The sequence below is a fragment of the Escherichia sp. MOD1-EC6098 genome (genome assembly GCF_002965865.1).
Taxonomy (GTDB): Bacteria; Pseudomonadota; Gammaproteobacteria; order Enterobacterales; family Enterobacteriaceae; genus Escherichia; species Escherichia marmotae.
In genome coordinates, this window is the sequence record NZ_PTSN01000023.1 from 1 (window position 1) to 41,102 (window position 41,102).

At 49.5% G+C, this 41,102-nt stretch carries 38 protein-coding genes and 2 pseudogenes; 17 read left to right on the forward strand and 23 right to left on the reverse strand.

Annotated features, from left to right (window positions below; genetic code table 11):
• Positions 1–990, forward strand: a pseudogene (locus C0K55_RS20760) (YiiG family protein); the annotation flags it as partial.
• 81 nt (positions 991–1,071) lie between these two features.
• On the opposite strand, the gene araD reads toward C0K55_RS20760, so the two are convergent.
• From araD to yiaK, 10 genes are all read right to left on the reverse strand, one after another.
• A complete protein-coding gene (gene araD / locus C0K55_RS20765; protein WP_000893178.1) occupies positions 1,072–1,767 on the reverse strand; it encodes an L-ribulose-5-phosphate 4-epimerase in 696 nt (231 codons plus the stop codon).
• Positions 1,761–2,621: an L-ribulose-5-phosphate 3-epimerase gene (locus C0K55_RS20770; protein WP_010376764.1), complete on the reverse strand. Its 861-nt coding sequence runs from the start codon at positions 2,619–2,621 to the stop codon at positions 1,761–1,763. Before C0K55_RS20770 ends, araD begins: the two co-directional genes overlap by 7 nt.
• Complete coding sequence (ulaD, locus tag C0K55_RS20775) at positions 2,614–3,276, reverse strand: 3-keto-L-gulonate-6-phosphate decarboxylase UlaD (protein ID WP_001517334.1); 663 nt, start codon at positions 3,274–3,276, stop codon at positions 2,614–2,616. The genes C0K55_RS20770 and ulaD overlap by 8 nt, the downstream gene beginning before the upstream one ends.
• Positions 3,273–4,769, reverse strand: a complete 1,497-nt coding sequence (locus tag C0K55_RS20780; protein WP_105266444.1) for an FGGY-family carbohydrate kinase — start codon at positions 4,767–4,769, stop codon at positions 3,273–3,275. Before C0K55_RS20780 ends, ulaD begins: the two co-directional genes overlap by 4 nt.
• Before the next feature lie 3 nt (positions 4,770–4,772).
• Complete coding sequence (yiaO, locus tag C0K55_RS20785) at positions 4,773–5,759, reverse strand: 2,3-diketo-L-gulonate TRAP transporter substrate-binding protein YiaO (protein ID WP_000776924.1); 987 nt, start codon at positions 5,757–5,759, stop codon at positions 4,773–4,775.
• A 12-nt stretch (positions 5,760–5,771) separates the two neighbouring features.
• A complete protein-coding gene (yiaN, locus tag C0K55_RS20790; RefSeq protein WP_000153834.1) occupies positions 5,772–7,049 on the reverse strand; it encodes a 2,3-diketo-L-gulonate TRAP transporter large permease YiaN in 1,278 nt (425 codons plus the stop codon).
• Positions 7,050–7,051: 2 nt separating this feature from the next.
• On the reverse strand, positions 7,052–7,519 hold the full coding sequence (gene yiaM, locus C0K55_RS20795; protein ID WP_016262662.1) for a 2,3-diketo-L-gulonate TRAP transporter small permease YiaM: 468 nt from the start codon (positions 7,517–7,519) through the stop codon (positions 7,052–7,054).
• Positions 7,520–7,632: 113 nt separating this feature from the next.
• Positions 7,633–8,553, reverse strand: a complete 921-nt coding sequence (locus tag C0K55_RS20800) for a DUF4862 family protein (protein ID WP_001517332.1) — start codon at positions 8,551–8,553, stop codon at positions 7,633–7,635.
• 23 nt (positions 8,554–8,576) lie between these two features.
• Positions 8,577–9,041: a YhcH/YjgK/YiaL family protein gene (locus C0K55_RS20805; RefSeq protein ID WP_016249345.1), complete on the reverse strand. Its 465-nt coding sequence runs from the start codon at positions 9,039–9,041 to the stop codon at positions 8,577–8,579.
• An 11-nt stretch (positions 9,042–9,052) separates the two neighbouring features.
• Positions 9,053–10,051, reverse strand: coding sequence for a 3-dehydro-L-gulonate 2-dehydrogenase (yiaK, locus tag C0K55_RS20810; protein WP_000869057.1), 999 nt, complete (start codon positions 10,049–10,051; stop codon positions 9,053–9,055).
• Between the two features lie 215 nt (positions 10,052–10,266).
• Here yiaK and yiaJ point away from each other — a divergent pair, with 215 nt between their 5' ends.
• Together yiaJ and C0K55_RS20820 are read left to right on the forward strand one after the other, a co-directional pair.
• Positions 10,267–11,097: an IclR family transcriptional regulator YiaJ gene (gene yiaJ / locus C0K55_RS20815; protein ID WP_000516596.1), complete on the forward strand. Its 831-nt coding sequence runs from the start codon at positions 10,267–10,269 to the stop codon at positions 11,095–11,097.
• 101 nt (positions 11,098–11,198) lie between these two features.
• The gene (locus C0K55_RS20820; protein WP_105266443.1) at positions 11,199–11,672 is read left to right on the forward strand and encodes a 4Fe-4S binding protein; all 474 of its coding nucleotides are present in this window, start codon (positions 11,199–11,201) and stop codon (positions 11,670–11,672) included.
• Between the two features lie 196 nt (positions 11,673–11,868).
• Here C0K55_RS20820 and avtA read toward each other — a convergent pair whose 3' ends face one another.
• Both avtA and malS read right to left on the reverse strand, forming a co-directional pair.
• Positions 11,869–13,122, reverse strand: a complete 1,254-nt coding sequence (gene avtA, locus C0K55_RS20825) for a valine--pyruvate transaminase (protein WP_000144329.1) — start codon at positions 13,120–13,122, stop codon at positions 11,869–11,871.
• Between the two features lie 175 nt (positions 13,123–13,297).
• The gene (gene malS, locus C0K55_RS20830; RefSeq protein WP_000762036.1) at positions 13,298–15,328 is read right to left on the reverse strand and encodes an alpha-amylase; all 2,031 of its coding nucleotides are present in this window, start codon (positions 15,326–15,328) and stop codon (positions 13,298–13,300) included.
• Between the two features lie 411 nt (positions 15,329–15,739).
• On the opposite strand from malS, the gene C0K55_RS20840 reads away from it, so the two are divergent.
• Entirely contained in the window at positions 15,740–16,564 is an 825-nt protein-coding gene (locus tag C0K55_RS20840) for a protein bax (protein WP_001517329.1), read from the forward strand.
• 129 nt (positions 16,565–16,693) lie between these two features.
• Here the strand turns inward: C0K55_RS20840 and xylR are convergent, their stop codons facing one another.
• From xylR to xylF, 4 genes are all read right to left on the reverse strand, one after another.
• Positions 16,694–17,872, reverse strand: coding sequence for a D-xylose utilization transcriptional activator XylR (xylR, locus tag C0K55_RS20845; RefSeq protein WP_001517328.1), 1,179 nt, complete (start codon positions 17,870–17,872; stop codon positions 16,694–16,696).
• 78 nt (positions 17,873–17,950) lie between these two features.
• Positions 17,951–19,132, reverse strand: a complete 1,182-nt coding sequence (gene xylH / locus C0K55_RS20850; protein ID WP_105266442.1) for a xylose ABC transporter permease XylH — start codon at positions 19,130–19,132, stop codon at positions 17,951–17,953.
• Positions 19,110–20,651, reverse strand: a complete 1,542-nt coding sequence (locus C0K55_RS20855) for a xylose ABC transporter ATP-binding protein (protein WP_105266441.1) — start codon at positions 20,649–20,651, stop codon at positions 19,110–19,112. Before C0K55_RS20855 ends, xylH begins: the two co-directional genes overlap by 23 nt.
• A 78-nt stretch (positions 20,652–20,729) precedes the next feature.
• Positions 20,730–21,722, reverse strand: coding sequence for a D-xylose ABC transporter substrate-binding protein (gene xylF / locus C0K55_RS20860; protein ID WP_000694882.1), 993 nt, complete (start codon positions 21,720–21,722; stop codon positions 20,730–20,732).
• Between the two features lie 366 nt (positions 21,723–22,088).
• Between xylF and xylA the strand changes: the two genes are divergently transcribed.
• The 4 genes from xylA (at position 22,089) to yiaA (ending at position 25,928) form a co-directional block, all read left to right on the forward strand.
• Entirely contained in the window at positions 22,089–23,411 is a 1,323-nt protein-coding gene (gene xylA, locus C0K55_RS20865; protein ID WP_105266440.1) for a xylose isomerase, read from the forward strand.
• A gap of 70 nt (positions 23,412–23,481) precedes the next feature.
• Entirely contained in the window at positions 23,482–24,936 is a 1,455-nt protein-coding gene (gene xylB / locus C0K55_RS20870; RefSeq protein ID WP_105266439.1) for a xylulokinase, read from the forward strand.
• 167 nt (positions 24,937–25,103) lie between these two features.
• Positions 25,104–25,445, forward strand: coding sequence for an inner membrane protein YiaB (gene yiaB, locus C0K55_RS20875; RefSeq protein WP_001517325.1), 342 nt, complete (start codon positions 25,104–25,106; stop codon positions 25,443–25,445).
• 45 nt (positions 25,446–25,490) lie between these two features.
• Positions 25,491–25,928: an inner membrane protein YiaA gene (gene yiaA, locus C0K55_RS20880; RefSeq protein WP_001517324.1), complete on the forward strand. Its 438-nt coding sequence runs from the start codon at positions 25,491–25,493 to the stop codon at positions 25,926–25,928.
• 36 nt (positions 25,929–25,964) lie between these two features.
• On the opposite strand, the gene C0K55_RS20885 is transcribed toward yiaA, so the two are convergent.
• Positions 25,965–26,960: an acyltransferase gene (locus C0K55_RS20885; protein ID WP_001182628.1), complete on the reverse strand. Its 996-nt coding sequence runs from the start codon at positions 26,958–26,960 to the stop codon at positions 25,965–25,967.
• Between the two features lie 176 nt (positions 26,961–27,136).
• Between C0K55_RS20885 and C0K55_RS20890 the strand changes: the two genes are divergently transcribed.
• From C0K55_RS20890 to C0K55_RS20910, 5 genes and pseudogenes are all read left to right on the forward strand, one after another.
• Positions 27,137–27,433 (forward strand): YsaB family lipoprotein, encoded by a 297-nt coding sequence (locus tag C0K55_RS20890; protein ID WP_000982350.1) that lies wholly within the window; start codon positions 27,137–27,139, stop codon positions 27,431–27,433.
• Positions 27,434–27,528: 95 nt separating this feature from the next.
• Positions 27,529–28,440, forward strand: a complete 912-nt coding sequence (glyQ, locus tag C0K55_RS20895; RefSeq protein WP_001168542.1) for a glycine--tRNA ligase subunit alpha — start codon at positions 27,529–27,531, stop codon at positions 28,438–28,440.
• A 9-nt stretch (positions 28,441–28,449) separates the two neighbouring features.
• The gene (gene glyS, locus C0K55_RS20900) at positions 28,450–30,519 is read left to right on the forward strand and encodes a glycine--tRNA ligase subunit beta (protein WP_105266438.1); all 2,070 of its coding nucleotides are present in this window, start codon (positions 28,450–28,452) and stop codon (positions 30,517–30,519) included.
• Positions 30,520–30,599: 80 nt separating this feature from the next.
• A complete protein-coding gene (locus tag C0K55_RS20905; protein ID WP_061091179.1) occupies positions 30,600–31,124 on the forward strand; it encodes a helix-turn-helix domain-containing protein in 525 nt (174 codons plus the stop codon).
• A 137-nt stretch (positions 31,125–31,261) separates the two neighbouring features.
• Positions 31,262–31,363, forward strand: a pseudogene (locus C0K55_RS20910) (IS3 family transposase); the annotation flags it as partial.
• A 95-nt stretch (positions 31,364–31,458) separates the two neighbouring features.
• On the opposite strand, the gene cspE reads toward C0K55_RS20910, so the two are convergent.
• Positions 31,459–31,671 carry a transcription antiterminator/RNA stability regulator CspE gene (gene cspE / locus C0K55_RS20915; protein WP_000014594.1) on the reverse strand — a complete coding sequence of 71 codons (213 nt, stop codon included), beginning with the start codon at positions 31,669–31,671 and terminating at the stop codon, positions 31,459–31,461.
• Between the two features lie 281 nt (positions 31,672–31,952).
• On the reverse strand, positions 31,953–32,243 hold the full coding sequence (locus tag C0K55_RS20920) for an HTH-type transcriptional regulator (RefSeq protein WP_001517320.1): 291 nt from the start codon (positions 32,241–32,243) through the stop codon (positions 31,953–31,955).
• 431 nt (positions 32,244–32,674) lie between these two features.
• On the opposite strand from C0K55_RS20920, the gene C0K55_RS20925 reads away from it, so the two are divergent.
• On the forward strand, positions 32,675–33,385 hold the full coding sequence (locus C0K55_RS20925) for a DUF3053 domain-containing protein (RefSeq protein WP_000190515.1): 711 nt from the start codon (positions 32,675–32,677) through the stop codon (positions 33,383–33,385).
• 49 nt (positions 33,386–33,434) lie between these two features.
• Here C0K55_RS20925 and ghrB read toward each other — a convergent pair whose 3' ends face one another.
• Both ghrB and C0K55_RS20935 read right to left on the reverse strand, forming a co-directional pair.
• Complete coding sequence (gene ghrB, locus C0K55_RS20930) at positions 33,435–34,409, reverse strand: glyoxylate/hydroxypyruvate reductase GhrB (RefSeq protein ID WP_001517319.1); 975 nt, start codon at positions 34,407–34,409, stop codon at positions 33,435–33,437.
• 103 nt (positions 34,410–34,512) lie between these two features.
• Complete coding sequence (locus C0K55_RS20935; RefSeq protein WP_000747625.1) at positions 34,513–35,172, reverse strand: OmpA family lipoprotein; 660 nt, start codon at positions 35,170–35,172, stop codon at positions 34,513–34,515.
• A 152-nt stretch (positions 35,173–35,324) separates the two neighbouring features.
• Here C0K55_RS20935 and bisC point away from each other — a divergent pair, with 152 nt between their 5' ends.
• Entirely contained in the window at positions 35,325–37,658 is a 2,334-nt protein-coding gene (bisC, locus tag C0K55_RS20940) for a biotin sulfoxide reductase (RefSeq protein ID WP_105266437.1), read from the forward strand.
• Here the strand turns inward: bisC and C0K55_RS20945 are convergent.
• The gene (locus C0K55_RS20945; protein ID WP_001517317.1) at positions 37,627–38,067 is read right to left on the reverse strand and encodes an N-acetyltransferase; all 441 of its coding nucleotides are present in this window, start codon (positions 38,065–38,067) and stop codon (positions 37,627–37,629) included. The two genes, bisC and C0K55_RS20945, sit on opposite strands and share 32 nt — an antisense overlap.
• On the reverse strand, positions 38,064–38,627 hold the full coding sequence (tag, locus tag C0K55_RS20950) for a DNA-3-methyladenine glycosylase I (protein WP_105266436.1): 564 nt from the start codon (positions 38,625–38,627) through the stop codon (positions 38,064–38,066). Before tag ends, C0K55_RS20945 begins: the two co-directional genes overlap by 4 nt.
• A gap of 157 nt (positions 38,628–38,784) precedes the next feature.
• Here tag and C0K55_RS20955 point away from each other — a divergent pair, with 157 nt between their 5' ends.
• A complete protein-coding gene (locus C0K55_RS20955) occupies positions 38,785–39,483 on the forward strand; it encodes an autotransporter outer membrane beta-barrel domain-containing protein (protein ID WP_016262653.1) in 699 nt (232 codons plus the stop codon).
• Between the two features lie 228 nt (positions 39,484–39,711).
• Positions 39,712–40,914, forward strand: a complete 1,203-nt coding sequence (locus C0K55_RS20960; RefSeq protein WP_001517314.1) for an L-lactate MFS transporter — start codon at positions 39,712–39,714, stop codon at positions 40,912–40,914.
• The last annotated feature ends 188 nt before the right edge of the window (positions 40,915–41,102 follow it).

Consider the following 41,102-nt stretch of genomic DNA (forward strand, 5'->3'; position numbering starts at 1 on the left):
TGATGATAAAAAAGCCGAAACAGAAACTCCCCCGCCCGCCAATAGTCAACCTGCCGCACCAGCTCCTGAAGCGAAACCTACAGAAGCCCCCGTTGCAAAAGCAGAAGCTAAACCTGAAACACCTGCGCAACCGGTGGTCGATGAACAAGCGGTTTTCGACGAAAAAATGGATATCTATATCAAGTGCTACAACAAGTTACAGATCCCGGTACAGCGCAGTCTGGCGCGTTATGCCGACTGGCTGAAAGATTTTAAACAGGGACCAACGGGCAAAGAGAGTCATGTTTATGGCATCTACGGCATTAGTGAATCCAGTCTTTCTGAGTGCGAAAAAGGCGTGAAAAGTGTTGTGGCGTTAACGCCTGAGCTGCAACCTATTGATGGCGTAGCGTTGAATTATATTAATACCGCAGTCGCGCTGGGGAATACTATTAATGAAATGGATAAATATTACACCAGGAAAATTATAAAGACGATGCGTTTGCCAAAGGGAAAACGCTGCACCAGACATTCTTAAAAAATCTTGAAGCCTTTGAACCTGTAGCAGAATCTTATCATGCGGCAATTCAGGAAATTAATGATAAGCGTCAGCTTGTAGAACTGAAAAATATTGAACAAAGAGAAGGGAAAACATTCCACTACTACTCTCTGGCTGCCATGATTTCAGCGAAACAAATTAATAACCTGATATCGCAAGAGAAGTTTGATGCAGAAGCGGCAATGAAGAAAGTGGCTGAACTTGAAACGCTGGTGGCGCAAGCCAAAGAAGTGAGTAAAGACAGTATGAATTCTCTCTTCACAGGGGCAGCAGACCGATATCAAATTGCATCTAAAAAATATGTTCGTCGTATCAGAGATAAAGTCCCGTATTCTGACTGGGATAAAAAGAAACTTCAGGACGCAAACACAAGCTGGATGGTCGAGGACTCATATCCGAAATCATTACAAGCTTATAATGAACTGGTCGGTAACTATAATCGCCTGCGTTAAACGTTTCTGATTTTTGTGCGCAATGTAATCGGGAGCATATCAATTCATAGTACCGGGGCGATGAAGCCCCGGCGTGAGAGATTATTGTCCGTAATAGGCATTGGCCCCATGCTTACGCAGGTAGTGTTTATCCAGCAGTTCGTTTTGCATGGCAGGAAGCTGCGGCGCGAGTTGGCGTGAGAACAGGCCCATATAGGCGCATTCTTCCAGTACTACGGCATTATGCACCGCATCGGCGGCATTTTTTCCCCAGGCGAACGGGCCGTGAGAATGCACCAGCACCGCCGGAATTTGCGCTGGACTCCTGCCGCGTTCTTCGAAAGTTTCAATGATCACTTCGCCGGTCTGGTATTCATACTCGCCGTTGATCTCCTCTGCGGTCATCAGGCGCGTGCAGGGGATGGCACCATAGAAGTAATCGGCGTGCGTGGTGCCCCAGGCGGGGAGATCCAGCCCGGCCTGCGACCAGATAGTGGCGTGGCGCGAGTGGGTATGCACAATACCGCTGATTTCTGCATAGCGACGGTAGAGTGCCAGATGCGTTGGCGTGTCGGAAGAGGGCTTTTTGCTGCCTTCCACCACCTTACCGCTGGCTATTTCAATCACCACCATATCATCGGCGGTCATCACGTCGTACTCGACACCGGAAGGCTTGATCACCATCCATTGTCGCGTTTCGTCTACCGCGCTGACATTGCCCCAGGTGAACGTCACCAGATGATGAGCGGGAAGCGCCAGGTTCGCCGCCAACACTTCGGCTTTTAGTTGCTCTAACATATAAATCCGGCCTCCTGCATACGTGCTTCAATCCAGCGCCGCGCCTGAATAATCTCCAGCACCGGCTCGTTGGCTTTTTCTGTCCACATCTCAATCAGGAATGAACCGCGATAATTCAGTTCATGCAGCGTTTTAAAGATGCCAACGAAATCAACGCAGCCTTCGCCAAACGGCACATCACGAAACTGACCAGGGCTTTGCTCTGTGACTGGTTGAGTGTCTTTCAGGTGAATAGCCGCGATACGGTCAATCCCCAATTTCAGTTCAGCGGGAACATCATTGCCCCAGGCGCTAAGGTTGCCGACGTCCGGGTAGACGGTGAACCACGGCGAGGCGAGCATTTCATCCCATTTTTTCCACTTGCTGATGGAGTTCATAAACGCGGTGTCCATAATCTCCACCGCCAGCATCACTTGCGATGCCGCCGCCTGTTCAACCGCCCACGCCAGCCCTTCAGCAAACCGTTGCTGTGTGCCTTCGTCATGGTCTTCGTAATAGACGTCGTAGCCCGCCAGTTGAATGGTACGAATACCGAGATCGCGTGCCAGACGAATCGCTTTGCTCATGATCTCCCGTGCTCGCTGGCGTACCGCCTCGTCACGGCTGCCAAAAGGAAAACGGCGATGGGCAGAAAGGCACATTGATGGAATGGCAACGCCTGTTTCGATCATCGCGGTGACCAGCGAAGCCCTTTGTGCGGCGCTCCAGTCAAGGCGCGCCAGACGCTCATCAGTTTCATCCACCGACATTTCGACAAAATCAAAACCGCAGCTTTTTGTCAGCACCAACCGCTCTGGCCAGGAGAGATTTTTTGCCAGTGCTTTTTCATAAATACCTAACGGATGATTACGCACGCGCGCCTCCCCAGATAGTATCGATTTGCGCATGGAAATCGGCAGCAACCTGTGTCGGATTTGCTGCGCCCGTCAGCGCTCGCCCGGCAATAAACGCCTTCACGCGGATATCTTTAAATAGCGGCAGGTCGGCAGGGGTAATTCCGCCGGTAATAGAAAGTTCGAGGCCGATATCAGAAAGTGCCTTCATACGTGCCAGATCGGTCTCGCCCCACTGCTGCCCGCTGGCCTGCGCGTCGCGACCACGATGATAAATCGCTTGTCGCACGCCAATTCGATACCAGTCGCAGGCGTCGTCCAGCGTCCAGTTGCCGAATAGTTCAATCTGAATTTCACCGCCGTAGCGTTGCGCCATCGCATGGCCTTTTTCTACCGTGGCGAGCGGTGCGGCGCAGATAATGGTCATCCAGTTGGCTCCCGCGCTAAACGCCTGTTGAGCGAGCGTTTCACCGGCGTCGGCAACTTTCCAGTCAGCGACGATGATTTTGTTCGGGCACTGTTCACGCAAGGCTCTCACCGCGCCAAGCCCTTCGTTTAAGCAGAGAATAGTGCCCGCTTCGACGATATCGACGCTGTCTTTTAACAGCGTCACGTCGCGCTGTGCGGCTTCAAGCGATGAGTGGTCGAGGGCCAGTTGTAGAAAAGGTTGGCTCATAAATGATGCTCCTTGATATGGACGTGATAGCTCTGAATTGCGGCAATTAAATGTTGATAGCGTTGATATTTTTGTTGGTAATGCTGATGTGCGGTCATGTCCGGTAGCAGTGTGCGTACCGGATGCTGCAAGCTGCGCTGGGCTTCATTGAAATTGCGATAAACCCCCGTACCGACGCGGGCGGCAAGCGCCGCGCCAAAACATCCGGTTTCTTCTACCTGCGGCAGTTCAATGCGTAAGCCGCTGACATCTGCCAGCATTTGCATCCAGACATCAGAATGCGCAGGGCCACCAGTGACGCGAAGGGTATGCACATCGGCAAAACGTTCACGCATCCGGTTGAGATGCGTCATGTGACTGAACACCACACCTTCATAAATGGCCTGCAACAGATGTGCGCGGGTGTGTATCGCCTGCATACCGTAGAAACCGCTGGTCATCTCGAGTCCGGCGTTGCTGCCGTACAGGAATGGCAGAAAAAAGAGAGTGCCATCGGCTTTTGGCAAGCTGGCAACGGCCTGGTTGATTTCATCAAATGAGATTCCTCCCCACTGCGCGGTAAACCATTCGAGATTGCCGGAGGAGGTTGGGCTGGCTTCGTGAACGATGAACTCACCGTCGTTGACGTAGCGGCCATAGACATACGGATGCGCTTCGCCGTCACGCAGACCTGATGTAATACCGCTGGTCACCGCCCAGGTGCCCATCACTGCGTTGAGGGTAAATTCGTCGTCGATCCCGGCGCAGAGCGCGGTGGAAACCACATCAAACAGACCGCCGACAACGGGCGTACCCGCTTCCAGACCGGTCAATTCGGCTGTCTGAGCGGTGATTTCCCCGCAAATTTCGGCTGAACCGACAACAGGCGGCAGGGCGTGATTGATTTCACTGATCCCCAGCCAGTCGGTGAGGCGTGGGTCATATTGCCCGCTGCTCATGTTGTAGAGATTGGACTCCGAAATATTGCTCTCTTCACAGCCTTTTACGCCGGTTAAACACCAGCGCAGGTAGTCATGTGTCATCATCACGCAGCCAATTTGTGCATAGCGTTCTGGTTCGTGCTCTTTCAGCCAACGTAGCAGCGACACAGGATGCCCGGTCCACAGCGTTTGTCGGGTCAGTGGGTAGAGCTTTTCCGGTACGTCTTCTTCCTGCCAGCGACGAACGATTGCCATCGCCCGGCGGTCAGAGGATAAAATGGCGTTACCGAGCGGGTTGTTATTTTTATCTAGTAGAAACAATCCCTTACCTTGTGCTGAAATGCCGATGCCGACAATTTGAGCACCACTGACACCGGTATTTGCAAGCAGATCGCGAATGACGGAAGTGCAGCATTGCCACAGTTCTGCCATATCGCGCTCTACCCAACCTGGCTGCGGGCTTAATGCGCACAGCGGCAGGCGCTGCACGCCCGCCTCCCGGCCTTCGCGGTCATACAGTCCGGCTTTTAGCCAGCTACCGCCACAATCTAACCCCAGCCAGTATTGCGTCATGGTTTATTGCACCTCATCCACGGCTTTCAGCAGATCAGCACCCTGCGGAACATCTTTAACAAACATGTCGCGGATCTGAGTACCCAGGGCGTCGCTAAAGGCTTTGCGGTCAAGATCGGTGATGACTTCTACACCGGCGTCTTTCATACCGTCGATGATTTTTTGCTGATCTTCAGCAACCAGTTTGCGCTGGTAGCTACCCGCTTCTTGCGCGGAGGAGACCAGAGCTTCCTGCATCTGCGGGCTTAAGCCATCAAACTTCGCTTTGTTGATCACCACCAGAAGCGGTGAATAAGCGTGATGTGTCAGAGAAAGGTGCTTTTGTACTTCGTAAAATTTTGCTGACCAGACGACGTTGATCGGATGCTCTTGCGCGTCGATGGTGCGAGTTTCCAGGCCGGTATAGACTTCAGCAAATGGCATCGGGATTGGGTTGGCACCGAACACTTTAAATGCGGCGATATTCATCGGGCTGTTGTTGGTGCGAATCTTCAGTCCTTTCAGGTCTGCAGGAGTTTTTACCGGCGCGCGAGAGTTAGTCACATCACGCCAGCCGTTTTCCCAGTACGCCAGTACTTTCAGTCCTTTGCCTTCGAGGGAGGCTTTCAGCTCGTCGCCCACTTTGCCATCGAGGGTTTTATGCGCGTGGGCGGTATCGCGGAACAGGAAAGGTACATCCAGCAGGTTTATCACGGGTGAGAGTCCCGCAAAGTTATTCGAGCCGGACATCTCCATATCAATGGTGCCACCGCGCACACCACTGATCATCGCCTGTGCATTGCCGAGGGTACTGTCCGGGAACAGTTTTAATTTCAGCTCACCTTTGGTTTTCTCTTGCAATAATTCATTGAATTTTTTTGCCGCAATATGTTGCGAATCGGTTTGTGATGTTTCATAACCGAAACGTAATGATTGTGCCGCCAGAGAAGATGTACTGAATGTAGCCACTCCGGCAATTAATAAAGCGTAGGTTACAGAACGTAATTTCATAATATTTTCCTTTTAGCTCATCCATTTTAGTGGGGCGGTAATTAATTCTGGGATAAAAATAAATAATGCTAACAACATGAATAAAACCATGACGTAAGGCGCAACGCCTTTTACAGCATCGTCAAATTTAAGCTTCGCAACACCGCATATGACGTTAAGTACGTTACCAACCGGGGGCGTAATTAGCGAAATTGAGCAGTTAATAATAAACATAATGCCAAAATAGACAGGATCTATTCCCGCTTCTTTTACTAATGGCATTAATACCGGCGTAAGAATTAATACGGTAGGAGTTAAATCCATGACTGTACTGATCACCATAATGGCGAGCATAATTACGATGAATAATAAGCGAGGCGAGTCAACCAACGGTTGTAATAACTCCGATACCATCATCGGCAGTTCAGCAATGGTGATTAGCCATGCGGATACCGCTGCGGAAGCCACCAGGAACATCACCACGGAAGTGGTTTTCGCCGCGTTAACCAAAACATGGTAAAGCGTGGCGAACGTCATTTCGCGATAGACCACCACCGAGACAAACAAGGCGTAGAATGCCGCAACCGCGCCAGCTTCTGTTGGTGTGAATAATCCCGAACGGAAACCGCCAATAATAATTATTGGCAAAAAGAGTGCCCAAATACCGGAAACTAAAGATTGCCAGACTTCCCGCAGCGAGGCTTTCGGCTGGCAAGGCAGGTTTAGCCGTTTTGCCTGCCACCACCAGGTAATCATTAGCGTGATGCCCATCATGATGCCCGGCGCAATGCCAGCCATAAACAGTTTGCTGATGGATAACCCACTGGAGACACCGAAGATAATGAGTGGAATAGATGGCGGAATAATGGCCGCGATAATACCGCCCGATCCGATAAGCCCGGCGGCGCGGTTTACCGGATAGTTGGCCTGACGCATCATCGGCACCAACAGTGCCGCGACGGCAGCGGTATCGGCAACCGCAGAACCAGAAAGGCTTGCCATGATCATCGCAGCAAGAACGCCGACGTAACCCAGACCTCCCGGTCTGTGGCCTACCAGTTTCATCGGCAAGTCGACAATACGTTGCGACAGGCCGCCCGCGTTCATGATCTCACCCGCCAGTACAAAGAAGGGGATGGCTAACAGGGAGAAGCTGTCTGCACCATTGACCAGTGTTTGCGCCAGAATTTGCACATCAAAGATATCCATCCAGAACATCAATGAAATGCCACACAGTAATAATGCCCAGGCGATGGGAATACCAATGGCGATAGCCCCTAACAAACTGACAATAAATATAAGGATTGTCATCGTCAGGCTCCTTGTTGGTTTCGGCTGGGGGCACTTGTTAACTGCCGGTATAAATGGCGCAATTCCAGCAATGCGATAATCAGGCTAGTGGGGATTGCGGCGGCATACATTAAGCCAACAGGTACGCCGAGAATGGGCGATAAGTTACTCCAGTCTTGCGCTGTTTTTTCTATTGCCCCCCAGGCCAGGCCCAGGCAAAGCAATAAAATAAGCGTATGGGTTAGCAGCGAAACACGTTGTTGATTAGTGGGTGAGAGTTTTTCGACTAAGAAAGTAACCTGTACATGGCTGTTGTCCATAAACGCCACGATAGCGCCAATAAATGTTAACCAGACAAATAAAAGTCGGGATAATTCATCAATCGATAATATGCTTGTGTGAAATCCATATCGAAGAATTATATTAATAAAAATAATACAAGACAGTATTGCGATGATGACCGCAAGAATGCCTTCGAGTATCCGTTTCATAACGAGTCCTTCTTGTTATGTCATATGTTTTCATTAATTAATGTTGTAGGTATTCGTAATAATTATTGGAAACGACTAATTAGAGATTTAATGCGATATATGAGTGAAACGATTTAACGACATTCATTCATAGAGTGAATGCCGTTACGTAGTATTTCGATACGGTGATGAACATCAGCAGTAGCATGGATTTCTAATAACTTGATGCCAGAAAATTGCAATGTTGATGGTTCTGCCACATTAAATAACTCGCTAACATGTTTTGTGGTCATCAGGCTTTGCGGGCAGAAAGGAGCGAATGGCGCGTGTAAGTCTTGCCATTCACCATATTCTCCGTTGAGTGTGGTTCCTGAGAACATCAGCGCACCGAGTTTCCCGGCCTGTTTTGCCATCAGGGCATGGGTAAGCGGTAATGTGGTATTGCGTCCTTCAATGGCCGAACGTGCCCAGTTGATACAGACGCTGATGTCATAATCAGCAATGACATCCAGAACATTTTCTAACGGCAAAAAACCTTTACGCGGAGCGGGGGAGGTCATGGCGTCGCAGTGTTCCAGCACCAGTTTGCACGGCCAGTCCCAGTTGGCGATTTCTTTCAACGAGCGGGCAAAAGCGTCTGTCGCTTGCATAACATTGGGATTGGTTGCTAATGGTGCAGCCTGGATCTCAAGTGCGAGCACTTTATTAGCCGGTAATGAGTTGATTTTATTGAACAGGTGGCGGTAGTACGCCACGCACGCCTTGCGTTGTTCTTCGTCGCTGGAGGCGAGACCAAAACCGTTGTTTTCGCTGCGGCGACGCATGGTTTCCATTACTGCGGTGACGACAAATTGCCAACTCTCTGGCGTATGACGGAGTAACCATTGATCGCCAAGAGGATGGAAATTTTCCAGGCAGGGTTGTTCCAGACCGCGAATATCAGGGGTCTCTGATAATTGTCGCCAGAATTCCTTCTCTTCCTCTTCACTTCTTTGGTGAAAAGAAGGTGCACAGGGATACGCGCCGATAATATAACCGGCATTATTCGCTTTCATTTTGTGCTCCAGTAATAACTTTTTTATAAAGCAGAGAGGGCTACTTTAACCACGATTTTCCGTATTGCCGCTGGGGCATTTTTATTACATGCCGGGCGGTGAACATCCTGCGGGAAGAAAATAGCGTAACTACCCGGTATCATTTCGATAAATGACTCATGCTCACTGTCGTGATAAAAAATAATATCGCGCTGTTCTAATAGATATTCGCTGACTTTATTATTTCCGGTATCAATGGCTACACCTATTTTCTCTTCGCCCCGCGCCAGGAACTGAATGTCCAAATAGCGACGATGAACTTCAGGGCGGTTTTCTACTGCTTCGCGAGTGGTTAAATCGATAATCTGCGCATAAATATTTTTACCGTCGATTTCAACAACGCCCGGTTCCAGAGCATTGAAATCGGTTGTGCGCAGAAAACCGAGTACCTTTTCGATGGCAGCGGGTAAAAGGCACGGATTAGGCTGCGTGATATGTCCAAATATCATGGTCTGTCTCCTTATAACGCCTGGATTTTTGCCCACACGCTGTCATCAACCGTGATGCCGTTACGGCGGTTTTCTGCCAGCAGGGTGGTAAATTCGTGGCCTGGTAAACGAATTGCCTGGTTTTCGTCAGCACGCTCGGCGGTGGTAACGTAATCCATGATGCGTTGCAATTTGGCGTCGCGGGTGGTGCCGTCGATCAGTTTGTCCACTTCGATGGCGATGAAGATTTGTGAGATACCGTATTCGTCGCTGTTATCTTCGGTTACTTCGGCAACGGAGGCACCGTCGGAAAGCAGAGTGGCGATCATATCCAGCACAATCGACATACCGGACCCTTTCCAGTAACCCATCGGTAAAATGCGGCGATTTTTCTCGATTATGCCAGGTTCTTTAGTCAGATTGCCTTCATCGTCAAAGCCACCATCAACCGGTAACTGACGACCCGCCAGACGGTTAACCTCTAACATGCCGTAGGAGAACATCGACATCGACATATCGACCATGGTGATCGGCGTGGAAGGAATGGCGACGATTAATGGGTTGGTGCCAATACGACACTCTTTCGCACCCCACGGTGGCATCACCGCGATAGAGTTGGTCCAGCAGATGCCGATATAGCCTTTTTCCGCTGCCTGCCAGCCGTAGCTGCCTCCGCGCATCCAGTGGTTGGCATTGCGTAACGCCACCAGACCAATCCCATGATGTGCAGCCAGTTCAATGGCGCGATCCATCATCTTTTTCGCCGTCAGGTTACCGATTGAGCGCTGGGCATCCCACTGCTCAATTGCCCCAAGGCTGGTGATACGTTTGGCCCCGGCGTCAGGGATGATATCGCCATTATCCAGTTGTTGGATAAAACGCGGGAAACGGTTAACGCCGTGAGAATAAACGCCGGATTCGGTGGTGCGGGCAAACATTTCTGCACAGGCATCGGCGGTTTCGCTGTCAACGCCGCGTGAAACTAATACCCGGTTAAAGGCTGCTTTTAACTGCTCAAATGTCACTTTCATCCCTGGTTTCCTTGTTTTTTTGAACGCTTTTTTAGCTTAAAATTCCACTATGCGAAATTTGATTTCAAATATATCGATCACTTTTTAACAAAGCAATCTGATTGATGATTTTCAAAAATCATAAAAATCAAAAAGTTATAATTTATCTGTTGAGATCGTGAACTGCGACACACTTTGCGCTACCATCAGGGCGCGCCAAAAAGGGGAGGTAAGCGATGGGAAAAAAAGAGCACGAGATAGCGCAGGATAAAGAGCGGCCTGCCGGAAGTCAGAGCTTGTTTCGGGGGTTGATGTTGATTGAGATCCTGAGCAACTACCCAAACGGTTGTCCGCTGGCGCATCTCTCGGAACTGGCTGGACTGAATAAAAGCACCGTCCATCGCTTATTGCAGGGGTTACAGTCCTGTGGCTATGTGACCACCGCGCCCGCAGCAGGCAGCTATCGCCTGACGACCAAATTTATTGCTGTCGGGCAAAAGGCGCTGTCATCGCTAAATATCATTCATATTGCTGCGCCGCATCTTGAGACGCTGAACATCGCCACCGGTGAAACGATTAACTTCTCCAGCCGCGAAGATGATCACGCGATCTTGATTTATAAACTCGAACCTACCACCGGTATGCTGCGAACCCGCGCCTATATCGGTCAGCATATGCCGCTCTACTGCTCTGCGATGGGTAAGATCTATATGGCATTTGGTCACCAGGATTACGTGAAATCGTATTGGGAAAGCCATCTGAATGAGATCCAGCCGCTAACCCGCAATACCATTACCGATTTGCCCGCGATGTTTGACGAACTGGCGCAGATTCGTGAAAGTGGAGTGGCGATGGACAGAGAAGAGAATGAACTCGGTGTTTCCTGTGTTGCTGCACCAGTATTTGATATTCACGGACGGGTGCCGTATGCCGTATCTATCTCTCTTTCTACGTCGCGTCTGAAACAGGTGGGGGAGAAGAATCTCCTGAAACCACTGCGTGAAACTGCCCAGGCTATCTCCAATGAGCTGGGATTTACCGTCCGGGAGCAGGGCGTGATCACATAATATCCGGGATAAGTGACAAAACTGTAACAATCCCTTTGTTGGATCAAAGCAATAATGGCGCGCTTTCTGGCACGCTGCGGTTTTAGTGCAAAGGAGTGATCATGAACCGGTTTATTATTGCGGATGCGACGAAATGTATCGGTTGCCGTACCTGTGAAGTGGCCTGCGCAGTGTCGCATCAGGAGAATCAGGATTGCGCTGCGTTGTCACCAGGCGAGTTTATTTCGCGTATTCGTGTCATCAAAGACCATACCTGTACCACGGCAGTAGCCTGTCATCAGTGTGAAGATGCGCCGTGCGCGAATGTCTGCCCTGTGGACGCAATTCGCCGCGAACATGGACATATCTTCGTGGAACAATCACGTTGTATTGGCTGTAAAAGCTGTATGCTGGCATGTCCGTTTGGTGCGATGGAAGTCGTTTCATCGCGCGCAAAGGCGAGGGCGATTAAGTGCGATCTCTGCTGGCATCGGGCGACGGGACCGGCTTGTGTTGAAGCCTGCCCGACACAGGCGTTGCAATGTATGGATGCCGAGAAAATCCAGCGTCAACGACTACAGCAGCAACCTGTTTGAGACGTTATTCCGGCGCTTCTCAACGCCGGAATAACGTATTAATCAGAGGGTTGGCAAAGCGCGCTTTGTTTATGCCGGATACAGCCTGAACACCTTACTCGGCCTACAAAATCACACAAATTCAATATGTTGTATAATTCGTGTGGGCCTGATAAGCGTAGCGAATCAGGCTATTTTGCGTTTGCCATCAGTCTCATTAATGGCTTTCAACCCAGGCGCGTTCAATCTCTTCCGCCAGAATCTTCACACCCGCCTCAATTTTTTCCGGTTCCGGCACGTAATTCATGCGCATACATTGATGCGTGTGTGGCCACGGTTTATCCAGCCCGGGGAAGAAATTATGCCCCGGCACCATCAGTACACCGCGCGCTTTCAGGCGCTGATAAAGCTGCTCGGTGGTAATCGGCAAATCCTTAAACCATAGCCAGAGGAAGATTGCCCCTTCAGGTTTATGAATCAGGCAGCGATCTTCCGGTAAATAGCGGCGAATGATGGCGATAGTTTCCTGAACACGCTGGTAGTAAAACGGTTTAATCACCGTTTCTGACAGGCGCAGCAGGTCGTTACGCTTAATCATTTCACACATCATTGCCGGGCCAATACCGCCAGGTGCGAGGCTGATAATGCCGTTCATATTGGTGATGGCGGTAATGATTTTTTCATTGGCGATGATAATGCCGCAGCGCGAACCCGGCAGCCCCAGCTTGGAAAGGCTCATGCACAGCACGATATTCGGATTCCACAGCGGGCGCGCTTCGCTGAAGATGATGCCAGGGAACGGGACGCCATAAGCGTTATCAATCACCAGCGGAATGCCGTGCTGATTTGCCAGCGCATCTAGTTTCAGCAACTCTTCATCGGTTATTACATTACCTGTTGGGTTCGTCGGTCGGGAGACGCAAATCATCCCCGTTTCTTCGCCAATGTGCAGATGCTCAAAATCGACGTGATATTTAAACTGACCTTCTGGCAGCAGTTCAATATTTGGGCGCGCAGAAACGAACAGATCTTCTTCCAGTCCGGCGTCCGCGTAGCCAATGTATTCCGGAGCCAGCGGGAACAGCACTTTTTTGATCCGTCCATCGGCACGGCGTCCGGCAAACAGATTAAATAAGTAGAAAAACGCGCTCTGGCTGCCATTTGTTAGTGCAATATTCTGTGGTTCGATATCCCAACTTAGTTTCTCACGTAGCATCCCGGCAAGTAGCGACAGTAGCTCCGTCTTTCCTTGTGGGCCGTCGTAATTGCATAGCGCATCCGTTGCTTTACCGCTTTCCAGCATGTCGGACAGCAGTGTCTGGAAGTAGTCCTGCATTTCCGGGATCTGCGCCGGGTTTCCGCCGCCGAGCATAATTGCGCCGGGTGTGCGTAAACCGTCGTTTAGATCTTCCATCAGCAGTGTAATGCCGGAGTGGCGGGTAAATTTGTCACCAAAAAGGGAGAATGTCATAGCGGGATATCATTCGAACTCTGAAGCAAGGAAAGTAACAATAACGCTACATTTGCCAGGGTGCAAATCGGGCTTCTGCAAGAGGTTGGCGTGTTATGCTGAGTTTTTTATTTATGCTGGCATTTTATACTAAAAGGTGGCTTCCCGGCATACTGCAAGCGGGAAGCAGGAAAAGTTACGGTTGCCCCGCCCAGACGACCATCACTTTATCGTCGCCGTATTCACGGACGAATCCATAACCTTGTTTCAGTGACAATGCGGTGTGTTTACCCGCACCAATGGCTGGATGCCGTGCGCGGAACTGGCCGATGCGTTGCCAGTGCGCAACGCTGGCGGCAGATTTACCGCTAACATCCTGCCAGTTCATATCCGAACGTGTGCCTTGCAGCGGATCAGAACCAGTGGCACCGAATGGACGCGAGGACTCATCGCCATAAAAGATTTGTACCGCACCTGGCGCCAGTAACAATAACTCTGCGGCTTTATCGCCCCCTTCGCGGAACAAGCGGGTATCGTGTGAGGAGAGGTAGCTCAGCACGTTGAAATCCTGTAGTTTCTCTGCCATTTGCTGCCAGGTCGTATCCATCTGCGCCAGGCAACCGACCGCTTTCGCTGCCTGCTCCTGATAATCGAAATTGATCATCGCGTCGAAGCCGTGGTGATAGTAGTCACTTTTCATCACGCCGTGACCCCAGGCTTCGCCAGTCATCCAGAAAGGATTGTCATCTAACGCTTTTCCAGGGTTAGCGCTCTTCCACTCTTTCAGGGCGGCGCTGGCCTGGGTTTTCAGTTGCTGCCAGGCTGGCAACTCAACATGTTTGGCGGTATCGACCCGAAAACCATCAATACCGTAGTCGTGAACCCATTGGCTTAACCAGTGGGTTAAATAATCGCGAGGGGTAAAGCCGTCGACAGATTTTGCGTGAGTATCCGGTTTGTTTTTATAGAACACCGGCAGACCAGAAGCAGTGGTAGATTCTGTTTTGATATCCGGCAAAAAGGCCAACGACATGGTGAGATCGTCGAATCCTGGATTGTCGTAATCACCGATATCCGTTCTGATCCAGTTTTTTCCCCACCATTTATCCCAGCCGGCTTTGTCGCTGAAATTAATGTAATCGTTGAAGCTATGCCAGGTTTGCCCGGCTGCGGGTTTCCAGTCGCTCCAGCGGTTGCCCAGCGTTTTTTGTAACTCGTCGCCGGAAAGATACAATGCGCCAAACTGATACTCCTGCATATCCGCCAGCGTGGCATAGCCGGTATGGTTCATCACCACATCAAAGAGAATACGGATACCTCGCTGGTGCGCGCCATCAACCAATGCTTGCAGATCGGCTTCGTTGCCCATATTGGCATCAAGATTCGTCCAGTCCTGGGTGTAGTAACCGTGGTAGGCATAATGTGGGAAATCGCCTTTTGTACCGCCGCCAACCCAGCCATGAATTTGCTCAAAGGGGGCGCTGATCCACAGGGCATTGACGCCCAGTTGCTGGAGATAATCCAGTCTGTTGGTCAGGCCACGTAAATCTCCGCCGTGAAAAGTACCAATTTCCTCCATGCCATCTTTATGACGACCATAGCTCTGGTCGTTGCTGGGATCACCGTTTTCGAAACGGTCTGTCAGCACAAAGTAAACCGTGGCGTTATGCCAGTTGAAGGGGGCGGACGTGTCGGTTTCTGCCCGTTCCAGCAGCAGCAAGCCATTACTGGTGGCGGCAGGTTGTAACGTTATTTGACCGTTCTTCACCGTCGCGATTTGTTGGCTGTAATAATCACGGATTACCGTACCTTCCGGGAAGGTAGCGCTGACATTAAGCGTCAATGGCTGTCCATCCCATTTTGGGCATTCACGGATCTGGTTTGCTATTGGTTCGGCAGTGTTTTGGATCGAAATCATCAATGTTGGCGTGCCGGAGCGGGTGTCTATTTGCAGCTTATATTCACCATCTCTGAACAATCGCCATTGTGGCGGTGTGTTGTTACAAGGTTGCAGAGAAAGCATCTGATTGAGTTTTATTGCATTCGCAGGCTGCCAGCATTGTTGATTAAAATTCAGCGTCAACGAACGCGTACCTTTGGTCAGCGGTGCGTGGCTGACAAATGTTCCTGTGCTCTCTTCAGTAAAGGTGGGAAATCCCTGAGAAGTCCAGCCAGCGGCAACGGCAAAGCCGGGAATGAGTGTCAGAAAACAGACGGCAAGTTTCATAACGGATGAGTCCTTGTTGCTGCGAATTTCACCAGTTTGCCAGTGATAATACTGGTAAAACTCCTCCCTGATGAGGATTGCGCCAGGATGAGACGAAAGGGGGAGTATTTCACCTGAGATTTAAGCTTATTTTTTGCGATAACCCCCACATTTTCTGCGATTTAGCACCAATCTGAACCATTACCGCGTGACATAGTTTCAGATTTGGACTATTCCTTGGGGTGCTCTTGGCCGCTATTTTTGATATGATTTGAGATTCAACTCTCAAATTTGGGAAAAATATTGCTCTAAATAATTCGAGTTGCAGGACAAAACACCGATGGTGTTTTGAACAGCGTTTGCGCAGTACATGCAACTTGAACTATGACGAGTATAAGGTGTTTGAATGATTAAATCCGATCAGGAGACCTGATGATTTTGACTCCCATACGACGATATGGGGCGATGATTCTTATGTTACTCACTCTGGTGTTTTCGAGTGAGGTGTTAGCGAAGACGCATACAACAACAGCGAGTCAGAAGTCCCATTTAACTAAAGCTAGTAATAAACAGGTAAGCAGTAAACAAGAGTATTCTCGCAATAGTGCAAAGAGCAGTTCACTTCCTGATTTGCGAAAATACCCTTCCGGAACACCAAGAAAAAAAGCGTTTCTCCGGACCGTGATGCCCTATATTACCAGCCAAAATGCTGCCATTACGGCGGAACGTAACTGGCTGATTTCAAAACAATACCAGGGACAATGGTCACCTGCAGAGCGTGCGCGTTTGCAAGATATCGCCAAACGCTACAAGGTGAAGTGGTCTGGTAATACGCGAAAAATCCCGTGGAATACGCTGCTTGAACGTGTAGATATTATTCCTACCAGCATGGTGGCGACGATGGCTGCGGCAGAAAGCGGTTGGGGTACGTCAAAACTGGCGCGTAGCAACAACAACCTGTTCGGCATGAAATGCATGAAAGGGCGTTGCACCAATGCACCGGGTAAAGTGAAGGGATACTCACAATTTAGTTCTGTCAAAGAATCGGTGAGTGCCTATGTCACTAACCTGAATACGCACCCGGCTTACGCTTCGTTCCGTAAATCGCGCGCGCAATTGCGTAAAGCGGATCAGGAAGTTACCGCTACAGCGATGATTCATAAGCTGAAAGGTTATTCAACGAAAGGGCAGAGTTATAACAACTACCTGTTCGCGATGTACCAGGATAACCAGCGGTTAATCGCCGCACATATGTAATTGCATTCCTTTCAGCCTTATCCGACTTGTTGGTCGGATAAGGCTTTTGCTCTGCGTCAGGTGGCTGTGCAACATTGCCTGATGCGACGTTAACGCTTCTCATGATGCCTGACCGCTTTTTCACTCTCGCTACAGCATTACCTCGCTATTTACATCGCGATACTCTTTAGGCGTCGTGTCATACGCTTTTTTAAATACAGAGTAGAAATATTGCAGCGATGGATAACCGCACATTTGCGATATCTCGTTGATCGACAAGGTAGTAGAAATCAGCAGGCTGCGTGCTTTCTCCAGCTTCTCGGCATGAATCATGGCGTGAATGGTTTCACCCACCTCTTCTTTAAAACGCTTCTCAAGATTGGAGCGCGATATGCCAACTGCATCGAGTACCTGATCCACTTTTATGCCTTTGCAGGCGTGATTGCGGATGTAATGCATGGCCTGAATAACAGCGGGGTCGGTCAGCGAACGGTAATCCGTAGAGCGCCGTTCAATAACGCGAACAGGCGGAACCAGAATCCGCTGCAACGGCATCTTTTCTTTATCTAATAACCGATGCAGAAGTTTTGCCGCCTGATAGCCCATTTGCCGCGCGCCCTGGGCGACAGAAGAGAGGGCGACACGCGAAAGATAACGGGTCAGTTCTTCGTTATCGATGCCAATCACGCATAATTTTTCCGGTACGGGAATATGCAAATGCTCGCATACTTGCAGAATATGCCGCGCTCTGGCGTCAGTGACGGCAATAATCCCTGTTTGCGGTGGTAGCGTTTGTAGCCAGTCGGCCAGTCGGTTTTGCGCGTGCTGCCAGTTCTCTGGCGCGGTTTCCAGCCCCTGATAAACGACTCCGCGGTACTTTTCCTCAGCAACAAGCTGGCGAAACGCATATTCGCGTTCGGCTGCCCAACGTTTGCCGCTAGATTCCGGCAAACCGTAAAAAGCAAAGCGGTTAACGCCTTTCTCTTTTAAATGCAAAAATGCGCTTTCAACCAGCGCATAGTTATCGGTGGCAATGTAATGTACGGGCGGGTAACTTTCTGCCAGGTGATACGAACCACCGACTCCGACAATAGGGACGTCGACATCAGCCAGCGCCTGCTCGATTTGTGTATCATCGAAGTCGGCTATGACGCCATCTCCTAACCAGTCCTTGATTTTGTCAATGCGGGCGCGGAAATCTTCTTCAATGAAAATATCCCATTCCGATTGTGACGCCTGTAAATATTCCCCTACGCCTTCTACTACTTGACGATCATAGGCTTTATTAGCATTGAACAGTAATGTGATGCGGTGACGTTTAGTAAACATGGTTCTTTTCCTGCTGAATCATGCAAAAAACTCAAAACCGGCAATAAGTTACCGGCTTTGAGAAAATTTTTATCAAAATCAGGAACGGCGTTTGGTTGCGGAGTCCATCCATACTGCCAGCAACAGAATCGCACCTTTGACGATATACTGCCAGAAGGTTGGTACATCCATCATACTCATACCGTTATCCAGTGAAGCCATGATGAATGCCCCCATTACTGCTCCGGCAACACTCCCCACACCACCTGCCAGACTAGTACCGCCAATCACGCAGGCTGCAATCGCGTCCAGCTCAGCGATATTACCCGCAGAAGGTGAACCAGCGCCAAGCCGCGAACTAAGAATTAACCCGGCGATGGCCACCATCAAACCGTTGATAGCAAATACGGCAAGTTTGGTGCGTTCAACGTTAATTCCAGAGAGTCGCGCGGCTTCCAGATTGCCACCGATAGCGTAAATGCGTCTCCCAAAAGCTGTTCGTGTTGCCATAAACATTCCTCCGAGCAACAGCAACGTCAGCAGCAGAACGGGTGTGGGAACGCCACGGTAATCATTCAGCAGCCAGATTGCACCTAAAACGATAATGGCGGTTAATGCCTGGCGACCGACTACTGCTGTAGATGCCGGGGACTGCAAACCCAAAGCCTGACGGCGCATTCTTCCGCGCCACTGCCAGCCGACAAAAGCCATTAAGCCAAGCGTGCCGATGATGAAACCGGTGCTGGCTGGTAGATAGCTTTGCCCAATTTGTGACATCGCGGCGCTGGTGGGTGAAACGGTCGTACCATTGGTGATGCCAATAAGGATGCCGCGAAATGCCAACATGCCCGCCAGGGTGACAATAAAAGAAGGTACTTTGCGATAAGCTACCCACCAACCATTCCAGGCACCGAGAAGCAGCCCCAGTACTAACGTAACAATGATGGTGAGTGGCAGCGGCCAGCCTAACCAGACGTCACAGATAGCGGCGACGCCACCTAGCAACCCCATCATGGAACCGACCGAGAGGTCGATTTCAGCGGAAATAATGACGAACACCATCCCTACTGCGAGGATGCCAGTAATCGCGGTCTGACGGAGCAAGTTGGATACGTTACGGGCGCTTAAATAGGCACCGTCAGTAGTCCAGGTAAAGAACAGCATGATGGCGATGATTGCAGCAATCATCACGAAGACTTGTAAATTCAGTGATTTCAGCACAGAGAAGCCACCGGATGTCGGTACGGCTAATTTCACTTCAGACGGATTGCTTTTCGACATGATGTTCGCTCCTCAATGCGGCTTCCATCACCTGCTCCTGAGTCAGGTTATGATTTATCAGGTTGGCTTTTAGTTTTCCTTCATGCATCACCAGTACACGATCGCTAAGACCAAGCACTTCAGGTAATTCAGAAGAGATGACAATAACGGCGATGCCTTGCTGGACGAGTTGGTTAATTAATTTGTAGATCTCGTATTTCGCGCCAATATCGATACCCCTGGTGGGTTCATCAAGAATGAGAATACGCGGGTTGAGCAACAGACAGCGTGCGAGGATCGCTTTTTGTTGATTGCCGCCGCTCAAACGTCCAATAGCAAGTTCCGGTGACGACGTTTTCACTTTGAGTTGCTGGATTGATTCCAGAATGCATTTTTGTTCTGCAGCATCATCAAGTTGGCTAATACCACTGGTAAATTTGTTGAGTGCGGCGAGGGTAATATTTTTGCCAACTGCCATTACCGGAACGATGCCATCGCGCTTTCTGTCTTCCGGCACCATCGCAATACCCTGAGCGATGGCTTGTTGGCAATTACGAATATCTACCTGTTCACCATCGATAAATATTTTCCCTTCCCACTGTCCGGGCCAGACACCAAACAGACATTGGATGGTCTCGGTGCGCCCGGCGCCGACTAACCCTGCAATACCCAGTATTTCACCGCGTTTCAGAGAAAAAGAAACATCGTTAACCCGTTTAATATGACGATTAACCGGATGCCATGCCGTCAAGTGCTCAATGCATAATATTTCATCACCAGTGGTATGTGGTTCGTTAGGGTAAAGTGCTGTTAATTCTCGCCCTACCATCATAGTGATAATATCGTCTTCGCTCATTCCGGTTGCATCGCGGGTTCCTATATGCAGACCATCGCGAATAACGCAAATCGTGTCGGAAATTGCTTTGACTTCGTTGAGTTTGTGCGAGATATAGATGCAGGCTATGCCGTGTTGTTGCAGATCGCGAATAATATCCAGTAAAACCGTAGTTTCCAGCTCGGTTAATGAGGCTGTCGGTTCATCGAGAATTAACAAACGTACCTGTTTATTTAGCGCCTTGGCAATTTCAACCAGTTGTTGTTGCCCAAGCCCTAAGTCGCCAACGCGGGTATCTGGTGAAATGGATAAACTGACTTGTGCTAATAGCTTCTGGCAGCGTAGCGTCATCAGGTCATAATCCATAATACCATTATGGGTTATTTCATTGCCCAGAAAGATATTTTCCAGCACGGTCAATTCTTTCACCAGCGCTAATTCCTGGTGAATGATGGCGATACCTTTTTGTTCGGTATCGCGAATATGGCTCGCCTGGATTACTTCACCTGCAAAAATAATTTCACCTTCATAACTACCAAAAGGATAAATTCCGCACAGCACTTTCATTAATGTTGATTTACCCGAACCGTTCTCACCACAGAGTGAGACGATTTCGCCAACGCTCAACCGCAAACTGACGTTATCAATTGCCTTCACCGTGCCAAAGGTTTTGGTAATGTTCTTCATTTCAAGTAGATAAGACATAACGACTCCACCTAAGCCAATCAATTCACGCGGCATGGAGAGAAATCACACCCCCGGCCAGCGCCGGGGAGGTAACGCTTAAAGCTCGCTCTCTTTGTGGAATCCGTCTTTAATTACCGTATCCTTGATGTTGTTTTTATTCACATCGATAGGTGTCAGCAGGCGGGATGGAACATCTTTCAAGCCATTATTTAACGTAGTATCTGCTTTCGGTTCCTGACCATTGCCCAACTCAACGGCAATTTCTGCCGCGGTATTTGCCAACAAAGTAATAGGTTTATACACCGTCATGGTTTGCGTTCCCGCGGCAATACGTTTAACTCCCGCGAGATCCGCATCCTGGCCGGAAATAGCCACTTTCCCTGATAAACCTTGCGCGCTTAATGCCTGAATTGCCCCACCGGCGGTAGCATCGTTTGAAGCGACAACTGCATCAATTTTGTTATTGTTAGCTGTCAGCGCGTTTTCCATAATTTTTAGCGCATTTTCTGGTAACCAGCCATCAACCCATTGGTCGCCAACGACTTTAATTTTTCCTGAATCAACATAAGGTTTTAATACTTTCATTTGCCCGGCGCGGAACAGTTTGGCGTTGTTATCGACCGGGGAGCCGCCCATCAGGAAATAATTTCCTTGCGGGACGATATCGACCAGGGCTTTTGCTTGCAGTTCACCGACTTTTTCGTTATCGAAAGAAATATAAAAATCGATATCCGCGTCGTTAATCATGCGATCGTAAGCTAATACTTTAATACCCTCTTGTTTGGCTTCTTTTACAACGTTACTTAATACCTGACCGTTATATGGAATAATGACGAGAACATCGACGCCCCGGTTAATCATGTTTTCAATCTGCGACATTTGGGTTTCTTCATTGCCATTTGCAGATTGCACGAATACTTTCGCACCGAGAGATTCCGCTTTTTTCACAAAGATATCACGATCTTTTTGCCAGCGCTCAAGACGGAGATCATCAATTGCCATTCCTATTTTGACTTCTTTGGCGTGCGCCGCGACGTTTGTAAGCAGGAGTGAGGTGCAAAGGGTGAGTAAAATATTCTTTATTTTCATGGTGTAGAGGCCTTCTTTTGTTAGAGGACAGCTTTAATAAGTAACAATCACCGCGATAAACGTAATCAATTTTTAGCAACTAAACAGGGGAAAACAATTACAGATTTTTATCTTTCGATTACGATTTTTGGTTTATTTCTTGATTTATGACAGAGATCTTACTTTTGTTGCTTAATTGTACTTGTTGCATTTTTCTCTTCGAGGAATTACCCAGTTTCATAATTCCATATTATTTTGCGAGCTAGCGCACACTTGTGAATTATCTCAATAGCAGTGTGAAATAACATAATTGAGCAACTGAAAGGGAGTGCCCAATATTACGACATCAACCATCACACGCGGCATTACCTGATTATGGAGTTCATTATGCAAGCCTATTTTGACCAGCTCGATCGCGTTCGTTACGAAGGTCCAAAATCCTCTAACCCGTTAGCATTCCGTCATTACAACCCCGACGAACTGGTGCTGGGCAAGCGTATGGAAGACCACTTGCGTTTTGCCGCCTGCTACTGGCATACCTTCTGCTGGAACGGAGCGGATATGTTTGGTGTAGGCGCGTTTAACCGTCCGTGGCAGCAACCTGGCGAGGCATTGGCACTGGCGAAGCATAAAGCTGATGTCGCATTCGAGTTCTTCCACAAATTACATGTGCCATTTTATTGCTTCCATGACGTGGATGTTTCTCCGGAAGGCGCGTCGTTAAAAGAGTACATCAATAACTTTGCGCAAATGGTTGATGTGCTGGCTGGCAAACAAGAAGAGAGCGGTGTGAAATTGTTGTGGGGAACCGCTAACTGCTTTACTCATCCTCGCTATGGCGCGGGCGCGGCGACGAATCCAGATCCCGAAGTCTTTAGCTGGGCGGCAACTCAGGTCGTTACCGCGATGGAAGCGACGCATAAGTTGGGCGGTGAAAACTATGTATTGTGGGGCGGTCGTGAAGGTTATGAAACTTTACTGAATACTGACCTGCGTCAGGAACGTGAACAGCTTGGTCGCTTTATGCAGATGGTTGTTGAACATAAACATAAAATAGGCTTCCAGGGCACATTACTTATCGAACCGAAACCGCAAGAGCCGACTAAACATCAATATGACTACGATGCCGCGACGGTCTATGGCTTCCTGAAACAGTTTGGTCTCGAAAAAGAAATTAAACTGAATATTGAAGCTAACCACGCGACGCTGGCGGGTCACTCTTTCCACCATGAAATTGCCACCGCCATTGCGCTTGGTCTGTTCGGCTCAGTCGATGCTAACCGCGGCGACGCGCAGCTTGGCTGGGATACTGACCAGTTCCCGAACAGTGTGGAAGAGAACGCGCTGGTAATGTATGAAATCCTTAAAGCAGGCGGTTTCACGACCGGCGGTCTGAACTTTGATGCCAAAGTACGTCGTCAGAGTACTGATAAGTATGATCTGTTCTACGGTCATATTGGGGCGATGGATACGATGGCGTTGGCATTGAAAATTGCAGCACGCATGATTGAAGACGGCGAATTGGATAAACGCGTAGCGCAACGTTATTCCGGTTGGAATAGCGAACTGGGGCAGCAAATCCTGAAAGGCCAAATGTCACTGGTGGATTTAGCAAAATATGCTCAGGAACATAATCTGGCTCCGGTGCATCAGAGTGGACGCCAGGAGCAGTTGGAAAACCTGGTAAATCATTATCTGTTCGACAGATAACGGCTAATTGCGCAGTCTCAAGCCCGGTTATCGGTAGCGATACCGGGCATTTTTTTAAGGAACGATCGCTATGTATATCGGGATAGATCTTGGCACATCGGGCGTAAAAGTTATTTTGCTCAACGAGCAAGGTGAGGTGGTCGCTTCGCAAACGGAAAAACTGACCGTTTCGCGTCCGCATCCACTCTGGTCGGAGCAAGATCCGGAACAGTGGTGGCAGGTGACTGATCGCGCGATGAGAACCCTGGGTGAGCAGCATTCTCTGCGAGACGTTAAAGCATTGGGTATTGCCGGGCAAATGCACGGTGCAACTTTACTTGATGCTCAACAGCGGGTGCTACGTCCTGCCATTTTGTGGAACGACGGGCGCTGTGCAGAGGAGTGCGTTTTGCTGGAATCGCGAGTTCCGCAATCGCGGACGATTACCGGCAACCTTATGATGCCCGGATTTACTGCGCCTAAATTGCTGTGGGTTCAGCGGCATGAGCCGGAGATATTCCATCAAATCGACAAAGTATTATTACCGAAAGATTATTTGCGTCTGCGTATGACGGGGGAGTTTGTTAGTGATATGTCTGATGCGGCTGGCACCATGTGGTTGGATGTCGCAAAGCGAGATTGGAGTGATGTCATGCTGGAGGCTTGCCAGCTATCTCGTGATCAGATGCCAGCATTATACGAAGGCAGCGATATTACTGGCACTTTGCTACCCGAGGTTGCAAAAGCGTGGGGAATGGCGGCGGTGCCAGTTGTCGCGGGCGGCGGTGATAATGCGGCAGGTGCGATTGGTGTGGGTATGGTGGATGCCAACCAGGCAATGCTGTCGTTGGGAACTTCGGGGGTTTATTTTGCAGTAAGCGAAGGGTTCTTAAGCAAGCCGGAAAGTGCCGTACACAGCTTTTGTCATGCTTTACCGGAGCGTTGGCATTTAATGTCTGTAATGTTGAGTGCGGCATCGTGTCTGGACTGGGCGGTGAAATTAACCGGCATGGGTGATGTTCCCGCTTTAATTACTGCAGCGCAGCAGGCTAATGAGAGTGTCGATCCTGTCTGGTTTTTACCTTATCTTTCCGGCGAGCGTACGCCGCACAATAACCCACAGGCAAAGGGCGTTTTCTTCGGTCTGACCCATCAGCACGGCCTCGCGGAACTGGCGCGTGCCGTACTGGAAGGCGTGGGGTATGCGTTAGCCGATGGTATGGATGTCGTACATGCCTGCGGCATTCAACCGCAAAGTATTACATTGATTGGTGGTGGCGCACGTAGCGAGTACTGGCGCCAGATGCTGGCGGATATCAGTGGTCAGCAACTAGATTACCGCACAGGCGGCGATGTGGGGCCTGCATTGGGCGCAGCGAGGCTGGCTCAGATTGCGATGAATCCAGATAAATCACTCGCTGAACTGTTACCACAACTGCCGTTGGAACAGTCGCATCAGCCGGATGCACAACATTATGCTGCTTATCAGCCACGACGAGAAACTTTCCGTCGTCTCTATCAGCAACTTCTGCCGATGATGACATAATATTTTCCCCTGTCTTATGTGACGGGGGATAATTCACAGCTATGTATATTTATAATTTATTAATTTTTTATATGAATTTATTCTGAAAATCATTTGTTAATGGTGTTTTTCAGTTTTGTCTTTTGTTGGTTACTCGTAATGTATCGCAGGTAGATATGGAGATCGTTATGAAAACCTCAAAGACTGTGGCAAAACTATTATTTGTTATCGGGGCGCTGGTTTATCTGATAGGACTATGGATCTCATGCCCATTGTTAAGCGGCAAAGGCTATTTTCTTGGCGTGTTAATGACGGGGACTTTTGGCAACTATGCCTATCTGCGCGCAGAAAAACTTGGGCAACTGGATGAATTCTTTATTCGTGTCTGCCAGTTAGTTGCGTTAATCACTATCGGTCTTTTGTTTATCGGTGTTTTAAATGCGCCCATTAACGCGTATGAGATGGTGATCTATCCGCTCGCCTTTTTCGTCTGCTTGTTTGGTCAAATGCGCTTGTTCCGCACGGTATGATCGACATAAAGCTCTTAATGATTCAGGAATGAAAGGAAATCTGTGATGGAAAACAAAATATCAACCTATTCTCCAGCATTCGGTATTGTGTCATGGATAGCTCTCGCAGGCGGTATCGTTACCTATCTGTTAGGGCTATGGAATGCAGAGATGCAGTTAAATGAAAAAGGGTATTATTTTGCCGTGTTGGTGTTAGGGCTGTTTTCGGCAGCTTCCTATCAAAAGACCGTTCGGGATAAATATGAAGGCATTCCTACTACGTCTATTTATTATATGACCTGCCTGGTGGTCTTTATCATCTCTGTCGCTTTACTGATGGTAGGTCTGTGGAATGCAACGTTATTACTTAGTGAAAAAGGTTTTTATGGATTGGCCTTCTTTTTAAGCTTGTTTGGTACGGTAGCGGTGCAGAAGAATATCCGTGATGCCGGAATCAACGCATCAAAAGAAACGATGACTGTGCAGGAAGAATATAGCGAATAACCCACGTAAGCCCGGTCACACTGACCGGGTTTTTACTTAACTCACTAATCTGTTTTTGTCGATTCGTTGCACCAGCACAGAAAGTAACAAACTTGCTGCCAGCGTCGCGCAAAAGATCCAAATAATATCCAGTATTGGCCAGTTTTTAAGCTCAATACCACCGGTACGCAGCGCATGGATAATCAACGCGTGGAATCCGTATATACCTAAAGAATGACGGGATATCAGCCCAAGCCCGCGAATAGTGTGCGTATCCAGAGTATTTTTTACCAGAGTCAGTAACGCGATTGCGCAGATAAAAACCATCGGTCCACAGTAAAGATACCAGGTATCGGCAAAGTTTCCGCGCCACTGTAATTCATATAATGTCCCACGAGAGATAATAAATACTCCCGCTATAAACAGTGCGGCACTCATCCACGATAGAGATTTATGTTGTGTGTTCATCATCCCAATGGCGCGGCCCAGCATGCCATACAGGATGTAGTAAAAAGTATCGCCATTGATATATAAGTTAATTGGTAACCATTCAAAACCGTCGATCTTCTGGGGCACTGTGTTTGGGTTGGCGATGATGCCAATCACCACCATTAGCACCAGCAACATTTTACCGCTGATGTTTTTTACCTGAACCAGTGGCGAAACCAGATAAATCACCGCAATCGCGAAGAAAAACCATAAGTGATAAAACACCGGTTTTTGCAGCAGTTTTTTCAGCGATAACTCCACATTGATGGAGGTAAACAGCGCAATGTAGAGCAGTGCGACGACGCTATAAAACAGCAGACACAAGCCGATACGCAAGAAATGACGCGGTTGGGCGCTACGTTCGCCAAAAAAGAGATAGCCGGAAATCATGAAAAATAGCGGCACGCTGACACGAGAGGCCGAATTTAGAACATTCGCGATATCCCAGGTTACAGGGCTAACATTATGGGCATTGGTCACATACCAGGTAGTGGTATGAATCATCACCACCATTAAACAAGCTATCCCTCGCAGGTTATCAATCCAATAAATTTTGGGCTGCATCTGTGTCTCTGTATCTGGTTAAAAAAAGTCTGACCGATAAATCATTCGGCTGATGCACTGGAATAATCTGAGTTTGATCACTACATCTTAGAGATGCTTGAGAAAATTTATAAGATCCAGCCACTATACCGATATTAATAATAAGACTCACCTGCAAACCAGACGGTAATTTAACGATGATGAACTATTTCTTTCCGGCAATGACGCTCATTGTGTTAGTGGGATGTTCGGCACCACCACCCGAACAGAAAGCGCAACGGGTAAAGGTTGAACCGCTGCGTTCGTTGAATATGGAAATCTTGTGCAAGGATCAGGTGGCAAAACGTTATAACACTGGCGAGCAAAAAAACGACGTCATCGCGTTTGAACAGTTCCAGGGGAGCTATGAAATGCGCGGTTATACCTTCAGGAAAGAACAGTTTGTCTGTTCTTTTGACGCGGATGGCCATTTTTTGCATCTTTCCATGCGTTAAGCGCAGCCTTTTTCCCGTTTCGTACTGTATATCTTCCATCCAGCGGGTATACTGATCCCTTCCTTTAAATCCACACGTATCCAGCACGAAATAATATGCAAAAGTTTGATACCAGGACCTTCCAGGGCTTGATCCTGACCTTACAGGATTACTGGGCTCGCCAGGGCTGCACCATTGTTCAACCATTGGACATGGAAGTCGGCGCGGGAACCTCTCACCCAATGACCTGTCTGCGCGCGCTGGGGCCAGAACCGATGGCGGCTGCTTATGTTCAGCCTTCTCGTCGCCCGACCGATGGTCGTTACGGCGAAAACCCCAACCGTTTACAGCACTACTATCAGTTCCAGGTGGTGATTAAGCCATCACCGGACAATATCCAGGAGCTGTACCTCGGTTCTCTGAAAGAGCTGGGCATGGATCCGACTATCCACGATATCCGTTTCGTGGAAGACAACTGGGAAAACCCGACGCTGGGTGCCTGGGGACTGGGCTGGGAAGTGTGGCTGAACGGCATGGAAGTAACGCAGTTCACTTACTTCCAGCAGGTTGGTGGTCTGGAGTGTAAACCGGTTACCGGTGAGATCACCTACGGTCTGGAACGTCTGGCGATGTATATTCAGGGCGTAGATAGCGTTTATGACCTGGTCTGGTGCGACGGCCCGCTGGGTAAAACCACCTACGGTGACGTCTTCCATCAGAACGAAGTGGAGCAATCCACCTACAACTTCGAATACGCGGATGTGGACTTCCTGTTCACCTGCTTCGAGCAGTACGAGAAAGAAGCACAGCAATTGCTGGCGCTGGAAAATCCGCTGCCGTTGCCAGCCTACGAACGTATTCTGAAAGCCGCCCACAGCTTCAACCTGCTGGATGCGCGTAAAGCCATCTCTGTCACCGAGCGTCAGCGTTACATTCTGCGCATTCGCACCCTGACCAAAGCAGTGGCAGAAGCATACTATGCTTCCCGTGAAGCCCTCGGCTTCCCGATGTGCAACAAAGACAAGTAAGAGGCGGCCATGTCTGAGAAAACTTTTCTGGTGGAAATTGGCACTGAAGAGCTGCCACCAAAAGCACTGCGCAGCCTGGCAGAGTCCTTTGCTGCGAACTTTACTGCGGAGCTGGATAACGCCGGTCTCGCACACGGTACTGTTGAATGGTTTGCTGCTCCGCGTCGTCTGGCGCTGAAAGTGGCTAACCTTGCGGAAGCACAACCTGATCGTGAAATCGAAAAACGTGGCCCGGCAATTGCCCAGGCATTTGACGCCGAAGGCAAACCGAGCAAAGCTGCAGAAGGTTGGGCGCGTGGTTGCGGGATCTCCGTTGACCAGGCTGAGCGTCTGACTACTGACAAAGGTGAATGGTTGCTGTATCGCGCTCACGTGAAGGGCGAAAGCACCGAAGCGCTGATACCGAACATGGTAGCTACTTCGCTTGCGAAATTGCCGATTCCGAAACTGATGCGCTGGGGCGCAAGCGACGTACACTTCGTGCGTCCAGTTCATACTGTGACTTTGCTGCTGGGCGATAAAGTCATTCCGGCAACCATTCTGGGTATTCAGTCCGATCGCGTGATTCGCGGCCACCGCTTTATGGGCGAGCCGGAAATTACTATCGATAATGCCGATCAATATCCGGAAATTCTGCGTGAGCGCGGTAAAGTCATCGCAGATTACGAAGAACGTAAGGCGAAGATTAAAGCCGATGCCGAAGAAGCCGCGCGTAAGATTGGCGGTAACGCTGACTTAAGCGAAAGCCTGCTGGAAGAAGTGGCTTCGCTGGTGGAATGGCCTGTCGTTCTGACTGCGAAATTTGAAGAGAAATTCCTCGCGGTGCCGTCTGAAGCACTGGTTTACACCATGAAAGGTGACCAGAAATACTTCCCGGTGTATGCGAACGACGGCAAATTGCTGCCGAACTTTATCTTCGTTGCCAACATCGAATCAAAAGATCCGCAGCAAATTATCTCCGGTAATGAAAAAGTCGTTCGCCCGCGTCTGGCGGATGCGGAGTTCTTCTTTAATACCGACCGTAAGAAACGTCTGGAAGATAACCTGCCGCGTCTGCAAACCGTGCTGTTCCAGCAACAATTAGGTACGCTGCGCGACAAGACTGACCGCATTCAGGCGCTGGCTGGCTGGATTGCTGAAAAGATTGGTGCTGACGTCAACCACGCGACCCGTGCGGGGCTGCTGTCCAAGTGTGACCTGATGACCAATATGGTCTTCGAGTTCACTGACACTCAGGGCGTGATGGGTATGCACTACGCGCGCCACGATGGCGAAGCGGAAGATGTGGCTGTCGCGCTGAACGAGCAGTATCAGCCGCGCTTTGCTGGTGATTCTCTGCCGTCTAACCCGGTGGCCTGTGCGCTGGCGATCGCTGACAAAATGGATACTCTGGCTGGTATCTTCGGTATTGGTCAGCATCCGAAAGGCGATAAAGACCCGTTTGCGCTGCGTCGTGCGGCACTCGGCGTGTTGCGTATTATCGTCGAGAAGAACCTGAACCTCGATCTGCAAACGCTAACCGAAGAAGCGGTGCGTCTGTACGGCGATAAGCTGACCAACGCTAATGTGGTCGATGACGTTATCGACTTTATGCTTGGCCGTTTCCGTGCCTGGTATCAGGACGAAGGTTATACCGTCGACACCATCCAGGCCGTTCTGGCGCGCCGCCCAACTCGTCCGGCAGATTTCGATGCCCGTATGAAGGCCGTATCGCACTTCCGTACTCTGGAAGCAGCGGCTGCACTGGCGGCAGCGAATAAGCGCGTATCCAACATTCTGGCGAAATCTGACGAAGTCCTGAGCGATCGTGTGAACGCATCTACCCTGAAAGAGCCGGAAGAAATTAAGCTGGCGATGCAGGTGGTTGTACTGCGCGACAAGCTAGAGCCATACTTCGCTGAAGGTCGTTACCAGGATGCGCTGGTCGAACTGGCTGAACTGCGTGAACCGGTTGACGCCTTCTTCGATAAAGTGATGGTTATGGTTGATGATAAAGATCTGCGTATCAACCGTCTGACCATGCTGGAAAAACTGCGCGAATTGTTCCTGCGCGTTGCGGATATTTCGTTGTTGCAGTAATAACTCCTTTAATAAGAAGCCTGCCAGATTGGACTGCACCCCAAAAGTTGGACACCCAACTGATTAAGGTGCAGTTTTTTATGGCAAAGCCAAAATATTCTCTCGAAACCAGATTAGCTGTCGTTAATCATTATCTTGCCGGACACGATGGCGCACGTCGTACCGCTGAACGTTTTGGTGTTGAAGAAACATTTGTGCGACGCTGGGTAAGAGCCTGGCAACTCCACGGTATTGATGGTATTACATGGAAAAATGACCGCCACTCTCCTGAGTTTCGACTGACGGTTGTTCTGAAGGCTCTGAGTGAAGAACTTACCATGCGCGAGGCCGCCTCACGGTTTAATATTTCAAATGAATCCGTGGTCCGGCACTGGGTGAAGGTTTACAAAGACACCGGTGAAGAAGGACTTCTGAACATAAAACCAGGTCGGAGCAAGGACATGACAAAACCTCAAAAAACACCTCCACTTACCGATGCAGAACTGGAAAAGTTATCTCCCGAAGAACTGCGGGCGGAACTCCGTTACCTTCGCGCAGAGAATGCCTATCTAAAAAAGCTGAAGGCCTTAGTTCAAAGCGAGAAAAACGGCAGAAAGCCCGGATAATCAGTGAGCTAAGGCTTAAGCATGCGCTCGGTGATCTTCTGCGTGCAGCGGGTATGTCCCGCAGTACGTGGTATCACAATATGAATGCCCTGAAGCGAGTGGACAGGCATGCCGGGCTGAATGAACTGAGGAAGGCGATAGAGGACTATATCCATTATTATAACAACGAGCGGATCAGCCTGAAATTAAAAGACCTGAGTCCGGTAGAATACCGAACCCAGACCCTGAAAGCCGCTTAACATGAACTGTCCAACTTTATGGGGTCAGTCCAGGACAAATAAAAAAATCCCCGCCAATTGGCAGGGATCTTAGATTCTGTGCTTTTAAGCAGAGATTACAGGCTGGTTACGTTACCAGCTGCCGGGCCTTTAGCGCCGCTTTCGATGGTGAAGGACACTTTCTGACCTTCGTCCAGAGATTTGTAACCATCGTTCTGGATAGCAGAGAAGTGTACGAACACATCTTTAGAGCCATCGTCAGGAGTGATGAAGCCGAAGCCTTTGTCAGCGTTGAACCATTTTACGATACCAGTCATTTTACCGGACATAGTGTATTACCTTTAATAATTAATTGTGCCTTTCGGCGTTATGGCGTGCTTTACAGATTTTTGAAGCGTTAAAGGAAATGTGCACTACGAGGGGTATCAACGATAACTCTTGAAGGGACTTGCCTTACTACACTGCTTTAATGGTCTGTACGTCAAACCGTTGAGTGCATTAAGCCACGCATTGGGTGGTGATGCAACATTTATTTTTCAAATTTATGATTAATCGTTCAGAAAGCGGCCCTGTCAGCAGGACCGTCATCATCAAAAAAGGGAATAAAAACCTATTCCATCAACTGCTTACTTAATGCCGGGTTGGCTTGAATCAGGCGCATAAGTTTTAGTTCGGCACTGGAAGGCTTCACGCGTCTGGATTCCCATTCCTTTACCATGGCAACAGATACGCCCAAAACCCGGGCGAAATCATCAATTTTTAACCCTGTCCCTTTGCGTAATTGCTCAATTTCGGTACAAGGTGTTGGTCTGTGTGTCAGGGTAATTTTCTGTGTTTCATCTTTAAAAACAATCTGTTCCAGGCTACTCAACAACTCATGCATTGGATCTTTATATTCCATTGAAAACTCCTCAAATCACACTGCGGGATCGTGAATTTCATCGAAGCTTATTAAGAATAGTCGGGAAAACAGGCATAGCGGGGAGAAGTTAGACATGCTTTGAGTGTGATTCGATTCAGCCCGTCAGTCACCGTGACTTATAGTCACCTAACGATCTGATATATGCAGATATATCTCGTACTGGCCGTGATTTGTAAAGATTTCGAAAATCTGGCCTCCCAACGAGAAGGAAAGTCCTGGCAACAAAAACACAATGGCAATATCAATTTTTAACAATGAAACAACAAATTAACCTTACTTCATTTTCTCCATCATTTTCCCAGGAAGATTATACATAAAGGGTATCCTGTAGGCCTGTCCTGGACTATCCTTGTCTGCGTCAGACACGCGTGTGTCGTTGTGCGCTTTTTTTGGGTGAAAGGAGTAAGAAAATGGCGACAGGAAAGTCCTGCTCTCGCTGGTTTGCGCCTCTTGCGGCGTTATTAATGGTAGTTAGCCTGAGTGGGTGTTTTGATAAAGAAGGCGATCAGCGTAAAGCGTTTATCGACTTCCTGCAGAATACTGTGATGCGTAGCGGTGAACGTCTACCAACCCTGACTGCCGATCAGAAAAAACAATTTGGTCCTTTTGTCTCTGATTACGCGATCCTGTATGGCTATTCCCAACAGGTTAATCAGGCGATGGATTCCGGTCTGCGTCCGGTTGTAGACAGCGTTAACGCGATTCGTGTACCGCAGGATTACGTCACGCAAAGTGGTCCACTGCGTGAAATGAACGGTTCTCTGGGCGTACTGGCGCAACAATTGCAAAATGCGAAGTTGCAGGCAGATGCCGCGCACTCTGCGCTAAAACAAGCTGACGATCTGAAACCGGTCTTTGATCAGGCATTCACTAAAGTGGTGACTACTCCGGCCGATGCCTTGCAACCGCTGATTCCAGCGGCACAAACCTTCACGCAACAACTGGTGATGGTTGGAGACTACATTGCTCAGCAAGGTACTCAGGTGAGCTTTGTATCGAACGGCATTCAGTTCCCGACTTCCCAGCAGGCAAGTGAATATAACAAACTGATCGCGCCATTACCGGCACAGCATCAGGCGTTTAATCAGGCCTGGACCGCAGCAGTAACTGCAACCCAATAAACGGTAAAAGCCCGAGAAGTTATCGGGCTTTTATCTACGCAGTCGCGGCTTAGCCCGCGACGTGCGGATTCACACAGTTCTTCTCAACCTTCCCCAGCAACGCATTAATCAAATTATCCACGGCACAGGCAGCCATGCCATAACGCGTCTCATGAGTGGCCGAACCAATATGCGGTACTGCAACGACATTGGTCATTGATAGCAACGGTGAATCTACGGGCAATGGCTCTTGTTCGAAGACATCCAGCCCGGCGGCGTGAATTTCCCCTTTCTGTAATGCGGCAATCAGTGCATTTTCGTCAACTACCGGCCCACGCCCTGCATTAATGAAGATGGCGGAAGATTTCATTTTGGCGAATTGTTCAGCGCCAAACAGGTGATGAGTTTCTTCAGTTAGCGGCAGGATTAGGCAAACGAAATCTGATTCTTGTAACAATGTATCCAGATCACAGTAGCGGGCGTTAAAGCGTTCTTCAGCTTCTTTATGATGGCGACGAGCGTTATAAAGAATTGGCATGTTGAAGCCAAAGTGCGCACGTTGCGCCAGCGCCATTCCGATCCGTCCCATCCCGACAATCCCCAGTGTTTTATGGTGAACATCAGTGCCGTACCAGTCCGGGCCGATATTGGCGGTCCATTCGCCCGCTTTTACGCGCTCCGCGACTTCCACAACCCGACGCGCGGTACACAGCACCAGCGCCATCAGCGTATCGGCTACTGTTTCCGTTAATACGGTTGGCGTATGCATCAGCAGGATTTTCCGGGCATTAAGCGCATCGACATCGAAATTGTCATAGCCGACAGAGATAGTTGAAGTGGCACGCAGTTTCGGCATCTTTTCCAGCAACGTGGCATCAACATTCTCATTTGAACCCAGTAGACCTTCAGCTTCGGCAAAAATCGCCGCGTTTTGTTCGATGGTCTGTGGATTGAGATTTGCCACCTGGTGAACGATGAAATGCTCTTGCAGGCGTTGCAGTAAATCATCAGGTAAGGCTTTGTAGAGGATAACGGACGGCTTCATTCTTCTCTCCATTCACTGATAAGGCGATCACCTTAGCCTGAAAAATGAAGCAGGAAAACCGAAGAATGCCAGGTGATTTCTTCGTCACCTGGCATGACAGTGATTACAGCGGGCTTAACGTAATTTCTACGCGACGGTTTTGGGCTTTGCCTTCTGCGGTGCTGTTGCTGGCGATTGGGTTAGCCGGGCCAAGACCTTGGGTACGAATACGGCTGGCGTCCACGCCCTGGGTGATCAATGCGCTGGCAACGGAATCAGCACGCTGCTGGGACAGACGCATATTCAGGTCGTGACCACCAGTGCTGTCGGTGTAGCCAATCACGTTAACCGCCGTTTTTGGATACTCTTTCAGCACCATTGCAACGCCGGTCAGGGTGTTAGCACCTGCTGGTTTCAGGGTGGCGCTGCTGCTGTCAAAGGTCACGTTGTTCGGCATGTTGAGGATAATGTTATCTCCGCTGCGGGTTACGCTAACGCCTGTGCCGCGCATTTTGTCGCGCAGTTTCGCTTCCTGCACATCCATGTAATAGCCAACGCCGCCACCCAGTGCCGCACCTGCCGCTGCGCCAATCAGCGCACCTTTACCGCGATCTTTCTTCGAAGAAGAGAGAGCGCCAATACCCGCGCCAACGAGAGAGCCCAGACCTGCACCGATAGCAGATTTACCTGCTTCGCGTTCGCCGGTGTAAGGGTTAGTTGTACAACCAGATACCGCCAGAGCGCCGCTGACTACGGCAGCAATAAGATAAACACGTTTCTTCATTGTTAATCCTTAATAACCTTTTTATTCTTGGTCACGGGTTTCGTGGCGGGAGATTATGCCGTGTGAACATGAAGATTATTCCTGGGAATACTCGGAAATTTGTAAGTAATATTTAACTGCTCAATACATCTAACCTTTCAGGAGCCTTCGGTTTGGCCATCTCATCCTCACGTTATTCCGTTCTTACTGCCGCCCACTGGGGGCCCATGCTGGTTGAAACCGACGGTGAAACAGTCTTCAGCTCGCGTGGTGCGTTAGCCACAGAAATGGAAAATTCCTTGCAGAGCGCGGTTCGTGACCAGGTTCATAGCAACACGCGAGTGCAATTTCCGATGGTGCGCAAAGGTTTCCTCGCATCGCCAGAAAAACCACAAGGCGTTCGCGGGCAGGATGAATTTGTTCGTGTGAGTTGGGATGAGGCGCTGGATCTCATCCACCATCAGCATAAACGCATTCGTGAGGCTTATGGTCCGGCATCGATTTTTGCCGGTTCCTACGGTTGGCGTTCAAACGGTGTGCTGCATAAAGCGTCAACCTTGTTACAACGCTATATGGCGCTGGCAGGCGGTTATACCGGCCATTTGGGCGATTATTCAACCGGCGCGGCACAGGCGATCATGCCGTATGTCGTGGGGGGCAGCGAAGTCTATCAGCAGCAGACTAGCTGGCCTCTGGTGCTGGAAAATAGCGACGTGGTGGTGCTGTGGAGTGCTAACCCATTAAACACGCTGAAAATTGCGTGGAATGCGTCCGATGAGCAGGGACTTTCTTACTTTGCCGCACTGCGTGACAGCGGGAAAAAGCTGATCTGCATTGATCCAATGCGATCGGAAACCGTCGATTTCTTTGGCGATAAAATGGAATGGGTCTCTCCGCATATGGGGACTGATGTGGCGCTGATGCTGGGGATAGCTCACACGCTGGTGGAAAACGGCTGGCACGACGAGGCATTTCTGGCGCGTTGCACCACAGGTTATGACGTCTTCGCCTCTTATTTGTTGGGCGAGAGTGATGGCATTGCAAAAAACGCCGAATGGGCCGCGGAGATTTGCGGTGTTGGCGCAGAGAAAATCCGCGAGCTGGCAGCTATTTTCCACCAAAATACCACTATGCTGATGGCTGGATGGGGAATGCAGCGCCAGCAGTTTGGTGAGCAAAAACACTGGATGATAGTCACGCTGGCGGCAATGTTAGGGCAAATCGGCACGCCCGGTGGCGGTTTTGGTCTTTCTTACCATTTTGCTAATGGCGGCAACCCGACCCGCCGCGCTGCGGTGCTGCCTTCCATGCAGGGCAGTTTGCCGGGTGGCACCGATGCGGTAGATAAAATCCCCGTAGCCCGCATTGTCGAAGCATTAGAAAACCCTGGCGGCGCGTATCAACACAACGGCATGAACCGACATTTCCCGGATATTCGTTTTATCTGGTGGGCGGGCGGCGCTAACTTCACCCATCATCAGGATACTCATCGTCTGATTCGCGCCTGGCAAAAAACGGAGCTGGTGGTGATATCGGAATGTTTCTGGACGGCGGCGGCGAAACATGCCGATATCGTCCTCCCCGCGACTACGTCGTTTGAGCGTAACGATCTCACTATGACCGGCGATTACAGCAATCAACATCTGGTGCCGATGAAGCAAGTGGTGCCACCGCGTGGTGAAGCGCGTAATGATTTTGATGTTTTTGCTGAGTTAAGTGAGCGCTGGGAGAAGGGCGGCTATGCCCGGTTTACGGAAGGGAAAAGTGAGCTGCAATGGCTGGAAACGTTCTATAACGTTGCGCGGCGGCGTGGAGAAAATCAGCAGGTTGAAATACCGCCGTTTGACGAGTTCTGGGAAGCCAATCAGTTAATTGAGATGCCAGAAAATCCAGACAGCAAGCGGTTTATCCGTTTCGCGGATTTTCGCCGCGACCCGCAGGCACACCCATTAAAGACGACCAGTGGTAAGATTGAGATCTTCTCGCAGCGCATTGCGGATTACGGTTATCGGGATTGTCCAGGCCATCCGATGTGGCTGGAACCCGATGAGTGGTGGGGCAACGCCGAAGCAGAGCAGTTGCAGGTACTTTCAGCCCATCCGGCGCATCGCCTGCACAGTCAGTTGAATTACAGTTCACTTCGCGAATTGTATGCGGTGGCAAACCGTGAGCCTGTCACCATTCATCCTGACGATGCAAAGGCACGCGGAATACAAGATGGCGATACTGTTCGGTTGTGGAACTCGCGCGGGCAAATTCTTGCCGGAGCGGTGATTAGTGAAGGCATCAGGCCTGGTGTGATTTGCATTCACGAAGGGGCATGGCCAGATCTGGATTTTACTGCTGGCGGCATTTGTAAAAATGGCGCGGTGAATGTGCTGACCAAAGACTTCCCAAGCTCGCGGCTGGGTAATGGTTGTGCGGGTAACACGGCGCTGGCGTGGCTGGAAAAATACACGGGGCCTGAACTTAAACTTACGGCGTTTGATCCGCCTGCCAATCCATAATCCAGGTAGGGAGTTGGGTTTCCTCCTGCCATGCGCAGTCGACAATTTGAAAACCCTGCGCATGGTAAAAACTTATTGCTGGCTGGTTTTTCTGGTAAACCTCCAGCAATAAATGAGGATGGCGCTGTTGCATATGTTGCATCAAAGCCTTACCGATACCGCGTCTGACAGCCTTCGGTGCGACAAACATTGCTGCCAGAAACCGCCCTTCCATAATGCTGGCAAAACCGAGAAATTCACCGTTTTCTTCCCATACCCAGTTTTGCGCGTTGGCAAGATATGCATCACGCACCAGCGGAATGCAGTCACGCCAGTAACTTTCTTCTATAAAGGGATGTCCCCAGGTTGTACTTTCCAGCCACAGTTCAAGGATTGCGGGCAGTTCCGAACGTTGTGCTTGTCTAATCATGCTTTATTCCCCGGATGGCAACAGCAGCCAACCACATGATCATTCACCAGCCCACATGCCTGCATAAAGGAGTAACAAATCGTTGATCCAACGAATTTAAAACCGCGTTTTTTCAATGCATTAGAAAGCGCGTCGGAGGCGGGCGTTGATGTGGGGATTTCACTCAACGTTGTGGCTTGTGTCACCTGCGGCTGATGATTTACGAACGACCAGACAAAGTCGGCAAATGGTTCGCCGTTCTGTTCCATTTGCAGGTATGCGCGCGCATTGCCAATAATGGCCTGGATTTTCCCGCGATGGCGGATAATTCCGGTGTCCTGCACCAGCCTTTCAACATCCTCTTCCTGCATTGCAGCGACCTTCACGGGATCGAATTGATGAAAACAGGCGCGATAATTTTCACGTTTTTTGAGGACGGTAATCCAGGACAGCCCAGCTTGTTGCCCTTCAAGGCAGATCATTTCGAACAGTTTTTTACTGTCAGTTTCAGGCACGCCCCACTCTTCATCGTGGTAGGCAATATAAAGCGGGTCCTGACTCACCCAGCCGCAACGTTCCATACTTTCCCTCTCTATGCACCTGTTCGTAAAAATTTCACCTGCTTTTCTTGACGCACCGGCGAAAAAGTCAATATTTAATACAGGACTAATATGCCTGATATCCTTCATACAATGACAATAATAATGCCGAATTCGGCTCTTCCCTGGAGTCGTGTTAATGATCATAAAAAAATGCGGTGGTCGCTGGCCCCTAAGTCTGCTGGCGAGCGTGGTAATCAGTTCTTTTTTTCTCAACACAGCTTACGCCTGGCAACAAGAATATATCGTTGATACGCAGCCAGGACATACCACAGAACGTTATACCTGGGATAGCGATCACCAACCTGATTACAACGATATTTTGTCGCAACGTATTCAAAGTAGCCAAAGGGCGCTGGGACTGGAAGTTAATCTGGCGGAAGAAACTCCCGCGGATGTAACCAGCAGCATGAGTATGGGCTGGAACTTCCCTTTATATGAACACGTTACAACAGGCCCGGTCGCCGCATTGCATTACGACGGAACGACCACTTCGATGTATAACGAGTTTGGCGACAGCACTGCAACACTGACCGATCCGTTATGGCATGCCAGCGTCAGTACGTTGGGCTGGCGTGTTGATTCCCGACTTGGCGATTTCCGCCCCTGGGCGCAAATCAGCTACAACCAGCAATTTGGTGAAAATATCTGGAAGGCTCAATCAGGCCTGAGTCGCATGACGGCGACAAATCAGAACGGCAACTGGCTTGATGTGACCGTAGGCGCCGATATGCTGCTTAACCAACATATTGCCGCTTATGCTGCGTTATCCCAGGCAGAGAACAGCGCCAATAATAGTGATTATTTGTATACTATGGGGGTTAGTGCCAGGTTTTAACTTGTTTTTTACAATGCGGGATCGGTTATAACAATCATTGTATTGATAGTGGGTGCTAACTGACTCAATAATTATTGTTGTGAATGTTTGTCACGTCATTCATTCCTGAACTGAGGCATTTCATTCCGTTCTGATGGCATTTCATGCCGTTTTCCCCCTGGCATAAAATGCACTTCGTTATGGTTGTCAGCAGAGAATTTTCCTTTTTATTAATGCAGGAATACTGCCATGACACCTTCAAACTATCAGCGTACCCGCTGGCTGACACTCATTGGTACTATCATTACCCAGTTTGCATTGGGTTCGGTTTATACCTGGAGCCTGTTTAACGGCGCGCTTTCCGCCAAGCTGGATGCGCCGATAAGCCAGGTCGCTTTCTCCTTTGGCCTGTTGAGTCTGGGACTGGCGATCTCATCTTCTGTGGCTGGTAAGTTGCAGGAACGTTTTGGCGTAAAACGCGTCACTATGGCGTCCGGCATTTTACTGGGGCTGGGTTTCTTCCTTACCGCGCATTCCAACAGTCTGATGATGCTGTGGTTGAGCGCTGGTGTGCTGGTCGGTCTGGCAGATGGCGCGGGTTACCTGCTGACGCTCTCTAACTGCGTGAAGTGGTTCCCGGAGCGTAAAGGTTTGATCTCCGCGTTCGCCATTGGTTCCTATGGTTTGGGTAGCCTGGGATTCAAATTTATCGACTCGCATCTGCTGGAGACGGTCGGTCTGGAAAAAACCTTTCTGATTTGGGGCGCGATTGTGCTGGTGATGATTGTCTTTGGCGCAACCTTAATGAAAGACGCGCCGAAGCAGGAAGTCAAAACCCATAATGGCGTGGTGGAAAATGATTTCACTCTGGCAGAGTCGATGCGTAAACCGCAATACTGGATGCTGGCGGTGATGTTCCTGACTGCCTGTATGAGCGGTTTGTATGTCATTGGTGTGGCGAAAGATATCGCCCAGAGCCTGGCGCATCTTGATGCAGTATCAGCAGCTAACGCAGTGACGGTTATTTCTATTGCTAACCTTTCTGGTCGTCTGGTGCTGGGCATTCTGTCTGACAAAATTGCCCGTATTCGTGTCATCACCATTGGTCAGGTGATTTCGCTGGTGGGTATGGCAGCGCTGTTGTTTGCTCCACTCAATGCGCTGACATTCTTTGCGGCGATTGCCTGTGTGGCCTTTAACTTCGGTGGCACCATTACCGTCTTCCCGTCACTGGTTAGTGAGTTCTTCGGGCTTAATAACCTGGCGAAAAACTACGGTGTGATTTACCTCGGGTTTGGTATCGGTAGTATTTGCGGCTCGATTATCGCCTCACTGTTTGGCGGCTTCTATGTAACCTTCTACGTCATTTTCGCCTTGCTGATTCTTTCGCTGGCGCTTTCAACGACCATTCGCCAGCCTGAATTCAGAACGTTTCGTGAGGTACATGGTTAAGTGTAACGACGGGTTTCAGACTCGTCCTGAGATAGCGTGGCGTATTTTTTCATTGTGTATGAATCAAATGTATCGGCACAATTCAGGATGAGTCATTGATAAAATCGAGGGCCAGCTAGCTGGTCCTTTTAAACGTTCAATTTACAAAAAGTATCCTTTCATACTTGTATTTTTGTAAATTTGTGCTT

Coding starts and splice junctions, on each gene's coding strand:
- xylA (WP_105266440.1), top strand. CDS start 22,089: ATGCAAGCCTATTTTGACCAGCTCGATCGCGTTCGTTACGAAGGTCCA.
- C0K55_RS20905 (WP_061091179.1), top strand. CDS start 30,600: ATGGCAAAGCCAAAATATTCTCTCGAAACCAGATTAGCTGTCGTTAAT.
- C0K55_RS20855 (WP_105266441.1), bottom strand. CDS start 20,651: ATGTCTTATCTACTTGAAATGAAGAACATTACCAAAACCTTTGGCACG.
- yiaM (WP_016262662.1), bottom strand. CDS start 7,519: ATGAAACGGATACTCGAAGGCATTCTTGCGGTCATCATCGCAATACTG.
- glyS (WP_105266438.1), top strand. CDS start 28,450: ATGTCTGAGAAAACTTTTCTGGTGGAAATTGGCACTGAAGAGCTGCCA.
- yiaB (WP_001517325.1), top strand. CDS start 25,104: ATGAAAACCTCAAAGACTGTGGCAAAACTATTATTTGTTATCGGGGCG.
- tag (WP_105266436.1), bottom strand. CDS start 38,627: ATGGAACGTTGCGGCTGGGTGAGTCAGGACCCGCTTTATATTGCCTAC.
- araD (WP_000893178.1), bottom strand. CDS start 1,767: ATGTTAGAGCAACTAAAAGCCGAAGTGTTGGCGGCGAACCTGGCGCTT.
- yiaJ (WP_000516596.1), top strand. CDS start 10,267: ATGGGAAAAAAAGAGCACGAGATAGCGCAGGATAAAGAGCGGCCTGCC.
- C0K55_RS20840 (WP_001517329.1), top strand. CDS start 15,740: ATGATTTTGACTCCCATACGACGATATGGGGCGATGATTCTTATGTTA.
- yiaA (WP_001517324.1), top strand. CDS start 25,491: ATGGAAAACAAAATATCAACCTATTCTCCAGCATTCGGTATTGTGTCA.
- xylR (WP_001517328.1), bottom strand. CDS start 17,872: ATGTTTACTAAACGTCACCGCATCACATTACTGTTCAATGCTAATAAA.
- xylH (WP_105266442.1), bottom strand. CDS start 19,132: ATGTCGAAAAGCAATCCGTCTGAAGTGAAATTAGCCGTACCGACATCC.
- xylF (WP_000694882.1), bottom strand. CDS start 21,722: ATGAAAATAAAGAATATTTTACTCACCCTTTGCACCTCACTCCTGCTT.
- C0K55_RS20920 (WP_001517320.1), bottom strand. CDS start 32,243: ATGGAATATAAAGATCCAATGCATGAGTTGTTGAGTAGCCTGGAACAG.
- xylB (WP_105266439.1), top strand. CDS start 23,482: ATGTATATCGGGATAGATCTTGGCACATCGGGCGTAAAAGTTATTTTG.
- malS (WP_000762036.1), bottom strand. CDS start 15,328: ATGAAACTTGCCGTCTGTTTTCTGACACTCATTCCCGGCTTTGCCGTT.
- yiaO (WP_000776924.1), bottom strand. CDS start 5,759: ATGAAATTACGTTCTGTAACCTACGCTTTATTAATTGCCGGAGTGGCT.
- C0K55_RS20955 (WP_016262653.1), top strand. CDS start 38,785: ATGATCATAAAAAAATGCGGTGGTCGCTGGCCCCTAAGTCTGCTGGCG.
- cspE (WP_000014594.1), bottom strand. CDS start 31,671: ATGTCCGGTAAAATGACTGGTATCGTAAAATGGTTCAACGCTGACAAA.
- C0K55_RS20820 (WP_105266443.1), top strand. CDS start 11,199: ATGAACCGGTTTATTATTGCGGATGCGACGAAATGTATCGGTTGCCGT.
- C0K55_RS20780 (WP_105266444.1), bottom strand. CDS start 4,769: ATGACGCAATACTGGCTGGGGTTAGATTGTGGCGGTAGCTGGCTAAAA.
- ghrB (WP_001517319.1), bottom strand. CDS start 34,409: ATGAAGCCGTCCGTTATCCTCTACAAAGCCTTACCTGATGATTTACTG.
- avtA (WP_000144329.1), bottom strand. CDS start 13,122: ATGACATTCTCCCTTTTTGGTGACAAATTTACCCGCCACTCCGGCATT.
- yiaN (WP_000153834.1), bottom strand. CDS start 7,049: ATGACAATCCTTATATTTATTGTCAGTTTGTTAGGGGCTATCGCCATT.
- C0K55_RS20925 (WP_000190515.1), top strand. CDS start 32,675: ATGGCGACAGGAAAGTCCTGCTCTCGCTGGTTTGCGCCTCTTGCGGCG.
- C0K55_RS20890 (WP_000982350.1), top strand. CDS start 27,137: ATGATGAACTATTTCTTTCCGGCAATGACGCTCATTGTGTTAGTGGGA.
- C0K55_RS20960 (WP_001517314.1), top strand. CDS start 39,712: ATGACACCTTCAAACTATCAGCGTACCCGCTGGCTGACACTCATTGGT.
- yiaK (WP_000869057.1), bottom strand. CDS start 10,051: ATGAAAGTGACATTTGAGCAGTTAAAAGCAGCCTTTAACCGGGTATTA.
- ulaD (WP_001517334.1), bottom strand. CDS start 3,276: ATGAGCCAACCTTTTCTACAACTGGCCCTCGACCACTCATCGCTTGAA.
- C0K55_RS20805 (WP_016249345.1), bottom strand. CDS start 9,041: ATGATATTTGGACATATCACGCAGCCTAATCCGTGCCTTTTACCCGCT.
- C0K55_RS20885 (WP_001182628.1), bottom strand. CDS start 26,960: ATGCAGCCCAAAATTTATTGGATTGATAACCTGCGAGGGATAGCTTGT.
- C0K55_RS20800 (WP_001517332.1), bottom strand. CDS start 8,553: ATGAAAGCGAATAATGCCGGTTATATTATCGGCGCGTATCCCTGTGCA.
- C0K55_RS20945 (WP_001517317.1), bottom strand. CDS start 38,067: ATGATTAGACAAGCACAACGTTCGGAACTGCCCGCAATCCTTGAACTG.
- glyQ (WP_001168542.1), top strand. CDS start 27,529: ATGCAAAAGTTTGATACCAGGACCTTCCAGGGCTTGATCCTGACCTTA.
- C0K55_RS20935 (WP_000747625.1), bottom strand. CDS start 35,172: ATGAAGAAACGTGTTTATCTTATTGCTGCCGTAGTCAGCGGCGCTCTG.